Source organism: Priestia sp. FSL W8-0524 (assembly GCF_038005965.1).
Classification (GTDB): Bacteria; Bacillota; Bacilli; order Bacillales; family Bacillaceae_H; genus Priestia; species Priestia zanthoxyli.
Map to the genome: position 1 here is coordinate 1 of NZ_JBBOUG010000004.1, position 57,671 is coordinate 57,671.

Sequence of the window (57,671 nt, forward strand, 5' to 3'; positions counted from 1 at the left end):
AGCCATTTCCACCATCACGATTACGATTCTTCCAGTAAATGATCCACCAGTAGGTCCAGATGTTATTACGGTTACTACTTTTGAAGAAAGCCCTGTTACAGGCCAAATCGTAGCAACTGATCCTGAAGGAGATCCCCTGACGTACACCTTACAAGATTTACCGACTAATGGAACAGCAGTAATCAATCAAGAAGGGTTATTCACTTATGTACCAAACGAGAATTTTGCTGGAAATGATACGTTTACTGTACGTATAGCCGATCCAACTGGACAGTTTATTATTACGAATGTATTTGTTATTGTTATACCAGTTGAACAGCCACCCATTGTACCTAATTATTCGATTACTACTCTTGAAAATCAATCTGTAACTGGCCAGGTAGTAGGAAGTGATCCCAATGGAGATCTGCTCACTTATCGCTTAGGAACTTCTCCAGTGAATGGAAGCACCACAGTAAATATAGATGGCAGTTTTATATATTCACCTAATTCTAATTATGTAGGTCCAGATTTATTTACGGTTATCGTAGAAGATTCAACAGGTCTTACAGCAGTGTCTATTGTAAATGTTACAGTTATTGACGTGAACAATTCGCCAATTACGAGTGATGTTATCCTTCAGACTATAGAAAATGTAGCAATTAGTGGGCAAGTTTTTGCCACAGATCCAGACGATAATTTACTCACTTTTAGTTTATCGGGTACCCCTTTTAATGGAACAGCTGTGGTAAATCCAGATGGCACCTTTTTGTATACCCCAAACCCTAATTTTATTGGTTTGGATTCTTTCACAGTGGAGGTAAGGGATAGTCGTGGAGCTAGTGCACAATCTCTTGTAACTATCAGTGTAATTCGAGTGAACCAACCACCGATTGTCGTAGATTTATCACTATCAACTGTACAGGGTCAGTTTGTAACAGGGCAAGTTCCTGCCTTTGACCCTGAAGGAGATCCACTAGTATATGGTCTGAATTTAGCACCACTTAATGGTACTGCCATTATTAATTCAGATGGAACATTTACGTACACGCCGAACCCAAGTTTTGTAGGAACAGATTCATTCTCTGTTTTTGCCAGAGATCCTCTTGGAAACCAGGGGTTTGGAACTATTACTGTAGAAGTTCAGTCTCAAAATTTACCGATTAGCGCTGAAGGGCTAACTTTAACTACTTTAGCAAATCAACCTGTAAGTGGGTCTATTGCTACTGTGAATCCAGCAGGCTCTCCATTAAGTTATGCTGTAGCCATTCCGCCATCAAATGGAACTGTTGTATTAAATCAAGATGGAACTTTAGTTTATACGCCAAATCCTGGATTCACAGGAGAAGATATCTTTGATATCGTTGTTATAGATTCAGCTGGAAATCAAAGTATTGCTAATGCTGTTGTGACAGTAGTAGGAGGAGACAGAATTTCAGTGGTAAATAGTGAAATAACGACTTTATTCAATACGCCAGTTTCTGGGCAAGTAAGTGCTACAAATTTGAGTGGAAACCAATTGTTTTATACGCTTACGTCTAATCCAAATAGTGGATCTGTCATAGTTAACCCAGATGGGACATTTATCTATACGCCAAATCCTGGATTCTTTGGAACAGATCAATTTCAAGTACTTGTAAGCGATGTTCTTGGCAATACAGCTGTTGCAACTATTTCTGTTGTCACTCAGGGACCGATAGAACAGGCGCCAATTGTAGCTAATCAAGCACTATCAACAACCGAACAGCAGCCTGTAACAGGAAGTATTGCAGCTATTGACCCACAAGGAGAAGCATTAACTTATACCTTACTTGGCGGACCAGTGAATGGAATTTTAATACTAAACCCAGACGGCACTTTTACGTATACACCAAATCCAGGATTCATCGGAACGGATCCTTTTACAGTGTCTGTTCAAAACGAAACGGGTTTAAATGCAGCTACTACGGTTCAAATAACTGTTACACAATTGGCTAATCAAATTGTAGTCAGTAATACCATTGTTCGAACAGTAGAAGGGCAGAGTGTAAATGGTGAACTTTCAGTTCGAGATCAGCTAAATAGGCCACTAACCTACACCCTTAACAATCTCCCTGCTTATGGAACGGTTATTTTAAATCCAGATGGAACGTTTGTTTATACACCGACTATTGGTGTGAGTGGAACAGATCAATTTGACGTTCTGGTTCAAAATGACCAAGGAGATCAAGCAATTGCTTCAGTTTCAATTATAATTGATCCGGTTCAAAGTACTATTACACCACAAGACGTCACAGTACAGACTCAGCAAGGTGTAACTGTCTCAGGGACAATATCGGCTACTGATACTCTTGGGAGACCAATTAGATTTTCTTTAAATGCATCTCCATCCAATGGAACAGCTGTGGTAAATGCAGATGGAACGTTTAGCTATACACCAAGTCCAGCATTTTTTGGAGTAGATAGTTTTACTGTATTAATTCAAAATGACAGAGGCGACTCTGCAATTGGTATTGTGCGGATAGTTGTTCAAGAACAACAAGATAGCATTGTTGTTACCCCTCTTACGCTTCAAGGAGTAACGAATCAACCTGTTACCGGTCAAGTTACGGCAGTTGATGCACTAGGTAATCCATTAACCTATCAAATTCAGAGTTTACCTGCAAACGGAACAGTGAATTTTAATCCGGATGGTTCATTTATATACACGCCAAACCTCGGATTTACTGGTATAGATTCTTTCACAGTAATTGTTACAAATAATCTTGGTCAGTCAGCAACAACTAGTGTTACTGTTTTGATTCAGGGAGTTAATGATCCAATTACAGTTGAAGATCAGCTTTTAACTACACCAACTGGTCAAATTATTGAAAGCCAAATCATCGCAACAGATGCACTTGGAAGACCTCTTAGCTTTGCTGTGGCTACCCCACCAACAAATGGAGTACTTGTACTACGATCAGATGGAACGTTTAGTTATACACCAAATTTAGGATTTATTGGTCAGGATCAATTTGTGGTATCTGTAAGAAACAGTGACGGACAACAAGCGTTTTCAATTGTTACTGTTAATTCTACCGCAAGCAATAATATAATTACTCCAGGAAATAATACCTTTGCTACTTTGCAGGGTGTTCAAGTAGTTGGTAATATTCAGGTAACAAATTTGCTGGCACGTCCATTAAATTATACACTAGCAACAGCGCCTTTAAGTGGTAGCGTAACCGTTGATTCCAATGGAAGGTTTGTCTATCAGCCTGCGCCTAATTTTGTAGGAACGGATACCTTTACTGTATTAGTACGAGATGATCTAGGAACAGAATTACTGGTAGTGGTAACAGTTGTAGTAGGCAGAGACCCTCAGCCTCCTAATGTGGTAGGGCAAGTAATAAAGTTATTTGTTAATACTCTTACTACTGGTCAGCTCATTGCTATTGATCCAAATTCTTTACCACTAATTTATCAAGCCATAACAGGTGCTCAAAATGGCCAGTTTAGAATTAATCAGAATACAGGCCAGTTCATTTATGTTCCTAATGTTAATTTTGTGGGGACCGATAGGGTGATTATAAGGGTCACTAATTCGGATGGAGCTTCAAGTGAAGCAGCACTTACTTTCATCGTGGAAAGAAGAGTATCGCCAGCACCGACACCAGTTCCTGGTGAATCTAAAAATAAAAAGAAATCGTTGCGAGATCCGCGCAAAAATAAATCAAAAGGTAAATGTCCTATAAAGGTATCTGATCAATGCATAAAAGGAACCATTAACAAGAAAATATGTGGTGAAATTGATGCTTGTACAGTCAAAAACCTACCTCTTAAATATCAAATCTTCAAGGGGACGAAAAACGGTAAATTTAAACTTAACACGGAGACAGGTGAGTTCATTTACATTCCTAACGTAAACTTTGCAGGAGATGATTCAGCTGTTGTACAGATAGTAAGTATAGAAGGGGTATCGGTTCAAGTTACTATTAAATTTGTTATAAGAAAATAAGTAGCAACTAAAAAGCTATCCAACAATTTATTTGTTGGATAGCTTTTTCAATTAAGGTTCATGGTGTTTTGTACGTAGCGAGCATAATTATATGTATAAAAATGGTAATAAATAGCTTGATTTAATTTTATATATGAATTGAGGTGATATTTATGTGTAAAATTGTTATATTTGGTAATTGTTGTTCGGGTAAAACTACACTAGCTGCACAGTTAGGTGAAAAATTACATATACCTATCCATCATTTAGATTTGTGGTTTAGAGAACCTAAAATGAGAAAAATATCGCACATTAGGCAACGAAAGAGGTACTTTAAAAAAAAGTTAGAAAGGGTGTTAAATACAGCAAGTTGGATTGTTGAGGGATGGGGATATCTAGATACGTATGATTTACGTTTTAGTAAAGCCGATATTATTATTTTTTTAGATGTTGTCCCCCAAGAATCTAAAGAACGATTTTTAATACGAGAACAGAATAAAAAAATGCACATAAAAATAACTGAAAAATTGGTTAAACAAAGCTTTTACAAAATAGATAAATTTCATGAAGAAAACCGACCTATTATATTGGATCTTTTTCAGAAGTATGAAGGAGAACCAGGGAAAAGTTTATTTCCTATTGCGAGAAAATACAATTTAGAACAATTACTTGCTACATTAAGAAATGGGAAATACGGATAGAAAAAACGTTTACTTATAGGTAGTTTATAAGTTAATGAATTACTCCATTTCTTTCTTAAAGCGTTACTTATTTGTCCATAGATATGGAATGTGTGCTAACACGCTTCTTTTTTATGAGTATTACATATGTATTTGTGATGAATGAAAAACTCTTTTATAGTTATGGAAAATCGTTTACATAGAGGTTATAAAAAGTGTTTTGCTTTTTGTTGTAATATAGGCATTCTATAAATGTAGTGGCTTTAGATAACTTTCTCTGTAATAAAAAGTGTACAGGCTGTAGTAGCAAAGAATTTTCAATAGCTTGTACACTGTTAGTTAGTTTATGAGGGTATATTGAAGATACTACCTGTCATAACTCTGCTCCCGTAGTATTTTCAACAACTCTATTAATAGGTCATTAAAGGGTCAATGGTTTTCTAAGGAGTTAGTAACAAGGTCAACGCTTGTAAAAAATTTTGTATAAAAACAGCTATATCGTTATTGGATGTTGTTACATTGACACCTTTACTGTTTTTAACGATAACTCTTTGTCTATTTAATTGAAGTGACCTTGCGGTTTGGGAAACTTCTTGTAAAAACAGCCTTATTGAATTGGCATCGAGACCTATTGAAAGTAACAAAATGGTTAATATTTGTATGAAGCTTTGAAGAAATATGGCTGTTTGTGTATCTGTTGCAGTAATAGTAACATCACAGGAGTTTTTCACAAGAATGATTGAATCAGAAACTTGATCACTGAGGATCTGTTGTCTGGTATCAGTTTCAATAAGTGCATTGTTATATCTATTGGAACAAAAATAATTTTTCTCTGCACATTTTGTTTTTTTACAATTTTTTTCTTTTTTTCTTGAAGGTTTGGAATTTAGACAACTACAGTAGCACTTTCTTTTTTTAGAACAACTCAAAGTGTAACCTCCTTTATATGTTTCTATTATATTAATATGAAAATTAAGGAGGTTTGCTTGTATACTTGTCCCTTTTCTTTTATATATTATAGGAAAAAAGAGTAACGTTTAATTTAATAGTGTTATGCCGCTTAATAAATCATTCCAAACAGAAGTATTGGTGCAATTATCTCGCGAAACTTGAACCCAACAAATTTTGTCTTCAGGTGTTCCAAAATTCATGTCTTTTACTCCATGTAATTCTTCGTCAACAGTCTCAACTAACAGAAGATTAAAGTTACCGTTAGTCATGTCTGTTAAAATTGATTTTAAGTTAATTACGTCTTCGTAGCTTGTGGGCATCCATTCATATCTTATAAATAACGTACGTTGACTTTGCGCGATTTGATTAAGAAATGTTTGAATACGATGATCTAATCTTATTTTATAAGGTGGATATTGGGCAGACCAGTCTTGATTAGGAATCATGGGGAAATCGTGGACAGAGTCGATGTTATATTTAATATCTGTAACATAATGAGCTCTTATTGATTCAGAAGTTCCTGGTTTAAAAATAGGGTACCCGTTATCATCTATATAATTAGCGAGTATGTCTTTTTCAATTATGTTTTCTGCTTCCATAAAACCTTGAAATTTATTTCTTAATAATGTATTTATATCGGGGAGATAAGGAGATTGCATCCAATCGAGGGGAAACGAATGCCTTCTCAAACCGTGACGTTCGGAATAAAGCGCTGGGCCACACCAGCTTCCTAAGCCAGCCACCAAATTATAAGGGCCTTTTATATCTTGTAAGTTTATATCAATCACTCCTTTTTTTTCTTACACTATAGTATATAGAATAGGGTTTTAAGTTGATTGGACAATGAAAGGCATATTTAAAAAGAATCTTTTTTACGAGTCTATATAAAGAGCAATTATTTATATTGGATTACGTATTAATTACGGTAGTGACAGATAACGTACTAGTTGGAGTTGAGGTAGAAGTTGCAGAGTGAGTAACAAATTCTACAATTACAGGTGCTCCAACAGTTACAGTATCATCAATATTTAAGGCTGTAGTAGATAAAGTGTAGACATTAGTAGGTTGCATGACTCCATTGATATATATATTAGCGTAAGAATTAGCTGTTACATCAGGCAAAGCTGTGATTGTTGCTCCTACATCATCAATAAAGCTTCCAGCAGGTATCGATGTGACTCCTCCTGCAACCATTGGGGCCGTTACAAATGTTGTAAATCTTGCTGGGGTAGGAGCCACACTCGTTGCTGTTGCTACTGTAATATCTCCAGCAATTGTACTAGTGGCTGTAAAAACAGGTTTAATAATAGGCATATGTCTTATTCCCCTTTCGAAGCATGGGATGTAGAAAGAATGTTAATATCCCCTCTATCTATTAATAGTCAGATTTCTATTATTTGCCACGGTCAATAGTCTATATAGGCAGTCCAAATTTTTAAATGGTGAAGAATCTTTTTACCATTTAGGTCTTTTGCCGTTTCTAAATTAAAGTAGAAGAATAATAAATAGAGAATTAGCGTTGTTTTATATTTCCTTTAATGATTTCAAAGTGTATTCGTAAAGAAGCATTTTAAAATTTTTAAAAAAGAAGAGCGATAAATAATTCAATAATTAAGAAGGGAGGATTATAAATGCCAATCGTTAAGCCCTTTATGAATTCTTTAAGGTTTAGTAGCACTGCAGGAGCAGGAACAGGTACTGGCGCTACCTATAATATTCTTGCTACAGCTTTTACTACTGATGGAGGAACAGCTGCTACAGTTTTTCCAACTGCTCCTGCTTATTATAATCTTTATATTAACGGGCAAATTCAAACAGGTGATACTTCAACAGTTACTACTAGTTCTATTACCATTCCTGATGGAGACACCCTTGCATCTGCTACTCCTATTGTGGTTGAGTTTGTTGTAAACTAACTAATGTATTGTATTTTTTAGCTGATTTCCCAACTGGGGAAGTCAGTTCTTTTTTTATGACTATCTTAGAATTTATAAACTTTTTTATACTTCCTTATTAATTAACACAAATTGGATAATAATAGGAACCCCTTTTGAAGGCACTTCTTCTGTTAGTAAAGTTAAGCTTCCTTTTTGAATTTGATAATTAATATTAGGCTGTAGAATACCATTAATAAATAAATTGATATAAGAAGCTTCTTCAGGTGCCAATATTTCAGTGGTTCCATATTGAGCTATCCCATCATTATTGGTATAAAGGCGTTTTTGACCATCTGAAAAAGTAAAATATAATAAATTAGTGGAGGGAATTAAATCTGAGAGTGGAGGCCCCTGAGGCCCCTGAGGCCCCTGAGACCCCTGAGGTCCCTGCAGCCCCCGAGGACCTCTATACTTTTGATTGCAGAGGTTATGAATAGAACAAAATACCAATATAGATTGTGAATTGGAAACATATACAGAATGGGGTAATCTGTAACAATGAGCTTTTCGTTTCTTTTTTTTGTAAGAGATCTTTTTACAGAGAACGTATCTACGTATCAAGTGTCAATACCTCCTTTTATTGCAATTTCATCTACCTTAAATCAGTGAAGGGGAGAGTAGACATACAAGAAGGATAAAAGAAGAAAGGTAACCTTGAGGTTCTTTATACATTAGAGTAGTTAATTATAACTTGACTTTTTATAGCTTTTATAAAGAAAAGATGAAGAAATATTACTCTAGCGACTTTTGTCCAACATATACATTCACACGTGTCTTCTTTATCTGGAATGATTATATATAGGTTTGTTAACAAATATTGAAATAACTGTACGTTTTTCAGTTTTTTCTTCAAATAGAACTTCCAATACTTATGGTATTCATTTACTTGGTAAATGAGCGCCTAATGATAGTATAAGTGCTATAGAATTTATAACCTAAGGGTGAATCCTACTGATAACTAGCATCATCCGGGCTCATTGTTTAGGAGCATTATCGATACAATTTTTACCTCTTCATTCACCAAGTATATTAAATAAATAGATTTCACTCTAAAACGCCTTAACTACATAGCGTATACAGGATGTAGTTAAGGCGTTAGCAGGAACAATAAAGACTTGTATTGAATGTATATACAAATTGTATAAATGAGGTGATAAGGTTGGGGAAATTGGATAAGTACGCTCGGCAATCAAAAGCAAAAGAACCAAGTAAGGTTCTGCCCATTCGGTTACCTGAAAGTATATATGAGCAATTTCGACAACGTTGTGAAGAGTTAGGGTTATCTATGTCTGAAGCTGGATATTTGCTCATTAAAGAAGAATTAGAAGATGGTCTATACAACGCTAGTACAAATGAAGTTGCTGCAACTACACAGCGAATACAAAATCGTATACATCGTGAAAACACTTCGTATACAAAGGAAAATACAGATAAATCCCCTTTTTTTTCTACTAGGTGGACGTCAATTAATTATGAAGTTGAAAACGAATTACCTTGTCCTCTATGTCACCAATGGTATAGCAAAGCGAATTTTTCTCGGCATGCCAAAAACCATAGTGCCACTACTAAAGAGCTTTTAGAAAACAATGAAGATATAGTTTACAAAATGATTGATGAACGTAAACTAACTCTGTAAACAGTTTATTATATGTATTTGTATAGGTGTGGAGATTCACCTTTTGATTCCAGAAAGACACCTGAGAGGGAACAAAAGGTGAATGTTCTAATTGTTAAAGTAATGATGCATGAATGCATTTTCTATTCACCAAATGGTGAGGGGGTGAAATTCTGCAATTAAAGCATTGTATTGTACTTGAATTTTACATATTTGTTTACGCCTTAAACTTCACTACTACTGTTTCTATTAGCTTATCAAACAACCAACCTCTGCGAAATTTCTACTCTAATTACCTTATCTCTACGTACAAATAATTCCTTTAACGTGTTGTTAACCTGAAATTAGATAGTCAAATAATCACTTTTTTTATGAAAATGACTATTATTGGACAAGCACACAAACATTTTATAAACAAATGAATAAAATAGTATATAAATAAAAAAGGAGTGATTATTATAAAAAGCTATCGTCACCATAATAAAAACGATGAAGTATATTATGTAGAAGCTGCTTACCCATCTAAGGGTTCATATAATAAGAAAAAAGAGAATGAAAAATTCTTTGTTGAAAATCATACAATTGAGGGTTCTGGAACCAATTTAACAGGAAATATCCCATTAACTATTGCAGTTCCTGCTAATGCTATAGATGTAACTGTTTTTGAAGACTTTACTAGAAACCATAACAAAACGCTTCTTCAGTTATCAGCTGCAGCTACTGGCGTTGGTGTAGCTACTGGTCTTACGGTATCAATTTTTGTTAGAGGATCTAGACTACCGATCTCAGCGACTATACCTGCAGGTTCTACAAGAGCCTTTCAAGTTGAAAACTTTGAAAAATTAACTGTTTCGAATCCTTCTGCTACTACGGAAGGAACTTTAAATGTCTTTATACAGAAGACATTCTGTATTGGTTGTAATAGTCAAAATAAAAAATCCAATAAAGGCTGTTGCTTCTAAAATAGTAAAAAAACCACCATGTACAATTTACTTTGTGCATGGTGGTTTTTTATTACTAGAAAATTTTAAGTATCTTGATTACTCCAGCTATATCTTAGACATTCTGTAAAAAAAGAAAAGGGCTATTAACCCGAGAGCTAATAGTCCTTACTCATTATTTAGTTATAAGTAATTAGGGTTAGAATTAAATAACTTAATTGTAATAACTTTTACTGCACTTACATTTATTTTTAGCATAGTCTTTTTCGTAAAAGACAACTTTATCTTTGCCATGATCTTTTTCGTGCTTGTCTTTGCATTTATCTTTTTCATCTTTGTTCTTACGAAGGTCATACATCGCTTTTAAGCAGTGCTTACTTTCATCATTTTGATCATAATAAAATTTAGTCAAATGAATTCCCTACCTTTGTTTAAAATTGGTGTTTCTATATATTCTATTTTCAAACAGAAAAATTGCTTGTACATTGAGGTAAAAATGGCTTTTAGACTATTTTTAAGTTAATAGTCTAAAAGCAGCATAAAAAAAGCATTTATTGATATATTCCTAACTCTTTACCCCATGTTGAAATCTTTTCAAGATGGTAACTTAAAAGTTCACCTTCACGGTTATCAGCAATCCTTCTCAGTTGAGTGTGAAGGCCTCTTTCCAAGGTTCGCTGGAGATAGGCCATTTTATAAAGAATCATAGGGTTTGTTTTAAAGGTAATTCCGTGTTTTTTCATTTCAGCCACGTATAGACCCACACACTGAGTACGTATTTTCTCTGCATTTGGTTGCCAGTCTTTTCTGAAGCCTAACAATAGTTCCACTAATACAACCATGTCAAACCATACTGGAGCGTATTTGGCTGACTCCCAATCGATGAATTGAATAGGCCATGGTGTATGTCCAGTAACATTTTTGCTACATATATTTTGCATGTGTAGATCGCCATGCGTAATAGCTAATCCATTTTTAGTTAATTCAGGAAAGAAATCCGGTCCTTTATTGTATAGCTTAATTAATGATGAATAATAAGGTTTTATAATATGGCCAATACGATCATCTTTCATTGCTGCATGCAATAGGTCAACTGTTTGATTCATAGATTTGGCCCTATTCTTTTTTGTAGAAGTATAAACAGGTAGCCAATCTCTCCAAACGTTTTCATTCTTTTTAAACCTATTTTCAAAAGTTTGACCATGAAGTTTAGCTATACTGGGAATAATATATTGAAAGTGAGACGGAGAGAAGGTCAATTGTCCACGTATTTGATTAACAAATTCCATAAAGACCCAGGTTTCATTTTTGACTGTTTCTACAAGATAAATGCGAGGCAAAAACTCTTTTAAAATGGGGTAAGATTTTTTGTAAATATTAATCTCTACTTCATTTTTGTAGGCTGTCGAATTGTAGACCTTAAAGATAATTGGATAATAACCATTTTTTCTTTGAAGCAGTAATTTATATATACTACTTCGTTTTGTTGATTTTAAACACTTAATTTCTGAAGGGATAACTGTAATTTTCTCACCCATCGAATAAGAAAGTTTTTCTGCTATTTTTAAATCTTTAATCTGATAATAGAGCGCCTTAAGATCATACATAGTAATCATTCCTTTCGCTTACGTTTCCACGTATTAACTAAATGAGACCATGCGCTTCTGAAAAATGGCATTGGATCATTCCATGCAAATAGAGCAAACTCTTTTTGACCTTGCAGCCCCAGATAAAAATCTTTGAATGTCATTTCGGAAGTTTTTTTCTTTTGAAGGAAAGTAAGGTAATACCTTATAAGGTAAATCCATTTAATACCGTCTATTTGATTCAATCTAGGCTCTGGGTTTTAGTTAGTGAGGTATAAATAATAGGTGTAGGCAAAGTCAATACCTGAGGGGCCTGTGAGACTATGGGTAAGCCAAAAGCGAGGGTTTATTTCAATGAATTTATAAATTCCATCTCTTGGATCCTTTTTGAATTCAGCCATGCCTATGCCTTTGAGCTTTATTTCTTCAAAAAATGGGAGACATATATCGATAAGTTCAGGAACTCTTTTGCTGACGATATGAGCACCTGTTCCAAATTCGGCAGGAAACTGATGGTTTTTTTGTAAGGAGAATAATGCAAGTAGTTCCATATTTTCATTATAGAGAGTAGCTACTTTATAAAAGCATTGATTGTCTCCAGGAATCAGTTCTTGAATAACTAATTGTCCGCATTCTCTATAAAAACAATAATCATTCCTTAACTGCTCAGGAGTATCAAATACAATTGCTTTTTTGTTGATTTTCTTTCTGAACTCGTGGCCGAGAACAGGTTTTAAAATACATGGGAATTCAACATTTAAGATAGCCTCTTCAAGTTCCTCTTTACTATCTATTACATATGTTTTTGGACATGGAATATTATGCTTGACGGCGAGCTCGTAAGTTTTGTTTTTATCAAGTACTTGCTCAATTAAATTATCATCAGGTAATAAAAACAAGAAGTAATTTAGCAATTCGTCTCTGTTTTTGGAAATGAATTGTACGTAGTCATCTGCTCCTGTATACAAGACAGGTTTTGAACCAATTTTTTTAGAGAGGTTAATTAAGAAGTTTAATAGTTTCTTTTCCTCAGTTACAGGACTAGGGCATATACTGCAAGTAGCTAGGCGTGATTTTCCTCTTGGAGATAAAAAATCACCTGCAACATGCACAACCTTTGCTTTTTTTCCCATTTAACTCAACTCTTTTCATAAATACTGTTAAGAAAATTGTTGAAAACATAAGGTACTTACCTTATGTACAAATATATGATGTTAAATTTATTTTATTATCTTAAATTTTTAGAAGAATATGGCTATCACAGTTACCCCAGTATAGAAATGCTACTGTTTTATTTAAAAGAAAATATTAGTGAGTAAAAAATCGCTTCAACGACATGTGAAAACAGGGAGGAATTGTTTCCTTTTATGCCATTCTTGCATATGTTGTTATGAATAACGACCTTATGTAAAAGGAGCGATTAATATGAGTGATTCACCAAAAAAACCGGAGATTGTTCCAAATAAGTTGATGGACTTATTAGTAAACGACGTTTTTTCTAAACATGGCATAGATAAAGAGAAAATCAAAGGAAACCTATCTGAAGAGAAGAAACAAATGCTCAAAGAAATGGTTGAAGATTTGTCGAAACGAGTAGATGAGTTTGTACAACAAACAAATGCTTCCAACAAGAAAAAATGAATTATACCGTTCATAAACGCCATTAAATAGGCGTTTTTGTTGTTTTTTAAAATGGTTGCACTCAATGGTCAATTGGCCCAATCCTATTGATTGGTATGTTCATATATTAATACATACCATGAAAAAGGAGTGTTAGTTATGTCATCTAAAAAATATTATTCTTACGATGTAAAGAAAAAATCCAAATGCAGGCATAAAAAAGATGATTCTAAGAAGCATTGTAAAGATGGCTGTAAAGTAGATCACTATGAAAGTGAATCTACAGAATATGATTACTATAATAGTCGTGAGAGCTTTGAAAGCAGTGAAAGCTTTGATGCAGAAGTAGTTCAAGAATTGGATCAACTTTCGTTAATTGACCAAGAATCAGATGAATTAATTTGGATTAAAGATTCTTGTGACATCAATGTCACTACTACAGATACTCAAGCAGCTATCGGTATTCAAGTGGCTATCCAAGTAGCTATTGCTATCGTGATCCGTATTGCTATCGGCGATACTTCTCAAAATGATGGTGTGCTTCAAGACTTATTACAGCTATCTGAGATAGAGCAAACAAATAAACAAAAAATTTATATTGAAAACTCTAAAGACGTAGAGATTACAACGACTGATACAGACGTAGCTCTTAACGTTCAAGTGTTGTTACAAGTACTAGTAGCTATTATTGTGCTTGTTGATGTTCTTTAATTAAAAATTAAAAGAGGTGAGAAAAATGGGTGGAAGAAAATGGAGAGCACTAGACCATTGTGAAAATAAACGATTCAGTGGTAGAGACGTATGGCAAGAAGCTGACCAAATCGCTGCTACTGAACAAAAATCTTTTGAAAAAATTATTGTTAAAGATTCAGAAGGTGTTAGAGTACAAACAACAGATACTCAAATTGCAGCAACTATTCAAGTAGCTTTACAAATTGCTATTGCAGTAGTAGTACGTATTACAATCGGCGATAATACTCAAGGAGACAGCATTGTTGAAGAGTTAAAACAATTTGCTGGTATTAAACAAAAAAATACTCAAAAGACAATTATCGAAAACTCTACAAACGTAAATGTTACAGCTACTGATACAGATATTGCTGTAAATCTTCAAGTATTATTACAAGTACTAATTGCTATCTTAGTTACACTAGATATTCTTTAATACGTACCAGATCTTCTGAGCGTAAAAACAAAGAAGGACAATGGTTTTAATCCTATATAGGGAAACAGAATAAAGATAAGGTTTTATTCTGTGAATGCATTTAGCTAAATTTATTCGTTCGTATTTTAGTAAATAAAAGAAAGTAAAAAAGCCTTCGCTTTTGTAAGAGCGAAAGCTTTTTTATTATATAAAATTAAGCAATATGTTAATCCGAATAAGCAACGCCATTAAAACTTTCTGGTCCAACCCTCACAGTTCCTAGGATGTTACAAGTGATAAAAGCAGTGTAAACTAAAAGGTTAGAAGTGGGTTTTGGTACATTAAAATCTGAAGCAGTAAATGTAAACAGCTGTGGTCCTAAAAGGTTAATATTTAATGCCTCCGATGAGGAATAGACAACAGGATTGTTAAAGGCAGTACCTCTTACAATAGTGATTGTAACAGTAGTTGCGACGGGGAGGAGTGGTAATTGGCAAGCTACAGTACCACTCAATTGAGTACGTATAACACCTGTAGCACTTGTAACGTTGAGGCCAATTTGACCGAATAGACCCGGATTGGAGAGAAGCGTAATAGGAATAGAAATAGAGTTAGCGATACTAGCATTTTGAGATGTTCTAGAATCTAATAATATTGTCATGGTATTTTTAACCTCCTTTCTATGTACTTGTATTTAGTACTCTAAAACTGGCTCTTACGGTCTTTTGGGGAAGAGTATTTTTAAGATTATTGTAGTATAGTAGGAGGAAAAGGAGTAAATAATCTTGTGTCAAATAAATTGGATAGCTCCGGATGATTCTCTAGAACTTTTGAATATCTCTTTGCATAACGAGCACCTACAATTAATTATAAAAAGCACAGCTACTAATGCATGTTGTCCCAAATGTGAACAATTAAGTTCACGGGCACACAGTAGATATAGTCGTATCATACAAGACCTTCCGATTGCCAACCAGCCAGTATCTCTTGTATTCCTTACAAAGAAATGGTTTTGTACAAATTTCAATTGTCCAAGTAAGGTATTCACAGAACGCTACGGTTGGCTAGCACCAAACGCAAGGCGTACCCTTCGGGCTGAAGAAACGCTCAGGAAAGTAGCTTTCTCTGCAAGCTGTCTAGCCGGAGAAAAAGTAGCTCAAGCCATCTATCTTCCCGTCAGTCATGACGTTTTACTTACAATTATCCATCGGACAAGTGTAGACCACAAGGTGTCTGCTTTTGTGGGAATTGACGACTTTGCTTTTCGGAAAGGCCATACATATGGAACCTTAGTTTGTGATCTAACTACTCACAAGCCAGTTGCTGTACTACCCAATCGTAAACCAAACACTATTACTTCGTGGTTAAAAAAACATAAACATATTAAAGTAGTGAGTAGAGATGGATATAGTGGGTTCCGCCAAGGGATTTCAGCTGCAAATAAAATGATTCTTCAAGTATACGATCGGTGGCATTTTATAAAAAATTTAAAAGAACAATTGAATCGATACGTATTAAGGTCTGTTTCAACCTATATTCAATACGTAGATTCTACGCCAGTTCCTTTAAAGATAACCAAATTAGAACAAGAAAAGCACACTCGTCAAACGAATAAATGGAAACTTATTCAAATGATTCAAGAAGCCCACCGGGCTGGTCAATCTCTTCGTTCACTAGCCAAATCTTATAATTTGAACCGAGAAACAGTCAGTAACTATATACACATAAAATCACCATCATCTCTTAAAAAATGTTCTATTCGTCCCCATCTAATTGACCCTTATTTACATATAATGATTGATCTAGAAAGTAGGAAATATACAGTTAAACAAATCGAAGCATTTCTTCGAGATAAAGGATATACTGGGTCTCAATCAGCTGTAACTAGAAGAGTGGCAATGATAAGACGAAACCGAAAGAAAAATCAACCTTTACTATCTAAGGAACATCAGATTTCTCAAAAACAGATAGCGAGATGGATGTGGAAAAAAGCAATAACTCTTGAAAAAGAAGAGCAGAATAAACTTCAATTCTGCTTTACATGCGAACCTCATTTAAAAGATATCTACCGTATCATACAAGCCTATCGTGAGATTGTTGATCAAGCTAATTATCAAGCTTTTTTAAGGTGGCTAGAAGAACTACTTACTAACAAGAAACATCCTTTTTATCAATATGCATGCCGTTTAAAAAGCGATTTAGAATCAATTAAACATGCTTTCCTTTTACCTTATAGTAATGGTGTATTAGAAGGTCAAGTTAATCGTTTAAAAGCACTTAAGCGTATTATGTATGGACGAGCAAGTTTATCTTTGTTACAAAAACGAATTTTATATCAATTGTAACTTATTATTTTAAAAAAATTTTGATAAATGTATCTATATGCGATGTGAATCTTCCCCAAAAGACCGTAAGAGCCGATTTTGAGTTGACAAATACATGTACTATTACTATATGAAACATTGTCATCTAGTGATTGGACAAACTAATTAATTTACAAGGTTAATTAAACTGTTTTCAATTAAATCAAGATACAATTAAGAATGCTTTTTTATAAAAAGCGTTTAGGTTTAAACCATACATATAGATCAATACACATAAACTGAAGGTATGAAAAACAATAAATAAGGTATCGTGAAGCTGCAGCATAGTTAGCGTTCTTAAGGACGGAGGAATATAAATGATGGATATTCAGATATTTTTAGTTGGTTATGTAAACTCAAGTTCGATAAAAAAGGCCGTGGACTCGTTACATTTTATCAATAACCGCATAAATGAAATTATAATCTTGGACATACCAGAGACTTTACTGCAAGCAGGAATGATTTTTGAAGACACAAAGATACAATGTATAAACTTAATAAATAATGACCTAGGATTAACGTTAAATTATTACATTCAAGGATTGTCGTGTGAATATGTTATGTTTTTGTATAATTATGATTATTTGAATGATAATGTAATGAAGCACACATTAACTTTAAATGATAAAAAAGGTGCTATGACTTACGATTTTATAATTAATAATAAAGTTATAAAAAGACCTTTTCTCATAAAAACATCTTTTCTGAAACAAAACCCTTTCTTATCTAAGAGTTATCTTCCATTTAAAGAATCAGTTCTTCCATCTTGGCTTTCACAAATAAATGAACTATCTATCCTTCCTTCACCCAATAAATTAGTTAATCAGGTATCTATAGATAAGACCAGTAGTCACCTTCAAAAATTGAATTTTATCGAAAAGTATCAGCAAAAATTAGAAACACAGAACATACCTCCTTCAATTACGGTTATGATAGCTAATTACAATATGGGTAATTACGTAGGAATAGCTATTAACTCGTGCATTCTACAAAGTAGTCTTCCAGAGCAAATACTAGTCGTTGATGATGGATCAAACGATCATTCCTTAGAAATTATAAAGAGCTTTGAAAATGCACCAGGTTTTAGGTTTTTTAGTAAAGATAATGGTGGAAAAGCAAGAGCTCTTAATGAGGCCCTAACATACGTTGAAACAGAATTTGTCATGGAGTTAGATGCCGACGACTGGCTAGACCCGGATGCACTTTACACTATAAGAAGATATTTAGAAAATTTAAAGGAAGACGTAGCTGTTCTTTACGGGAATTTAAGAGCATGGAAGCAGAATGGAGAAGAACATATAAGGTATAAAGGACTGAGGAAAGGACGGATGATTCTTAATAGAAGTGACCTTCTTTCTTATGTATTTCCCTTAGGACCTCGCATCTATCGTACCGCGACTTTAAAAGAAAACAAGGGATTTCCTCTAATTGATTTTGAAGGGGGACGAATGTATGAGGATGTAAGTGTATTAAATGATCTAATAAAAACACATCGCTTTTTATATGAAGATATGACAGTTTATAACGTAAGGGAACACCCGTTAAGTATTACAAAAAGAAATCACTCCAGTTGGAGTGATTTCTTAAAAAACCTTGACTAGTTTACGCAACCGGTGAAATTTTAATTGAAGTAATTGATGGAAAAGCGATAGTTAAAGGAAGAGTAGTTCCGCCATATCCATATCCCACAGTTTGAAGGATTGTAATAAGGCCATTCGTTACAGCAGTGATAATTCCTTCAACAAAGCCATCTGCTAATGCAATTTCGACTGGTGTACCAATACGCTTTGTTAATTCAGCTACTAAAGTACTTTCAAACATAGTATGACTCCTTCCTCAAAGTGATGATACTGTTTCAACTTTAGAAAGTGGGATATAGTTTAACGATCCGTCACTTTCAGCAACTGCCACGTAGTCTGATAAAACAGCAAGTAAAACACCTGTAATGGTTTCATTCGGTGTAGATATTTGAACTGTTTGATTAACACGATTTTTTAAGTCGTTTCTAATCGGGGCTGAACCAGATGAAATTGGTAGTCCTGCTAATATGGAGAGAAGATTTCTTAAAAGATCACTAGCAGAAGTAGTAGTAGTACTTACAAGACCCGTAGTAGTGTTTAAGATATCAGTTGTGGTTGTATTAACTGTGTTTAAAAGGCCAGTTGTAGTTGTGTTAACCGTATTTAAAAGATCTGTTACGACAGTAGTAGGATTAATAGTATTTAAGGCGTTAGTTACAGTAGTAGCAGGATTGACAGCATTTAAAAGGTCTGTGGCAGAAGTAGTAGTTGTGTTGACTGTTTGAGGTAATGAAAGCAGGTTTCTTAACAACGCTGCTCTTGCTTCACTTGATAGTGCCAATAGAATTCATCCTTTCTTAAAGCAAAATTTTTGCATTATTATCTATGTTTTATAATATGCTTATCCGATTTCATGGTGCTCGGCGCTTTACCTAATTTAGCTGAAAATCCGCATTTCTTATAGAAGGACTGTTAACTAAATTGTTATTCAAAGCTTTCTTTATATCTTAGCGCTAGTTGTTCCATTACGTATTTATGACGATTAATCACAATTTTATTTTCTTCTTTAATAAAAGAAGCATATTTTTTACTTCCCATACTTTCATGTATCCTTGATAGCAACAGAGGATGGGAAATGTATTGTAAGTCGAATACTTGAATGATTCGTAACCATAAGTCATAGTCATGAGTATACAGAAGCGTCTCATCGAATAGACCCACATGATTAAATACATCTTTGTGAATCATAATTGAGCAGCCGTTGATAATATTTCCTTTACTTATTCGAGTGATAAGGTCTAATTTACTTAACGTTTGGATACCTAAAGGTGGACTAATAATTCGTCCTCTGTAATTAATGGCGTAGTAATTTGTGTGACTGAAAAAGGCATTATGAGTTTTCATCGATTCTAATTGTATGGCAATTTTTTGAGGATCATAAATATCATCGGAACTAAGCCAACATATATAATCACCTGTTGCTTGCTGAATTCCTGTATTTAAAGCACTAGCTGTGCCACCATTTTCTTTTGAAACATAGGTGATTTTATCTAAGTAGGGAAGGATTTTATCCGTATGCTTAGTAGATCCATCATTTACTACGATAGTTTCAATATTGGTGTATGTCTGTTTAGTTATACTATCTAGTGCATGATCGATATAAGAGCAATTAAAGAATGGTACAACAATAGAAACTTTTGACATATTCGCTTCTCCTTTCAAAAATTAACAATCTCTAATCTGTTTTCAGGGAAAATAATGGTTTCTAAATTTACATCACATTTATTAACATATGTAACACGGTTTACATATGAAATAGAAGTTTATTAATTCTATAAGTAAGGGTGGAGAGGCAAAATGAATATATTATTCGTGTTTTATGTTCCGAGTGGAGGAGTAGAAACGTTAAATCGTCAAAGGTGTAAAGCCCTTAAAAAGTACAACGTTAATGCTCATTGTCTTTATTATGAAAATAGAAAGAAAAATATGAACGACCATGGGACCCAAACGTTTGTAACGAATGACGACCATGAGATAAAAAAAATCCTTGATGAAGGAAATTATAGTCTTATTGTCATTGTCTCAGACTTTCAAGCTTTGCCTCGGTTTAGATCACTTGGATACCAAGGAAAAATGATTATTGAAATACAAGGATACGGACCGAAAAGTACAGCAAAATCCGCTCTTACAGATGCTATACCTCTTGTCAATAACTATGCTACGGGATTTCTTAATCCAAAGACTCCTCATATTGTTCAATTACTAGATGAACTCTATCCTTCACTTCCAAAGTTTAGCTTCAACAACTGTTTCGATACTAACCAGTTCTCTTATAAAGCTGTGCCCACTAGTCATCATCCTAACATTGCATGGATTGGGCGAATCGAAGATAACAAAAATTGGAGAGAGTTCTTAAAAATCGGTAGCGAATTAATCCATAATCACAATTCAAACATACGATTACATATGTTTGAAGACCCTACTCTAAGCGAAGCTAAGGAAAGAGCTCAATTTGAAAAATTAATTAAACAGTTAGATTTAGAAAAACATCTTTTTCTTCATGCAAACGTTCCGAATGATCAAATGGCCGTTTATTTTTCCATGATAGGGGAATCAGGCGGGTTTTTATGCTCTACTTCAAAGGTAGAAGGAGCTCCATACTCTCTTCTTGAAGCAATGAGTTGTAAGTGTCCGGTTTTAACCACTGACTCCGATGGCGTAAGAAGCTCCGTTATTCATAATAAAACAGGCAAATACTACACATTAGGTGACGTTACCGAAGCTGTTAAAGAGGCAAAAGAATTAATGGCAGACTCTCAGTTAAGAGAACAAATACGTAAAAATGCTTTTGAGCACGTAAAGGTAAATTTTAACCCAGATTTATACTGTGTGAATTTTATTTCAATGATTCAATCACTCGGATTAAATCTTAGTAAGTAAATAAAATACCAGATCTGTTCTCGGATCTGGTGTTTTATTTTTCTTGGTTTTCTGTGCGAAGCTTTTCCGCTTGTTCGTAAAGCGACAGAAAATTATTAACCATTTTGCTAAGGTCCCATTTATTTTGAGCCCACTCTTTTGTACAAGAAGCTAGCTGTTTTCGAAGGAAATCATTTGCAAGCAAGTACTTTAATTGCTCATAAAGTTCATAAATGTTTCCTACAGAAGAGACTAGCCCGCTTCTTCCGACTTCAATCATTTCAGGTAGTCCAGCTGTATTGCTAATAAGAACAGGAAGGCCTGTAAGCTGAGCTTCCATAACAGAATAAGGCTGAGTATCGTGAATACTAGGATGAACAAAGATATCGGCTTCTCTAAGGAAATGGAGAACATTATTGGATGCACCTAAAAATCTAACTTTATCTTTTAAATCTAAGTTTATGCATTGTTTTTCTAATTCCCCTTTAATTTCGCCTTCTCCCAGTATCCAGCATTCCCAATCCTCTCTATCTTCTTTTAAGAGGGAAAGGGCATCTAAGAGGTGATGAATGCCTTTTAAATAGACGAGCCTTCCCATATAAAGGATAATTTTTCTCCTCTGCTTAGGTCCGATAAATGGCCTTTCTATGGCATCCATATGGAATTTTTGGGTATTGATTCCATATGGGAAGGTAACAATTTTTTCTGAAGGAATAGAAAAATTATCTACGATATTACGAGACATCCATTCGGTTGGACTATGAATGAAATCACTTGCCTCATATCCTAACTTCTCAATTACCTGGTGATATTGATATTCAAATGTGGCCTCTATTTGTTTGTCTGTTTTATGAGGATGCATGGTTTTGAGTGTGAAAAAAATATCTTTTGACAGATTTCCAAGAGCACTAGTCACAAGTGGGGTATGAGAAGGTTTAACTCGATTTATAGCGTTTGCCGCTGTGACATCTAGCGCATGTATGAGGTCATATTGCTGAAGGTTATAATATGCTGCCGAAAGCTCTAAGCTATAACGAAATAACTCAGTGTTGTATATCCAACTCTTCACTGGGAGTGAAGGAAGCTCAGTAAGCAATTTTTCTTCAATATAGTAGGAAAAAACTTCAATATCTATTTCTGGCTTTTGTCCAATGATTCGATATTTATTTAAATCAGGCGTCTGACTAAGGACATGAACTGTATGACCTGACTCTTTCAGTGACTGTTGGAGTGAGGAGACAAATGTCCAAACGCCTCCAGTATAGGGTAGGGGGTAATAGGAAACTAATAAAATATTCATTTTATAATCATCCTTTAATTATTTTCTCTCTATTCAATAGGAAGAGGAGAAGAATAAGAATTTTCAGCGTCTAAAGCACTTCATTTAGTATGAACAAGAATTATATTTACAATCCCAGGATCAGGTATCTTATAATTGACAGGTAAATTAGGCTTTACTTCGTTTAAAAACTTAATTAAATTGTCATCAAATGACAAATGCTTACTATCCTTCATGTAAGTCCCTTCTTTTCTTAAGATTATTATAGATGATATATGCTTAATTTTTTATCATTTTGAAAGTTGCTATTTATTATAATATGTCCAAAGTTTGCAATTGGCACGGACGATTGAATGCTAATAGTAGATAAATATAATAACAAGTTTAGATAATTATTTTTTACAGAGTATTTTTATTAAAGTTCCCATACAGATTTGTATGTAACAAACTTTACACATTTCCATGTAAAGTTTTTAGGATGAAAGATAAACTTGCATCCTAATAATGCATTTCATTTATCAAATCAAAGTAACGAGTGGAATGCTTATAAAAGGAATAAATAGGGGGGGAAGAGTAATCATAGAAGAGTAAGCTCACCTAATTTTGCGAAGGGTGTGATTTTGACTTGCTGATATATTTTTGCAGCAGAGGGCGGTAATGAAACTCGATAGTTTTCATTTCTTCTCTCATCTCATTTTGGTATCTGCTGGTGCCCGAATGTTCATGAGAACGAAATTTTGTAAGTGCTTCATCATAATAATGGATTTCATAGCCATTAACAAGCATACGAAACCACATCTCATAATCCTGAGTATAGCGAAAATCCGGAGAAAAAATCCCAATTTCATCAAAGATTTTCTTTTTTATAAGAATGGTACAACCGTTGATAGCATTATACGTTAAGTAGGCGTTATACACTTCTTCTAAACTGGAGAAACGTTTACAGCACCAAGGTATTAAAACTTCATTATCTTTATTAATGTAGTCAAAGTTAGTAAAGCTGGCATCTATGTTCTTTTGCGTCATAAAGTTTAGCTGTTTAGAAATTTTTTCAGGAACAAAATAATCATCTGAGCTTAACCAAGCTATATACTCTCCTGTAGCAACGAATAAACCAGTATTTATTGCAGTAGCCGTTCCGCCGTTTTCTTTTCTTATATAAACAATTTTATCTTTAAATGACTCTATCTTCGCAGTGTGGGACGTTGAACCATCGTCTACCACAACTACTTCGATATTTTCATAAGTTTGGTTTAAGGCACTTTCGATCGCTTGATCGACAAAGGCACAGTTGTAAAAAGGAATAATTATTGATACTTTTGGACCCATTGTTTCCCCTCCGAAAAAAATTTTTAATAGCATAAGTGAAACGTAGTCTAAATTACGACTTTTGCAGGTGAATAAAAGGTGGAGATGATCATTTTAAGTTTATTAATGAAAGCACACTCTTGATTAGAATATGCATAAACCTTCTTAAGTGACATGCTTTCTCAGAAACTTCATTTACATAAAACATCCGATTTTATAAGAGAATGGTTACTTTTACGCACTTGAATTTTGATTCTCCATAAAGGTAAAGGGGAAGGGATTCTAACGATAGAAAGGTTCTTTAACGATAAAATTCAATAATGTCTTGGATAGTAGATTCTAATGTTATAGTTGGTTGCCAACCCAATTCAGTTAGTGCTGTAGGGTTTAAAGTAACAAAATTATTTAACGGACTTGTATCATCTACTTTCACTTGAAACTTGATAGAAGTTATCTTTTTGAAGATATTTATAACATCTTGTAAAGAATGATTTTTTCCAGAGGAGACATTGTACGAACGTCCATTCTCTCCTTTTCTAAGTAGAAAATCATAGGCTCTAACGGCATCTCGTACGTCTAAGAAGTCAAAATGATTATTTAAGTTACTGACCCTCAGATATTGTTCATCCCCTGCTTTCTCCATATCTATAATTTTTTTAGCGAAAATGGAACAAACTCCGTTAGAGAAACCAGGACCTATAAGATTTGATGGTTTAGCAACAACAACATTCATATTATATTGGTTTGACCAAAATTGAGAAATGAGGGCCTGAATGGTCTTACTCAGACCATATGGGTGGTTAAATGTAGTTGGAGCCGTTGGGTCAAACTGAAGAGCAGAACCTACAATGACAGCTTTGCAAGAAGGCATCTCTTTTCTAAGAGCATCAAGTAAGTATGCTGTAGCCATTGCGTTTACTTCTAGAGATTGAATGGGATTATCCCAGGATAATCCTACAGCGTTTTGACCTGCCAAATGAAGGAGGTAGTCCGGCTTGGTTATTGAAATTAACTCCTTTACTGACTCATTATTAGATAGATTGCATGTTCTGCATTTAATTTGCTTATTAGAAAATGAATTCATGTTTGTGATAGCTACGACGTCAAACTCTAATCTTGAAAAATAATCACATGCGTGAAGTCCAGTAAATCCACTAGCACCGGTAATTAGTAACGTAGGTTTCTTATCCACTAACGACACCCCACTCTGAATAATAATCTAATAAATAAAACTTATTATAGATGTATGCTTAAAAAGCTAAATATTTCATCTAATGCTCAACAAGACACGATCCTAAAACATAGGGTAAAAATACAGGCAGAGGTCTATAGCATTACCAAATTCCATGAATACCTATATAGAGAGACTTTTAGAACGTGAATGCTATGGGAAGAGGAGAGAACATAATGAAAATACTGCTTGCTACATTTTGGGAAGTTCCCCATGTAGGTGGAGTTTGGAATTATATGCAGCAATTAAAGCAAGAACTTGAAGGGTTAGGTCATGAAGTAGATTTACTTGGACATGGACTTGGAAATAAATCAGTTCATATTGTTAATAAAAATATAGAGGTAATTAAAGATGAACTATCATTAGTAGAAGAATTGGAACAACATGAGAAAAATACTCCTATTCTATATAAAGATCCAGTAGTGAAATTTTATGAAAAAGAACGTATTGGTTATACAAGAGGTGTTTCTCGGTTAAATATCAACCAATATGATTTAATTCACACACAAGACGTTGTAGCAACTGCGTGTATTCGTTCCTTAAAGAGTGTAAAAACGCCGGTGGTAGCAACTATACATGGTTGTGTTGCTCACGAGTTAAATCGCTACATCAAAGACATTCTGAAGGCTCCTACAGCTGATATAGCTACTAAATATTTTAATGAACTTGAACATACAGGTGCTATGGCTGCTGATTGTACTATAGTTGCAAATCGTTGGTTAAAGGAAATTTTAATTCAGGAATTTAGGGTTAATGAGCATCAACTTAAAGTGTTTCATTACGGATATGATATAGATTCTTTTTTAAAGCGAATGCAAACACCATCTAAGGTTCATCCACCAGTTGGTCAACAAGTAATTATTTATACAGGGAGATTAGCTGAAATTAAAGGTATTCATCATCTATTAGAGGCTCTCAGTGAACTCAAAAAAATTAAGAAAGGCTGGGTCTGCTGGATCGTTGGAGATGGAGATCAAAAAGCTGAGTTGAAGGCTCAGAGTAGAGCGCTCGGTTTAGGTAAGAGGGTTTTATTTTTAGGTAATAGAAACGATGTGCCTTCTTTACTCTCTCTTGCTAACATTTTTGTTTTGCCAAGTCTTATAGAGAATCAACCTTTATCAGTTATTGAAGCTCAGATTGCTAAAAAACCAGTAATAGTAAGTGACGCAGGGGGATTACCTGAAATGGTTCAGCATGGATCTACAGGCTTAATTTTCCCGGCAGGTGATGCCACATCGTTATGTGAAAATCTTTATAATTTGCTAACAGATTCAGCATATAGAAGCACTTTAGGAGCCAATGCACAAGAATGGGCTTTAAAACATTGGGATCAGAAAGATGCAGTTCAAAAAGTTCTAGATGTTTATAAAGAGGTGCTTTCACATAAGAGTGAGATGTAAATATATCGAAAAGGAAGCTAAATGTATTTTTTGGAAACTATTGGGTAGGTAGCTTATACAGGAGCCCTATAGGTGACATATACTATTAAAACTTTAAAGAGGAGAGAATAGTATATGAAGGCTGTAGTAACTGGTGGGGCGGGATTTATTGGTTCCCATCTTGTAGAAGAGCTCATTAGACAAGGCTTTAATGTCCACATAATTGATAACTTAATTTCTGGAAAGTATGATAATATACACCCTCTTGCTACTTTTCATATAGAAGATATATGTAGTGATAAAGCTAAACAAATCATTCTAGATGAAAAGCCTGACGTAGTCTTTCACTTAGCTGCTCAGGCAGATGTTTCACGATCTATCCAATCGCCTCAATATGACGCAGATGTGAACATAAAAGGAACTATAAATTTGCTGGAAGCCTGTAGAGATGCTTCGGTAGGTAAGTTTATATTTGCCTCTACTTCAGCTGTGTATGGAAATCTACAAAAGGAATTAATTACTGAACAAGATGCAACTGTGCCAGCTTCTTATTACGGTCTTTCGAAACTAGCTGCTGAATCGTATATACGTCTATTTCATTATTTGTATAATTTGCCGTATACAATTCTTCGATACGGAAATGTATATGGGCCACGGCAAACGCCAAAAGGAGAAGGCGGAGTAGTAGCAGTGTTTTTAGAAAGGTTGAGCAAAGGGCTTTCCTTTAATATTCATGGTGATGGGGAACAGACACGTGATTTTATATATGTAAAAGATATTGTTCAAGCTAATATTGCAGCAATTAAAAAGGGGAACCAAGAGGTTGTTCACGCCAGCACTACAAAGAAAACTTCAGTGAACGATTTATTAAAAAATCTTGAGTATATTCATGGTTCTAATATTGATGCTGTTTATACGGAAGGAAGACCTGGGGATATCAAACATAGTTGTCTTGACAGTGAGAAAGCACAGAAGCTATTAGAATGGTCTTCAAGAGTATCTGTTTTAGATGGGTTAAAGGAAACATATACTTTCTCTATAAAAAAAGCTTAGTATTTAAGCTTTTCTACACTTCTTAAATAGTTGTATAGTTGTCTATTTTATTAACTATATGCTCATTAGCCCTAACATTTTAGGATAGGCCTGCATTTAATATTGTATAGTCTTGTACAATAAGATCCTTTAAGGAGCAACCCATATGAAACTAGAAGATCTAAAAGGGGCATATAGCGCCATTTTTAGTTTAGGCGATTTATGTTTGACATCTCTTCAACTGAGAGACAATAACTTAAGAAACTTTGCGGGAATTTTGGATTGGGTATCTTCACCGGATCTGAAAAAGGTAAACATGCTTTTGAAAAATCAGTTTGCTGACTTTTTAAACCCGGATAATTTAAGGATAATCCAGTATGTATCTGAGTGGGATTTATTAGTGTGGGATGAAATTTATAATATAGGGTTTAACCACGATTTTAAGACTGATAAAAATACACTTTCTCACTTAGGAGGATACGGGGAGGTTAAAGAGAAGTACGATAGAAGAATTCAACGGTTTTTAGAGAATTTATCTACCGGTCAGCGTATTCTGTTTATTAGAACGGAAGCTAATCGTGAAGAAGCTGCAGAGCTTGAGAGCATTTTATCTACTATGATTGAAAGTGACTTTAGCATTCTGATTATTAATCATACAGATGTGAATGATTTAGTTGAAAAAGAGTGGTCGCTAAATAAAGTTTGTGCTATTGAATTACCCAATCAAGATAAATGGAACGCAAATAATCATTATTGGAAAAGGATACTTGATGGTGTTTCCCTTTTATAAGTACGTTAGGTCTCCCTTTAATGTATTTATGAAAGGTTATGTTTTTTAAATGATATCCTTAGGAGATTTGAATGGGAAGAAAACCTCCATCACACTTACTTGGTGTATGTACTCACTTGCCTCTTGAAGCTTGTTTAATATTTTCTATACATATCGCTTCTATACAATACTAATGGACAAGTTGTATTAATTGAAATGGATACAGTGCAAAAAACTTTTCCTTGCGAAGGTTAAGGTGCTTTTCGAGGTGCCTATATAAAAGTCAATGTTAAAAAAATTAATTTGTTAACCGGATAAGGGGGGAAAGGATATGGATAATAAACAAATAGAGTTGAAACAAGGATACGATATAACTGGAAAGCAACGTTATCGAATTATAACAGGAGCATTTATTGATAAGATTATAGCAGAACAAGTTGCAAAGGAAATAAAAGAACGCTACGGTCTTACTGTATACGTGATACCTGAGCACATTGAAAAAGCTGAGTCTAATCTCTAATGTAACTTTATTTTCATTTTACTATAAATTAGAATAAGAATAGACAGCTAAGCTATTTTTATAGAAATAGTCTAGCTGTCTATTCTTATTCTTGTAGAAGTATACAATGAATTTTATTATCTGTTTATCATAATACAATAAAGGAGAAATCATTTTTAGTGCTTCTCATTTTATCATGTTTTTCTTTTACTTATAGTTAGTGCTATTTATTTTGACATCCACTCTTTCAGCTCCATTAACATCTGTTGGTAACTAGGAGTTGGATAACAAAGATCTGTCCGAGTACTAATAATAGTACGATCCAATATTACATCTTGATTAGGAATAATTTTGACATCATCTTTTTTAAAGACATCTTTAATTAATTCTAGTAATGCAAACTTTGATATTTTTTTCGGTGAGTGCAAATGATAGAGTCCGGAAGTATTGTTTTCTAAGAAGAAGTCAATCGATTTAGCTAATTCTAATGTTGTTACTCCATTCCATAATGCTTTTTTATAACCTTTAATGGTACCCTTTTGTTTCATAAACCACAGAAATAAGCCAATGCCATTCTCCTTTAACTCAGGTCCTATTATAGAGGTGCGGATTGTTAAATGTTTTTCGTCAATAATTTCACCAAGCTGTTTAGATTGAGCATATACAGAGGTACCATCTGGAACATCATGTTCTGTATAATCTCCTCTTGCCCCTGAAAAAACACAATCTGTACTGATATGAATTAATTTTCCTTGATGACGTTCAACAAATTTAGCCAACTGATGTGGGAGTAGGCTGTTTACCTGAAAAGCACGCATCGGATTATGACTAGCGTGTTCATTTAAAATTCCGATACAATTAATGAGGACATGGGGCTTAATAGATTCTATAGTCTCTTCAACATGCTTAAAGTCAGTTACGTCCAAGTAAATAGCATCTTTATCTTTCGGGTCTCTTGATGTACAGAAAACATCATGATTTGTATGCTGTATAAAATATTTAGTAATTACATGCCCTGCCATTCCTTTTCCACCAAGAATTAGTACTTTCATTTAAATAAACCCGCCTTTCAGCAACATCTCTCTAATTTCCTCTTTACTAATCACTTGTTTACTTGAATCATATTTTTCTAAGTTTACTTGAGCATAGTTTGAATAATATTCTTTTAAGCCTTTAATATAAATTGGAGGTAGAATCACATAATACTCATCATCATAAGTAACAGTTGTTGCGCTTTCATATTCGGATAACAGAAGCTCGTGAATTTTTTCTCCAGGTCTTATACCTAATATTTCAATTTCAATCTTGTCTTTTCCAGAAGCTTCTATTAGTACATTTGCTAAGTCAATAATTCGACAAGTAGGCATTTTCATGACGAATATTTCCCCACCTAGACTTTCAAATGTGGCTTTAAAAACCAGCTTTATCGCATCCTCTAATGTTAAAAAGAAACGAGTCATACCAGGGTCAGTAATACCGATTTTCCCTTTTTCTTGAATTTGTTTCTTGAATACATGAATAACGCTTCCGTTAGTTCCTAGAACGTTTCCTCCACGTATACAAACAAATTTAGTTTTAGTATTTAATGTGTTAGCGTGAATGATTAATCTTTCCCCCATTGCTTTTGATAAACCGTAAAAATTAGCTGGATTTGACGCTTTATCAGTGGAAATATAAACTACTCTATCTACATCACAGCTTATTGCTGCGTCTATTACATTTTGAGTACCATGTACGTTGGTTTTTAAGGCTTCAATTGGTTGATCTTCACATACCGGAACATGTTTTAAAGCAGCTAAGTGAAAAATATAATTGACGCCTTGGCATGCTTCAATTAGCGCTTCTCTTTCTTTAATGTCTCCAATAATAAAATTCAATTTAGGATGGTTATCAAATTCTTGTTTCATGGTAAATTGATTTGATTCATTCCTCGAAAAAATACGTATTTCTTTAGGGTTATGTGTTAGTAGTTGCTTAACAAGTTCATATCCCCAAGAACCTGTGCCACCTGTTACTAAAATTGTCTTATTATTAAACACCTTTCATTCCTCCTAGTACAACTTTAATTACCTTGTCTGAAACATTTACATCACCATATCCTTCAGGGTAAGACCAATTTTTTAATTGGTTCACCATTACATGAACACAAGTCAAGATTTGGTTAGCATCTATTCCTGACAGCATGTTACTTCCACATTGAATGGTTTCTGGTCTTTCAGTTGTTTTACGAATAGTTACCGTAGGAACATAAAACAAACAGCATTCTTCTTGAACTGTTCCGCTGTCTGTTAAGACACAAAAAGCATTTTTTTCTAAATTTACGAAATCGAAAAAACCAAAAGGCTCATGAAATTCTACTAACGGATGGACTTCTAGCAGTGAAATATTTTCTATTCGAGATTTAGTACGAGGATGAATACTACATATTATTCTCTTTTGGTAAAACTCAGCTACCATATTGATGCCTTTCATGATTTCCAACAGTCGATCTTCATGATCTACATTTTCCGCACGATGGGCTGTAACCAGAAAGTAGTCATTTTCTTTTAAGGACAGTTTCTCAAGAATGCTGCTTTTTTTTATAGCAGGTTCATAATGTTTTAAAACTTCGTTAATTGGATTTCCAGAAGTAATAATACGATTTGAGGGGATACCTTCTTTAATTAAATTTTCTTTACTTTGAGGAGTATAGGGTAGATTGAAGCTTGAGATTGCATCGATAATCCGGCGGTTTTTTTCTTCTGGCACTTCTAAATCAAAACAACGGTTTCCAGCCTCCATATGAATGACTGATATACCCATTCTTTCTGCTAGAATTGCGCTTAAACCACTATTAGTATCGCCTAATATTAAAACTTTGTCCGGCTTTTCTTTTAAAAATAGCTGTTCGAGCTCTTTATACATCTTCGATAACTGTTCACCTAATGAGAGCTGCTGATTAGCCAATATATAGTCTGGTTTGCGTATGTTTAACTCTTGAAAAAATACCTCACTTAATGAAGGAGTGAAATTTTGTCCTGTATGCACTAAAACGTGCTGTGAAGCATACTCATCTAACTTTTTAATAATGAGGCTTAAACGTATAATTTCGGGCCTTGTACCCAAAATAGTCATAACTTTCATTTTTTACACACCCTATTCACCTTATTTATAAGCATAATTACCCTCTCCTAATGCGCATTCGGCCCCTTATTTATTAAAATATGCTTTTCCTTTTTTCTTGCTATAGGCTAATCTATTAATCTTCCCAATAAAAAGTGATAAGTCTAAAATAATAAGCTCTTCTCTGTAAATCAATAAGAATAAAGGCTGCTTGCTTGTGGTTTGATGTCTAAATCTTTATTTATAAGTTCTCTCCCAGGGGATAAAATTTTATATTTTAAGCTGTCAAATGTGAATAGTTAAAGAGTAAATACAGGGTTTTAAAAATAAGAAAAGACCTTGTTTCCTTTTTAAAAAGAAACAAGGTCTTTTCTTATTTTTATTACGTAATATTGTATGAAAATAGTTGGGGGAATTACGCCCAAAAATTAGTTAGACTTAATCCGTTTAGCACATAGTCCCAAACAGCTTCATCATTTGGGTTGTCTAGAGGTACTTGAACTGAACAAATTCCATCAATTGTCCAGTTCATATCTATTACGCCTTTTAATCCGTCTAAAGGTTGAAGTAGTAGTATATTAAATGGACCGTTTACTAATTCCGATAATGTGGTTTTTAATTCTATCGCTTCTTCTGGAGTAGCTGCTCCCCATCTAATAAATAAAACAGAAGGGCTATTCTCAATTTTTTCGAAAAATCTCGTTATACGTTGATTTAGCTTCTCTTTATAAGAGGGATACATTACGGTCCAGTCTACATTTGGAATAATAGGAAAATCATGAACAGAAATAATATTATAATGCATATCGTGAATAAAATGAGCATTAACTGGTTCTGTTCCACCTTCTTCAGGGAAAATTGCGACACCGTCATCAAGAAAATGAGCATATCCATCAGTTCGCTGCAGGTTTTCAAGGTCCATAAATCCACCAAATCTATTTTTTAACAACCTACTGACATCAGCAATTGAATTAGATATCATCCAGTCTAGAGGGAATGAAAACCTTCTCCAATTGTGTCTTCTTAAATTAAGGGAGGGGCCACACCAACTACCTAGCCCTAGCATTAAGTCATAAGATCCTTTAATATCCTGTAAATTCAATATAATCATCCCTTTTTATTTAGCAATTCTATTATAGTAAATGCTAAACCTTGTACATTTGATTGGACAAAGTAACTATATATTTATAAGAAAGTCTTAGTTAAAAAGACACTGGGACTGAAGGGGAGAGATTTCTATGTGGCGCCCCTCTAGTGACGTAGTGATATCCCATCTAGAAGATAGTCCCAAGTCGAAATATTGTTTGGGTCGTGTGGTACGTTAACTATACATACATTATCGATTTCCCATTCAACTTCGGTAGGGTTCTGTATACCGTCTATGGGATTAAGGATAAGTATTCTAAGCTGCGCTGCTGTGAGAGAGGATAAGGTTTTTTGCAATTCAATTGCTTCCTCAGATTTAGCTCCCCATCTTATAAATAAAATTGATTTACTGTTCATCATTTTTTTCATAAACCTGTTAATTCTGTAATTAAGATTTTTTTTGAATTTCGGATACATATCAGTCCAATCTTTATTAGGAACTATAGCAAAATCATGAGCTGAGAAGATATTGTAGTGAGTATCCTGTATAATGTAAGATTTAGTTGATTTATATAGATTTTGATTAGGAAATCTAAGCATTTTATCATTAAAATATACATAATCTCCGCTGTCATCTACTAAACTCATGTTCTCAATCTGCATAAATCCATTAAATCTATTTTGAAGTAGTCTATTTACGTCTGAAAGATATGGAGAATAGCTCCAGTCAAGTGGACTTGAGGTAAAACTTCGCAAATTTAATCGATTCAGTTGTAGTGCAGGGTTACAAGCACTACCTAAACTGATTATGACATCGTATTGTCCCTTAATATCTTGTAGGTTCAATTTAATCCTCCTAGTATTTAAATTTTGATATACATGTATTTGGTCAATAGATTTATTTAGAAGACACACACGTACATGGTGATCGGTTAATTTTCTCTTGTAATATAGAAGGCACTGATAATCGGGTTTTCAGTGCTTTTTATAACCTTTATAGATTTGTGTTGAATAAAATTGTTGACAGCCGTAATAGATCAATTCTTTAAAGGCGAACTGCTCGATTTGCATTAATTCTTCCATAAATCCAGTATGATCCTGTTCCTGGCACCACGTCGCAGGTGGATTGAATAGCAGTTCTAATTTGAAGATTGGTTTTTCCTTGAGCTGCTAGTAAGGCTGCAAGTCCGGCAACATGTGGAGCTGCCATAGAAGTACCGCTTAGATATGCGTAATAGCTGTTTATATAAGTAGACAAAATTGTTGAACCTGGGGCAGCTACATCTACCCAAGTTCCGAAGTTGGAAAAATCAGATTTTTGATCGTTGTTATCTGTGGAGGCCACAGCGATTACATTTTGATAAGCAGCTGGGTATGTTGGAGTACTAGAAGCTTCATTTCCTGCTGCAGCTATAACTACTAATCCTTGGTTCCAAGCGTAATTAACTGCATTCTCTAAAGTAATTGAACTTTGGGTTGAACCTAGGCTTAAGTTAATAACTTTTGCTCCTGCATTCGTTGAATAGGTAATTGCATTTGCGATATTGCTTAAAAGACCATTTCCACTGTTGTCAAGAGCCCGAACGGGTATTAGTGACGCCGATGGAGCCATTCCAGCAATTCCTAAACCATTTTCTGTAAGGGCTGCTGCTATGCCTGCTACGTGAGTTCCGTGTCCATTACCGTCGTTGGGTACTAGATTGCCATCTACAAAATTGTAGCCAGGCCAAAGCTTAATAGATAGTTCAGGGTGATTTAGTTGAATTCCTGTGTCCACAATAGCAATTTTTATATTTCCGTTACTAGTAGTAACATCCCAGGCATCAGGGGCTTGTACTTTTTGAGGACTGTATTGATAAGGGAAAAAGGGGTCGTTGGGGGTATAGGAGGTTTTATACGTATAGTCTGGTTCCACGTATTCCACTTCATTTAATTCACTGTAGAGTTTAATCAACTTATCAATTTTTTTATTGGAACGTAAGACCTGGAAGTCAAGATCTTTGTTGTGATGTACAAGTATACATTTATTTTTACGGTGAATATCCTTCTGCTTTTTAAAACAGATTCCGTCTTTAAATTTCACAATAATTTGGGTTGAATCTTGAAAGTTATTAGCTGCGTCTGCATTATTAATAGCTTCATTATTAATTCTAAATAGTTGCGATGAATTTTTTAGGCGCTGGATTTTTATCTTTTCTACCCGTTTTTGTTTTGAAATTTTGACGAGATATTCTACTGCATAGAATAGAAGTATAATAATAGAAACAGATAAAGGAATTGCTAATAAATTAAACATTTGTTCCCTCCTGAAAATAACACTTTTTATAGAATATTCACGACTTATTAAAAGGGTTTGGACAAAGTCTTTATTTAAACAAAGAATCAAGACATTCTTCAGCAAATCTTTGATTATTGAGTTGATTGGAAAGATTTTAAGGGAATTGATTATATACATAAAAATAGAACTTCCTTATAATTGGAAGCTCTATTTTTATTATGGGATTTGGAAAATAGTTGGTGAATATAAGGTGTATAGAAAATCTATATATTAGGGGGTTAATTTCGTGTTAGAACCTTTACGTCTACAACCTTCGTTTTATTCTAAACGAATAGTTATATCTCCTGAAGTTGTATCTAGTATATATTTAGACAATAGGGAAGCATAATCTCAAGCTTCCCTACTAAATGCTTGTCCTAATTTAGATAATTAAGCTGTTTGCAGACCTTGGATTTCTGCAGCGTCTAAAACAATTACTCCTGCTGAAGTAGCGAAATAAGCTAAAGATCTTGCCTCATCAAAGCTTGAAAAAATAACGTTATTAATTTGAGTACCACTTAAAAGTACGCTTGCAATCGGTGTACCAGGATCAAGAATTCTCAAAACCTCTGGAATCATATGCAGTGTCCCCCTTGCTATATCAAATTAAATACAGATTATATGAATCTATATTTAATTTATTATATGTAAGTTTTAAGCAAAGGCTTGTACTATTTAATCAATTTCGTTTAATCGTTTTTTATAATTGAAAATAAGGACTTTAAGAGAAAATTATTATACGAAATCTCTTTTAAGCCCTTACATAAAATAGAGTTTTTGTAAAAGCTAAAACTTCATACCACCATCTATTATAATTATCCTTGAAGAAATTATCTCAGTATTTTTTAATCCTCTTCCTACGTTATAAGCATGAGTAGCTATTTTGGAATTAGAGTTTTTACTGGCTGTTTCCGCTGGGGTATTAATACTTATACTTCTCTTCTTCTTTTTCTGTGGGAAGGACTTGTCTACATAATATAGACCATTTTTAGCATTATATTTCATATAATACGTTTGTATTGTAATCACCTTTTCTATACACTTCATATTTTAGATTTAGAGGGATTTTACTAGATATTATTAGAATTGTTTGTTCTTCATTTTATCTTCAAGATTGACCTTTTTTACTTTAGCACTTTTATTTTTTATTCCACATTCTTTAATAATTACACCGTCTTGGTTCGCATTTTGTCCACTGCGGTTCGCGATTTGACTGCCCTGGTTCGCATTCTGACTATGGTTACCACTAATCTGTCCTCCAGTTTCTGCATGGTTATAGATATAAATGCTGATATAGGTACAGTTTTTTTCTTTTTGTTTCTTTTTATTTTTTAAGCTGCAATTAGCTTTTTTGTTATGGTGAGAAGTATACCTCTTTATTTGGATCACCTCTTTTCTAATAAGTTAGGGAGAAGGCGAGAGTAAATGAACTTTTCCTCATTAATAATAGTGTATTCACAGGTAGGCAAGCTGCAATATGAAAAAGCCTATATGTAGTAAAAAGAGCTTTTTATACTAGGACTGGTGGCTATTGTGATACGATAGTGTTTACTTTTAAATATACAAAAGGTGTTTTTAGTTAAAAGATCTAATGGTTTAAATATTCAGGGATATAGGTTAAAGCTTGATTGAAGTTTGAGTAATTAGCAAGATGGTGGGATACTTTGAGGAAAATGAAATAGATTTTCAGGATCATATTTAGCCTTTATTTCTCGAAGTCTTGCGAAGTTTGAACCATAATATGCCTTCCCGAACTTTTCAATATTTTGGTCTGGAACATTAACATACGACCCTTTTACATATGGTTTCATCAGCTGACGTACTTTTTCAACTGATGCAATGTTGGCAGCTTCTTGGGATTTATTTTCCCAACTGGCTGTCCATTCTGTATAAAACAATGGACGGCGCCAAAAGAAGGCTGTTTCATCACTTGCTACTCTGCTTAGAGCACCACCCCAGTTTATGAAAAAGAAATTAGCTTCTGTGCCAGTGGCTTCTTCTAAAAACTTCTTCATGACTGAAATAGGCTCTTCAGACCACAGATCGAGTCCCCAAGCCGATGAAAATTTAACACTTTGATCAGATCTACCAGGGATTGGCTCATCAGGGTCTAAGAAGTCTATAGCGTCCGGATAGGACAATGTTTCTATAACTGTTTGTTTTGGGTTTCCAGCATTTAGTAAAGGCTTTAACAATTTAGTTAGTTCTTTTTTTGAACCTAGGAAAATCCCTTCGGCATGACACAAACCATTTACTTTGCTGTAAATTTCCAGTATGCATCCTAATCGTTCGTCTACAAACGGTGCCCATTGCTGCCAAGTTTTAAATACCGTTTCTAATTGATCCCATGGCCAAATAATATTGAAGACGGTGGCAGTTTTAGGAGCACGATGAACTTTAAACGTGTATTCGGTATTATATCCAAAGTTCCCGCCACCACCACCTCTAGAAGCCCAAAATAAGTCCTTATTACAAGTTTGATTTGCTTGAAGAATCTTGCCTTTGGCATCCACTGTTTCTAGGGAAAGAAGATTATCGCTTATAAGACCAATTGATCGTGAGAGTACTCCAAATCCTCCTCCCATTGTAATTCCTCCAATTCCAACAGTGGGGCTATCTCCAAACGGAGCCATAAATCCTTCTCTAGCTAGCATTTTTACAAGTGGGCCCACGTGAATTCCAGTTTGAACCGTTGCCATCTCGCTTTTTTTATCAAGGCAAACTCTATTCATACCACTTACATCAATAACAATTCCTCCACTTACTACTGAAAGGTTCTTATCTAAAGCATGGCGACCGCTTCTGACACGTAAAGGTACTTTATTTTTCTGAGCCCATTTAATAGCATTACTGATATCATAAGAATTTTGTGCAAAAACAAAGACAAGAGGACAGACATCAACATAAGGATTCCAGTTCTTAAGCGCTTGTTGATAGCCAGGGTCTCCCTTAAAGATTACTCGTCCTGTTAACGGTGTTGACATATATTTCACTCCTAATAAAAGCTGGATTTCTAATGTTAGTATATGTGGGAATAGGACAAACTCTTGGGTAAGTTATCTAGTCACTTGAAAATATATGCCAAGGGTGTTGAAGGCGCTAAAGGTAGCGTTTCTATGGTGCTTTAGAAAAGAAATTTTTATCATTGGAAAGGTTATATGATTTAGGAAATCACGCTAAGTTTATTTTTATCTCAGTTAACATATTAAACTAGAAAAATTTCTATGATATTGGACAAGCGTACAAGCTTGTCCTTAGATCTATACATATAATAAATCAATCAACATTGAAAAGAGGGACTAAAATGATGTCTAGATGTATACCAGATGTTCCACGTTATATGCCACAGATACCGCATTGTCTACCTAAAGTGCCAAACTGTATGCCACAGATACCAAGATGTATACCTGACGTTCCGCGTTGTGTACCTAATATACCTTGCCATTCTAAACGCTAATCGTTTTCACCTTAATTTAGAGAATAGTTAATTTAGAGCAAAAAGATTAATCTTTTTGCTTTTTTTGTTTTATCATGCTTACTAATGGGTATGGTACCTTAACTTCATTGTTTTAAATAAATAATCGAACACCAACGCATTGGAATTCTAATTTTAAGTTATATCCTAATTTGCATAATTTAATTTTTATATAATATTTTAATATAAAAATTAAAAAACTATTGATTTTTATATTAAAAGAAGGTTATTATTATAAAGCGTCGTTTAAAGAGATGCTGTTTAATTTTTTAAAAAAGTTGTTGACAACAAGTTGATAACTTGATATTATTTTAAAGTTACTTAAGAGCAACGGTTGAACTTTGAAAACTGAACAAAGCGACAAACGTCAACGTTAAATTTTATTTTTTAATTGAGCAAGTCAAACATTTCTTCGGAGAGTTTGATCCTGGCTCAGGATGAACGCTGGCGGCGTGCCTAATACATGCAAGTCGAGCGAACTGATTAGAAGCTTGCTTCTATGACGTTAGCGGCGGACGGGTGAGTAACACGTGGGCAACCTGCCTGTAAGACTGGGATAACTTCGGGAAACCGAAGCTAATACCGGATAGGATCTTCTCCTTCATGGGAGATGATTGAAAGATGGTTTCGGCTATCACTTACAGATGGGCCCGCGGTGCATTAGCTAGTTGGTGAGGTAACGGCTCACCAAGGCAACGATGCATAGCCGACCTGAGAGGGTGATCGGCCACACTGGGACTGAGACACGGCCCAGACTCCTACGGGAGGCAGCAGTAGGGAATCTTCCGCAATGGACGAAAGTCTGACGGAGCAACGCCGCGTGAGTGATGAAGGCTTTCGGGTCGTAAAACTCTGTTGTTAGGGAAGAACAAGTACGAGAGTAACTGCTCGTACCTTGACGGTACCTAACCAGAAAGCCACGGCTAACTACGTGCCAGCAGCCGCGGTAATACGTAGGTGGCAAGCGTTATCCGGAATTATTGGGCGTAAAGCGCGCGCAGGCGGTTTCTTAAGTCTGATGTGAAAGCCCACGGCTCAACCGTGGAGGGTCATTGGAAACTGGGGAACTTGAGTGCAGAAGAGAAAAGCGGAATTCCACGTGTAGCGGTGAAATGCGTAGAGATGTGGAGGAACACCAGTGGCGAAGGCGGCTTTTTGGTCTGTAACTGACGCTGAGGCGCGAAAGCGTGGGGAGCAAACAGGATTAGATACCCTGGTAGTCCACGCCGTAAACGATGAGTGCTAAGTGTTAGAGGGTTTCCGCCCTTTAGTGCTGCAGCTAACGCATTAAGCACTCCGCCTGGGGAGTACGGTCGCAAGACTGAAACTCAAAGGAATTGACGGGGGCCCGCACAAGCGGTGGAGCATGTGGTTTAATTCGAAGCAACGCGAAGAACCTTACCAGGTCTTGACATCCTCTGACAACTCTAGAGATAGAGCGTTCCCCTTCGGGGGACAGAGTGACAGGTGGTGCATGGTTGTCGTCAGCTCGTGTCGTGAGATGTTGGGTTAAGTCCCGCAACGAGCGCAACCCTTGATCTTAGTTGCCAGCATTTAGTTGGGCACTCTAAGGTGACTGCCGGTGACAAACCGGAGGAAGGTGGGGATGACGTCAAATCATCATGCCCCTTATGACCTGGGCTACACACGTGCTACAATGGATGGTACAAAGGGCTGCAAGACCGCGAGGTCAAGCCAATCCCATAAAACCATTCTCAGTTCGGATTGTAGGCTGCAACTCGCCTACATGAAGCTGGAATCGCTAGTAATCGCGGATCAGCATGCCGCGGTGAATACGTTCCCGGGCCTTGTACACACCGCCCGTCACACCACGAGAGTTTGTAACACCCGAAGTCGGTGGAGTAACCGTAAGGAGCTAGCCGCCTAAGGTGGGACAGATGATTGGGGTGAAGTCGTAACAAGGTAGCCGTATCGGAAGGTGCGGCTGGATCACCTCCTTTCTAAGGATTTTTACATGACGTACGTTTTGACACTTTGTTCAGTTTTGAGAGTTCAATCTCTCAATTATAGAAAGCATACTACTTTCTTCTTATTAGATAAGAAGAATTTTGGTTGCGATTGTTCTTTGAAAACTAGATAACAGTAATTGCTGAGGAAAAGTGAAACTTTTCTTTAATCAAACCAATAAATAACACAACTTTATGTTGTACCATTTATTCGCTAATGGTTAAGTTAGAAAGGGCGCACGGTGAATGCCTTGGCACTAGGAGCCGATGAAGGACGGGACTAACACCGATATGCTTCGGGGAGCTGTAAGTGAGCTTTGATCCGGAGATTTCCGAATGGGGAAACCCACTGTTCGTAATGGAACAGTATCTTTATCTGAATACATAGGATATTGAAGGCAGACCCGGGGAACTGAAACATCTAAGTACCCGGAGGAAGAGAAAGCAAATGCGATTTCCTGAGTAGCGGCGAGCGAAACGGAATTAGCCCAAACCAAGAGGCTTGCCTCTTGGGGTTGTAGGACACTCTATACGGAGTTACAAAGGAACGAAGTAAATGAAGCGACCTGGAAAGGTCCGTCGAAGAAGGTAACAACCCTGTAGTTGAAACTTCGTTCCCTCTTGAGTGGATCCTGAGTACGGCGGAACACGTGAAATTCCGTCGGAAGCTGGGAGGACCATCTCCCAAGGCTAAATACTACCTAGTGACCGATAGTGAACCAGTACCGTGAGGGAAAGGTGAAAAGCACCCCGGAAGGGGAGTGAAAGAGATCCTGAAACCGTGTGCCTACAAGTAGTCAGAGCCCGTTAATGGGTGATGGCGTGCCTTTTGTAGAATGAACCGGCGAGTTACGATCCCATGCAAGGTTAAGCTGATAAGGCGGAGCCGTAGCGAAAGCGAGTCTGAATAGGGCGTTTAGTATGTGGTTGTAGACCCGAAACCAGGTGATCTACCCATGTCCAGGGTGAAGTTCAGGTAACACTGAATGGAGGCCCGAACCCACGCACGTTGAAAAGTGCGGGGATGAGGTGTGGGTAGCGGAGAAATTCCAATCGAACCTGGAGATAGCTGGTTCTCTCCGAAATAGCTTTAGGGCTAGCCTCATGTTGTGAGAGTCTTGGAGGTAGAGCACTGATTGGACTAGGGGCCCCCAACGGGTTACCGAATTCAGTCAAACTCCGAATGCCAAAGACTTATCCATGGGAGTCAGACTGCGAGTGATAAGATCCGTAGTCAAAAGGGAAACAGCCCAGACCACCAGCTAAGGTCCCCAAGTATACGTTAAGTGGAAAAGGATGTGGAGTTGCTTAGACAACCAGGATGTTGGCTTAGAAGCAGCCACCATTTAAAGAGTGCGTAATAGCTCACTGGTCGAGTGACTCTGCGCCGAAAATGTACCGGGGCTAAACGTATCACCGAAGCTGTGGATTGACATCTTTGATGTCAGTGGTAGGAGAGCGTTCTAAGTGCAGCGAAGTCAGACCGTAAGGACTGGTGGAGCGCTTAGAAGTGAGAATGCCGGTATGAGTAGCGAAAGACAAGTGAGAATCTTGTCCACCGAATGCCTAAGGTTTCCTGAGGAAGGCTCGTCCGCTCAGGGTTAGTCGGGACCTAAGCCGAGGCTGAAAAGCGTAGGCGATGGCCAACAGGTTGATATTCCTGTACCACCTCCCCGCCGTTTGAGTAATGGGGGGACGCAGTAGGATAGGGTAAGCGCGCTGCTGGATATGCGCGTTCAAGCAGTTAGGCTGATGAGTAGGCAAATCCGCTCATCATAAAGGCTGAGCTGTGATGACGAGGGAATTATAGTACCGAAGTTCCTGATTCCACACTGCCAAGAAAAGCCTCTAGCGAGGCGGGAGGTGCCCGTACCGCAAACCGACACAGGTAGGCGAGGAGAGAATCCTAAGGTGATCGAGAGAACTCTCGTTAAGGAACTCGGCAAAATGACCCCGTAACTTCGGGAGAAGGGGTGCTCTGGTAGGGTGTATAGCCCGAGAGAGCCGCAGTGAATAGGCCCAGGCGACTGTTTAGCAAAAACACAGGTCTCTGCGAAGCCGCAAGGCGAAGTATAGGGGCTGACGCCTGCCCGGTGCTGGAAGGTTAAGAGGAGGGGTTATCCTTTGGGAGAAGCTCTGAATCGAAGCCCCAGTAAACGGCGGCCGTAACTATAACGGTCCTAAGGTAGCGAAATTCCTTGTCGGGTAAGTTCCGACCCGCACGAAAGGCGTAACGATCTGGGCACTGTCTCAACGAGAGACTCGGTGAAATTATAGTACCTGTGAAGATGCAGGTTACCCGCGACAGGACGGAAAGACCCCGTGGAGCTTTACTGTAGCCTGATATTGAATTTTGGTACAGCTTGTACAGGATAGGTAGGAGCCTGAGAAGCCGGAGCGCTAGCTTCGGTGGAGGCGTCGGTGGGATACTACCCTGGCTGTATTGAAATTCTAACCCGCGGCCCTGATCGGGCCGGGAGACAGTGTCAGGTGGGCAGTTTGACTGGGGCGGTCGCCTCCTAAAATGTAACGGAGGCGCCCAAAGGTTCCCTCAGAATGGTTGGAAATCATTCGTAGAGTGTAAAGGCACAAGGGAGCTTGACTGCGAGACCTACAAGTCGAGCAGGGACGAAAGTCGGGCTTAGTGATCCGGTGGTTCCGCATGGAAGGGCCATCGCTCAACGGATAAAAGCTACCCCGGGGATAACAGGCTTATCTCCCCCAAGAGTCCACATCGACGGGGAGGTTTGGCACCTCGATGTCGGCTCATCGCATCCTGGGGCTGTAGTCGGTCCCAAGGGTTGGGCTGTTCGCCCATTAAAGCGGTACGCGAGCTGGGTTCAGAACGTCGTGAGACAGTTCGGTCCCTATCCGTCGTGGGCGTAGGAAATTTGAGAGGAGCTGTCCTTAGTACGAGAGGACCGGGATGGACACACCGCTGGTGTACCAGTTGTCTTGCCAAAGGCATCGCTGGGTAGCTATGTGTGGACGGGATAAGTGCTGAAAGCATCTAAGCATGAAGCCCCCCTCAAGATGAGATTTCCCATAGCGCAAGCTAGTAAGATCCCTGAAAGATGATCAGGTTGATAGGTCAGAGGTGGAAGCGTGGCGACATGTGTAGCTGACTGATACTAATCGATCGAGGACTTAACCAAACTTTTAAAAGCGTAAGCTTTACTCAGCAAATTGTTATCTAGTTTTGAGAGAGCAATCTCTTGTCTGGTGGCGATAGCGAAGAGGTCACACCCGTTCCCATACCGAACACGGAAGTTAAGCTCTTTAGCGCCAATGGTAGTTGGGACTTTGTCCCTGTGAGAGTAGGACGTTGCCAGGCAATGAATAAAACCCCTTATGAGTCTCTTGTAAAGAGCATAGGGGTTTTTTATTTGAAATAGTTTATTATGAGTATTTAAAGTAACGCTTATTAACGCGCTTATATAGATTCTTTGGAGGATTAGCTCAGCTGGGAGACCCCCTGCCTTACAAGCAGGGGGTCGGCGGTTCGATCCCGTCATCCTCCACCATCTTTATTGGGCTATCGCCAAGCGGTAAGGCAACGGATTTTGATTCCGTCATGCGTTGGTTCGAATCCAGCTAGCCCAGCCATAGAGAGCCATTAGCTCAGTTGGTAGAGCATCTGACTTTTAATCAGAGGGTCGAAGGTTCGAGTCCTTCATGGCTCACCAGTTATATTTACACGCGGGTGTGGCGGAATTGGCAGACGCGCTAGACTTAGGATCTAGTGTCTTATGACGTGGGGGTTCAAGTCCCTTCACCCGCATCTTAATTTAGATAAATTCGCGGAAGTAGTTCAGTGGTAGAACACCACCTTGCCAAGGTGGGGGTCGCGAGTTCGAACCTCGTCTTCCGCTCCATATATATATTGGCGGCATAGCCAAGTGGTAAGGCCAAGGTCTGCAAAACCTTTATCACCGGTTCAAATCCGGTTGCCGCCTCCACGTATAAGTCCTGCCGGGGTGGTGGAATTGGCAGACACACAGGACTTAAAATCCTGCGGTAGGTGACTACCGTGCCGGTTCAAGTCCGGCCCTCGGCACCATTTTAATAAGCGCCCGTAGCTCAATTGGATAGAGCGTTTGACTACGGATCAAAAGGTTAGGGGTTCGACTCCTCTCGGGCGCGCCATAAACGGGAAGTAGCTCAGCTTGGTAGAGCACTTGGTTTGGGACCAAGGGGTCGCAGGTTCGAATCCTGTCTTCCCGACCATTTATGGGGCCTTAGCTCAGCTGGGAGAGCGCCTGCCTTGCACGCAGGAGGTCAGCGGTTCGATCCCGCTAGGCTCCACCAATGAAATTAAATAATTGTAACGAATAATATGGCGGTGTAGCTCAGCTGGCTAGAGCGTACGGTTCATACCCGTGAGGTCGTGGGTTCGACTCCCTCCGCCGCTACCATATAAGTTACATTTGTTATAAATATACGGAGGAATACCCAAGTCCGGCTGAAGGGATCGGTCTTGAAAACCGACAGGGGTGTTAAAGCCCGCGGGGGTTCGAATCCCTCTTCCTCCGCCATTATTTTCTATTTTGGTCCCGTGGTGTAGCGGTTAACATGCCTGCCTGTCACGCAGGAGATCGCGGGTTCGAATCCCGTCGGGACCGCCATCTTAAGAAAATATGCGGGTGTAGTTTAGTGGTAAAACCTCAGCCTTCCAAGCTGATGTCGTGAGTTCGATTCTCATCACCCGCTCCAAATCCAAGTAAAGGGCCTATAGCTCAGCTGGTTAGAGCGCACGCCTGATAAGCGTGAGGTCGGTGGTTCGAGTCCACTTAGGCCCATCATGTTTTATAGTAATTGAATTTAACTTATAAATTGATACTGGCCCGTTGGTCAAGCGGTTAAGACACCGCCCTTTCACGGCGGTAACACGGGTTCGAATCCCGTACGGGTCATCAAAAAAGCAGTTTGCATTTGCAAACTGCTTTTTTATTCCTATTAAATAAAATTAGGAGGAGATTGAATAAGAAAAGCGAAATAAGCTGTGGTAGCTTCTGCCGTAGGTTTAGTTATTTTTAGTTAGCGCCTCCATTAGCTCTACCGAATTTAGGAGGTTCTTCTGGATCAGCAGAAGCTGCTGATGTTGAAGGAGACGTAACGGAAAAAGCGTTCTTTGAATCTGCTCAATAGTACAATGTGATGGTACTGGGTCTTTAGAGGATGATTCGAACAAACAGGTGATGACCAAAAAACGGTCAACTTTCATAGACCTTAACCGAATGGACTCTTCTGTAACGAGAAACAATGTTTAAAGATCTCCACCACTTTATGTATTAATAACTTAAAACCTTAAATAAAATATTCTCCTTAATATAAATGCCTTTATAAAAGTTGTGCTAATCTCTTTTCTTAATTGCTGAAAAGTTGTATCTAATCCCCCATTGTGTGTAAAACAAAAGTTAAATTCCTTACAGAGCGTTTCTCTGCACGTTAAAGACATATAATTTAATGTTTTTTATTAATAAATGCTGTAATTAAATAATCTCTGCATAAATTTAGACCTTTCTTCTTATAACATTAATTTAATAGGGAATATAATATCAATTTCCTATGTATTGTTCATGACATAGTTATTTGGCTAATGTTTAAAACACTAAGGAAATACTTCTATACATTTAATAAATATATAAAAGGAAAGTTCGTAAAAGTATACTTTTACGAACTTTCCTTTTATATAAGAAATCTACTGTTTTTATCGTTCGTTTAAGTAAGAAAAGTAATTACGAACGTCCTCTTTATCTAATACACTTTTACGAACGTTTTTGGTAGAATAAAAAGAAGATAGACACAAAAGGGAGTATAAAAATGGAAAATAGAAAATTTGGATATATCCGTGTAAGCAGCCGAGATCAAAATGAAGGACGACAACTTCAGTCCATGGAAGAAGTGGGCATTTCTCCTCGAGATATTTTCATGGATAAACAAAGTGGAAAAAATTTCAATCGAGAACAGTACCAATTACTAAAACGAATGATTCGTAAAGGAGATATTCTTTACATTCATTCACTAGATCGTTTTGGTCGTAACAAAGAAGAAATTTTACAAGAGTGGAATGCTATTACGAAAGAAATTGAGGCAGACATTGTTGTCTTGGATATGCCTTTGCTGGATACGACTCAGTATAAGGATAGTTTGGGAACCTTTATTGCAGATTTGGTTCTTCAAATTTTGTCCTGGATGGCGCAAGAAGAACGAGATCGTATTCGTAAACGCCAGCGAGAAGGAATTAATGCTGCGCTGAAGAGTGGTATATCTTTTGGCCGTCCTAAAGCCCAAGTTAGCCAAGATTTTATTGAGGCTTATAACCGTTGGAAACGAAATGAAATTACAGCCGTACAGGCAATGAAGGAAGCGAATGTAAAAAAGACAACGTTTTATAAATTAGTAAAACAACATGAGGATGCAATGAATATGTAAACTGTTTAAGCTAGTTTATGTTTTACCTTTAGAGCTTTGAAATAAATATTATTCTTTGTGTTGTAGACGTCAAGTCGAATTGGCTCTTTCTCACTTTTGGTGAAGGCACTTTAAAGATGGTATAGTGAAATAAAAAGGAGCGAATCGCCACATGCCTTTTTCCTCTTTTACTAATATAGAATGTTTACTCGTTATACAAGAAGATCAATCTTATATATATCTAGTAAAATCTAAACATTCTTCTTGTAGATGCCCGTCTTGTCATACTCCGTCTAACCGCATACACAGCCAATATGTTCGATCCCTTCAGGATGTACCTGCATATGGTAAATCAACGTATATACGACTACAAACACGTAAATTTTTTTGCGATGACCGTAGTTGTCTACAAGCTATTTTTACAGAAAGATTTACGTGGTTAGGAACCTATCAACGCAAAACCAAGCGTTTACACGAGATGCTGAAGTCAATTGCACTATCTACGAGCTGCAAAGTAGCATCTCGGCTGTCTAAATATCTAGGTATTGTAACCAGTCACCACACACTTTTACGCTTGCTTCATAAATTGAAATTGCCTTCTTATGAACCTCCGGTTCATATTGGGATTGATGACTTTGCATTCAAGAAACGTTGTCGTTACGGTACGATTATTATCAATCAAGAAACCAGAAGACCCATTGCTATTTTAAATGGTAGAGATAAAGGAACAGTCGTAAAATGGCTCGAACAGCACCCTACTATTCAAACAGTTACTCGGGACGGTTCCTCAACATACGCTAAAGCTATTTCTCAAGCACTTCCTCATGCTTATCAGATCACGGATCGTTGGCATATACTGAAAGGTTTATTTACAGCAATTAAAGAGACCTTACAACACTCTTTTCCATCTATATGGAGAAAAACAGAATATAAAAACCCTACACCAGACCCACTACTTATTCGCAAAACAGATATTCAACGTAACCTGCATGCAGAAAAGGTTTGGCAGCGTAGCTTAAAAGTAAAGGAGTGGAAAGCTAAAGGGAAATCCATTGCTTGGATTTCTCGTCATCTAAATATTTCTCGCCCTACGGTCTATCAAGATTTAAGACGTAAGAAGAAAGAGCCTATTAATCGTGTTAAGCTCTTAGATCCATACCTGCCTCAATTACGTCAGTGGAATTTGTATGGATGGACCACAAGCCGTATGGAGGTAGAACTTAGAAAGGTAGGCTATACAGGATGTCGATCTACCTTAAATGCAGCCGTGTCAAGAATTCGCCAGGAACAAAGAGCTAGTGCCACAACGTATACCATATCTAGAGATTGCTTACTATGGAAAATATGGAGTGAAAAGAATAGTGACTGGCTGAATACATTACCTTCGGCATGTTTAAAAGAGTTTCCACTTATACCGCAATTAGTTGAAGTGACATGCAGCTTTAAAAATATTATCAGGAAACGCAACAATCAAGGCTTATCTGGATGGATTGAAAGATGTAAACTTTATTCATTTCCGGCTCTCAACACGTTTACAACCTATATTGAAAAGGACTTACAAGGAGTAATGGCTGCCTGTGTTGATCCTCTAAGTAATGGGTTATCTGAAGGGCATATAAACCGTGTGAAGACGTTAAAACGTATGATGTATGGTCGGGCAAGTGATGAATTGTTGAAAAAAAGAGTGCTCATACCATTATTGTAGGTAGAGTTGTTTTTCTAAAAAAACAATACATATCTTTGACATATGGCGACGTTTGCCTTCACCAAAAGTGAGAAAGAGCCATTATATTCTAGCGTTTACATGTGTCAAGTTATCTTTTATTCCACATTCTTCTATATACTAATTTATCTATTAATCTCGTATTAAAACAATGAAAAAAGGAAACACTATTTTTAAAAGAGAAATGATAAAGGGGTTAATCGTTTATGGAAAATAATATATCCAACGAAATGAGTCAAATTGAAAAAAATATATCTGATGAAATATTAGCTGAATTGTTTTTAAGTCAAGTAACGAAACAATTCAAAAGAGGTAAAATTCTTGAAGAGATTGATCAGTCCTTAAAGAATAAAGACAAAGAAGCTTTTTTGCGTTTAACGGATGAACTAAAATTTGTATCTTAGTAAATAATTAGAAATAGGAAGTCATTATATAAACAAACCAGACTGAGTATCTTTCATAAGAGGTTAAGAACACAATTATTATGGTTTAGCTTCAATATAAATGGGATAATGAGCAGGAGAATATATTTCTATTAAGATTAGTAAATAAGCAAGCATGCAGCAGATCATAATTGCTCCTGTTACTAAAGCGCAACGAAGAAATTTCTTCATTATTTTATGTCTTTGAAACTTATTAAAGTTAAGAATGTTACTCATAAAATCCTCCCTTTCCGGATTGATGGAGACATATTGTAAAAAGAAGATAAAACTATCTTCCTTAAAGATCAAAGGAATAGTTTTATCTTTTAATGTAACACGACCATACGTACTAAGAAATAGTAAGTTGTGAGATGAAGGAGATAATATGTTATAAAAAGTAAACTTATACAAATGAAATAATAAATGCAGCTTTTCGCTAGTTATATAAGCTGGCGATTTTTGCATTTTGAGAATGGAAAGTTGCCTAAGGTTACCCTACCTACTCTTAATGTAGTCTTCTTTATTCCTCAAGCTATTGAACGCGAGTTTTTATGGTTTGCAAAGTAGCTATATTATTTTGGACTGTTAAATTTAATTCATAGTATCCTCTCTCGCTGGATATACATGCATAGTCCCCTGAACATCCAGTTACAAAAAACGAGGTATTAGGAAAGTTAGGATTGATTGTAACTGAGTTAGCAAAAAATTTATGTGCATGATGAGTGAAAATCGCTAAAATTTTGTTCCTTACGTTAGAGGGTATAGCATTAAAAAACATGTTTGTCTGCATTTGAGTCATAACATGATCACCATGTATTTCCGTAGTTATACCTGGAACTCTCAAAGGCCAATGAAAATCAATAATGTAATAATAGTTAGGATCTAAGTTACTTAGCAAGTTTAAGCTATCCTGGCTAAATACCCCGCCTCGACCATTATCTAACCAAACATGACGCACCAACCCTTGTGTTCCAGGAATAACTCTATAGCCAGTTAAATAACGATTGATGTACTGTCGAAATAAAGCTCTACTGTTATTTCTGTTAGTAGCCTCCCAGTTTCCTATAGAAGATCTGAAGGGAATTGATCCTAAAACATTATTTAAAATATTAGTGAACTGTTGGTAATATGTTTCAGCTACTTGTATTGAAGAAGCACCTAAAGCGTGTACATCATCTCCACCAAATATAATATATCGTTTATTACCATTGTTCACTACTCTTTGCAAAAGGGTATTAAACATACTTTGACTGTTTAAAAAACCTACATGACTATCACCTACAACTGCTAAATTAACTGTAGTAGCTAGTGGGAGTCCTGGTTGATTTTGAACGCAGTCATTTTCTCTTTTACCTTTATCGTTCTTAATGATTTTTACCACCCTTTCTGTCTATTGTTCTTGATATATTATTCATTAGATCAAGGAATGCTTGTACGATGATAAAAATGCTTCTTTATTTAAGAGAAGTAAAATAATAAATATTTTCCTTTTAAGCATGTCCAAACTCTTTTTGATTGGTAGCATATTCTGTTAATATAAATACCTTTTTACAAAGGGGAACATAACATTGCTAACGAATAGTAAACAAAATTTAGAGAAATCTATTCAAAAAAATCAAGATAAAGAGTTCTTACAATACCTTCCACTACAAATTTATAGAGAAATAGCTTTTGCAGTCCCTATCCCCCAAGGCATCTCTGACTTACCACCAACTATTTTCTTTGATATTTCCAAGCAGTTTACTCCAGACCAGGTACAAAAAATTCAAGACACTATTAAAGGTGTATTATTTAACTGGTCGTTGCATCTAACACAAAAATGGAACAATGGATTTAATAATGGTGTATCACAATTGGCTGATTGCACGAACACATATGCGGTGAAAAACTTACAGCCTTTACGTTATTTTGGTGTTAATGTTACAGACGGAAAACAGGCCACAGATTTAGCTATGGAACAATTGACAGAAGTCATTAAAGACAATGGGCTTCGCCGATCCCAAAGAGCTAGGATAGATTGGATATATACCCCTTCTCCTATAACAATACAATTACCACCGACAGTCACTAAGACTCAAACTCCGTTATCTATGATTGTTAATGTATATCAACTCCAACAACCGAATGTAACTGCCGGCCTGCTTATAGGCTCTATGTTTCATGCTTGGCTCCATAGGGGCGGTTACGACGACCCTAAAGTTACAAATTATTTTATTTCTGAATGTCCAATGTGCGTTATGAGAAGTTATCAACCCAAAAAGCCCAATGTACCCGATAGTTTGTTCTATAAATATTTTAATTAAATCAACTAGTTTAAAAGTAGTGTTTTTTGCAAGCAGAAAATACAGAGAATTGCAGCGAAATATACAGAGACCTGCAAGCTCTCTTTTAATTTAATTTTCGTTGTGCAACTTGATAGAAGAAAGCGCATTTTTTAGTCTATAACTCTCCCCCGTAAACGCAATCACGTGAGCGTGATGAACCAATCTGTCCACCAATGCCGATGTTAAGCGATTATCCCCAAATATACGATTCCATTGACCAAATTCAAGATTTGAAGTGACAATTACGCTTTTCCGTTCGTAACAGTCTGCTATAATATGAAAAAGTAACTCTGAGCCTTCTTTTTGAAAGGGGACATACCCCAATTCATCTAAAATAAGTAAGTCACATTTTTCAATTTGACGTTTTAACCTCTGTAGTTTTCCCTGTTTTAAGGATTCTTCTAAATCTCCAACTAGGTCGGCAACCCGATAAAAACGCACATCTAATCCTTGCTCACAGGCCTTCAGGCCTAATGCAGTTGCTAGATGAGTTTTCCCTGTACCAGGCGCTCCGAGAAGCATCAAGTTGTGCTTCTCTTTAATAAAGTTTAAATCACAAATTTCATTCTTTGTTGTCGTAGGTGGCAAGTGGATTTGATCAGACCATTCATAGGTATTTAACCACTTTAGCTCTCTAAACTTTCCTTTTTTTATTAATCTAGATATTTTGGTTTTCTGTCGCGTCTTCACTTCATGTTCGAGCACATCATATAAAAACTGTTGCTTATTCTCAAAAGGAATATCTTCATAATGGTCTGCAATATAAGCCAGGTGAAGGGTTTTACATACGTCTTTTATGTCATTTGTGTTCATTTGATCGAAACGCTCCTTTCAGCTTGTGGGAATAGTTTCTGATCATATAAACGTAAATCAGTTTCATAGTTCACCAACACCTGCGGTGTATATATTTCTGGCATTTTCACGGGGTAAGCTGCCTTTTCTGAGAGTATGTTTCCAAGCTCATGTGGGCTTAGATCCATACGATTAGTAAAAGATAATACTTCTCCAATTTCTATCATAGTGTGAGTTGCCAACAGTTTTTTTAGGCCAATTATTCGTTCTTGTAACGTTTCTTTTTGTCTTGTCAGATACCATTGAACATTGGTTGGTAAATGCTTAAAGTGTCGTGAATAGGTAACAGAGCGAGGTTTCCTGATCCAATCATCTAAAATATCTTCCCAAGGAATAACTCTGCTTTTGTTCATATAAGGACGGGACTCTTGATATAAAATTTCTCCGTCATTTGTGAAACATGTGAAGGTATCCCACTCTTTTTTTATGAGTAAACTTTGTTTCATCCTAGCTTTATGAACAACATAGGCTTCTTCATCTACTATAATTTCACCATATTTGTTCACTTTATAGGTGCTTACTGAAAATATAGGTAAGTCTTGCGAAGGGAGTACTTTTAAACACTTTTTATCTTCTTTCCAAAGCTCTTCTATTAAAATTTTTTTATCATAATGCAGACGTTTTTGATCCTTCTGCATCTGTTTATATAACCATTCGGCTAATTGCTCAAAGTCCTCCATAGATGGAGCCGTCACAAAGAAATTATTCCTTGTATATCCGACTTTCTTTTCTACATTTCCTTTTTCGTGTCCACTGGCTGGATTACAAGCCTGTATCTCGAAACGATAATGAGATTGAAATCCTAAAAAAGCATCTGTATAAATCCTTTTGCCACTTTTTCCAATGGACACAACGGCTGCAGTTAAGTTATCAATTCTAAGGTGTGTTGGGACACCACCAGCTTGATGAAACAATCTGGTTAGGCCTTCAAGAAAACACTCAGAATTTTCAGCCGGTAATGGGTATGCAAATGCTGCGTTACTGTACGGAAAACTTAAAATAAGAGCCTTAATATCTTTATATGCTCCATTTTGTACGATTGTCATGTTTCCAAAATCCACTTGGGCTTCACCCGGAGGGTGTTCTAATCGCTCATAACGTTTAGTCTTTAACTCTTTAACCTGCGGTCTTTGATGCTGAATATATTCACATACTGTTCGATAAGACCCTGGAAACCCATGTTCTTTCTGTAGTTGTTCAAATAAAACTTTGTTGGTTCTTCTTTCTTTTTTCTTTACCTTTAGATCTTCTTCTAACCAATCATCGATAATCTCACCATAACCGTCCTCAACCATCATTCCACTTTTTCGATATCCAATTTTACCTGTGGGAACGTCTCCATCTGCATACTTTTTTACTGTTCTCCAATCTTTACCTGTCTTTCTTGCAATCTCAGACAGAGATAAGTCTTCGTTCTCCCTTAAATGTTTGATATAATTTATTTCAGGCATTGCTAGCATCCTTTCATTTCCCCCAACCTGTTAAGATCTCGTCAATCAAAACAGTAGAGGTTAGTGAGAGAGCTTGCAAGCCTTTTTTTATCTCCTAGACTTCTACATAAATTCCCCGCAGAACTCTGTACTTTTATTTTGCATTAAACAAGTAGTGCATGATATATACAAAACGAAAGATTATAAACCAAACTATTAGCACTTAAAGAATGTTTAAAAAGGATTTTTTTCCTATAATTTCACTTTTGTATTTAATATTTTTTACAACTAGTACAATTCAATTCACTATTTAATATAGTAGGTCATAAAAAAGGAGAATTCTGTTGAACCTAAAAGAAATTAAGGGATCATACGATGTAATTGTTAGCTTAGGCAGTGCTTGTAATCCTGCAATGGAATTAAAACGCTTAAATTTAAGGACATTCTCTGGACCACTAGACTGGAGTGTATCTCTATCACTTTCTGATGTTAATAGGTTACTGAAAAATAAATTCAGCAATTTTATGGAACTTGAAAACATGCAACTAACTGATGGAGCGTTTGCATTTGTCGATGATGGGGTCTTAATTGAAGGGGTGCAATCTTATTTAATAGAGGATACTCATTATAATATTATTTCAGTCCACGATTTCCCAATCATTCCACATCAACATTGGAGTGCCACATACACCTCCTATAAAGAAAAACTTACAAATCGAATTAATCGTTTTATAGAAAAAATCACAACCTCTGAATCTGTTTTATTTATTAGATGGGCTGCTACCTATGAGCAATCTTTAGAATTACAAGCAATTTTAGAACAGATTGTTAAAGGTAATTTTAATATTCTTATTCTATGCCCTGAAGAAGGATTCAAGGGTGTAAGTGAAATTAATTGGGGAATTGATAAAGTATGTGCAGTCAAAGTACCGAGACTCCCTAATGACCTGGAAACATGGAATTATGTTTTAGAAGGTATAACATTAAGTTCTAGAAAACAATAAAATGAAAGCATAAGAAGAGTTTCAAAATAAGAGAAGCAACCTCATACTGGTATGCTCCCCTTATAGTAGACAAATAAAAGAAAGCAACCTATTCTGTCTACTATGGAGGGGATTTTTTATGGGGAAAAAGAGGAGAACATTCAACATTGAGTTTAAGAAAAAAGCAGTCGATTTATATCTTTGGGATGGAATGGGCTGTAAGGCCGTTGGAAAAGAATTAGGGATTGACCATACAACCGTTCTGCGCTGGGTTCGACACTTTGAAGCTGAAGGCCTGAAAGGCCTTGAAGAAAAAAGAGGAAAAACACAAGGCTCTACAATAGGGCATCCATCTACTTATCCAGAAGATACAGAAACAAAAATAAAACGATTAGAAGCTGAGAATGAAATGTTAAAAAAGCTCTTACAGGTGTAAAAGGAGGAATGAAAGCAGTACCTATCCAAAAGAAATATAAAGTTATTAAAGAAATGTCAAAGAAACGCTTCTCTATCTGCCTCTTATGTAAAATTGCAGAGGTTTCTAGAAGTGGCTATTATAAATGGCGGAACCGTGAGGATTCCCCTTCTCATAAGCAATGTGAAGATAGAAGAATGAAACAAAAAATAAGAGAGTGCTATCAAAAGTTCAGAGGTATCTATGGATATAGGAGAGTACAGACCTGGTTAAAGGTCGTATATGGATTACATGTAAATCACAAACGTATTCAACGGTTAATGAAAGAGCTGAAGCTAAAAGCTATTATTAGAAAAAAACGGCCATATTATCGAAAAAAAGAAGCTTTCGTTCTGTCATCTAATCATCTGAACAGAGAGTTTAAGGCTTCGCAGCCTAACCAGAAATGGGTAACCGATATCACCTATTTAATTTTTAATGGACAATCTTTGTATTTATCAGCGATTAAAGATTTGTACAACAATGAAATTGTTGCCTATAAGATAAGTTCGAGGAATGATTTGAAATTAGTAATGGATACACTCGAAATTGCCAAGAAACGAAGAAATGTAGAAGGAGTCCTCATACATAGTGATCAGGGAATTCAATATACATCTCGTGCTTATCATCGCTTCTTAAAAGCGAATGGGATGAAAGTTAGTATGTCTAGAAAAGGCAACTGTTGGGATAACGCTTGTATAGAGAGTTTCTTTAGTCATTTTAAATCGGAATGCTTCTATCTATATAAATTCCAAACAGCCAATGAGGTCAAAAATGCCGTTCACCAATACATAAATTTTTATAATCATGAACGATTTCAACGAAAATTAAATAACCTGAGTCCTTATCAGTATAGAACTCAGGTTGCATAGGTAGTTTTCTTAAGACTGTCTATTTGACAGGGGTCACTCCATACCTAATGGCATTGGAGAGAGGTTGCTTTTTTATGATTCACACTCGTCGAAGAATGAATAACACAGCAAGTAAATAATAATGTTATTTTTACATAATGTAACATAAAAAAATAATATTACAATAAATACTGTGTTTTTAAGTATGAGCATATGTATAAAAAGTGCGCTTTTTATACATTCGGCTTTTATTCACCTCAAGATAAAACGCTGATGTATCAAGGATGTATAAAAAGCTGCATAAAGTAAGTCGTCATATTATCTTAAACCCCTTGTGCCATAAGGGGTTCTTTTTGTGATGTCTTCCGGAAAGAGGTATTATGTAAACTTCTGTTGTATATAGTATTCATAGGGAAAAGTCGATACATACATTTAAAATGTGACAAATCAAGCCAGGATTAAAAGGTTGTGAAAAGTAAATGTTATAGAATGTTATTAGTTTATTTTTAGCGAGGATTAGCCCTCTATTGGAATTAATCAATACGATTGCTTTAGTATGGATTGTTTTTTTGTTAAGTAAGAAAAAAAGGTGAGAAGGTATTTTTTAGAATTCAAAATACCTTCTCACCTTTTTTTAGTGTCTAGAATCATAATTATTCTACTCGTCGTCTTCAGGATAAGCTATGATTCCCATTATATTGTCCACAATGTCTGTGAAAAATTGAGATTCTGTATCAACTTTACCGATTACAATTGCATCTCTAGCATTTAAATCGATTGATCTAACATTGTTTAAAAGGACTACGCCTTCTAGTACAGAAAAGTGGAGATGTTCAGGTAGTAAGTTTGTATTAGGTGTTTCAATTCCCTCAGGGACTTTTAGTTCAAAAGTATGTCCCATAATCTTTGTAGTGACTGGTACGGTCACAGCCATAGAGTTCAGAGAAGAATCAATAAATCCATCTGATATTACGATTGAGGCGCGATATCCGTGTTGTTCATGACCTTTTGTGGGTCGAAGGTTACACCAGACAATACTACCTCGTTCTACATTCCCTATAATTGTCATTGTTAAATCTCATCCCCCATAGAATCATCGATCATTTCACCTTGCGACATTTCTGGCTTGTTTTTGCCGCGCTTGGACAGATACAGATCACGTAGTTCTTTATTAGATTTACGCTTACGTTTTTCAGCTGGTTTCAACAAAATACCTTGTTCAGGAATCAGTTCCATTTGTACTTTAGCTCCTAATTTTAAATCGGTGGTTTCTAAGAACTCTTGTGGGATACGGATACCCGCGCTATTGCCCCATTTTCCAACGGTTGTTGTCGCCACATATATCAGTCCTTTCTCATGTTTTCGATTCAATTATATCACCACCTTCCAATTGTGTATATCCAAAGTATATCCAAATTACAAAAAAAGGTGCAAAAAACTAATAAATTCATTCAAAAATGTGGACTTGCCTATGCCTAAGTTTTGTAAAAAAAGACTATTTTATGTTTTTATGAAACCTAAACAAATAAAATTTTCAAAAAATGTTGAATAATTTGTTTATTTT

General features: G+C 36.2%; 49 protein-coding genes, 16 tRNA genes, 3 rRNA genes and 1 pseudogene. 41 read left to right on the forward strand and 28 right to left on the reverse strand.

All coding sequences use genetic code 11. The features are described 5' to 3' along the window. Positions 1-3,955: Ig-like domain-containing protein (locus tag NST66_RS28330; RefSeq protein ID WP_340843865.1), on the forward strand; the 3,955-nt coding region annotated here is incomplete at its 5' end. A gap of 152 nt (positions 3,956-4,107) precedes the next feature. Beyond that, positions 4,108-4,635, forward strand: coding sequence for an adenylate kinase DNA topology modulator (locus NST66_RS28335; protein WP_310876656.1), 528 nt, complete (start codon positions 4,108-4,110; stop codon positions 4,633-4,635). Positions 4,636-5,054: 419 nt separating this feature from the next. Here NST66_RS28335 and NST66_RS28340 read toward each other — a convergent pair whose 3' ends face one another. The 3 genes from NST66_RS28340 to NST66_RS28350 form a co-directional block, all read right to left on the reverse strand. Further along, complete coding sequence (locus NST66_RS28340) at positions 5,055-5,543, reverse strand: spore coat protein (protein WP_310876655.1); 489 nt, start codon at positions 5,541-5,543, stop codon at positions 5,055-5,057. Between the two features lie 108 nt (positions 5,544-5,651). Next, entirely contained in the window at positions 5,652-6,353 is a 702-nt protein-coding gene (locus NST66_RS28345; protein WP_310876654.1) for a DUF1796 family putative cysteine peptidase, read from the reverse strand. Between the two features lie 121 nt (positions 6,354-6,474). Continuing rightward, the gene (locus NST66_RS28350) at positions 6,475-6,879 is read right to left on the reverse strand and encodes a DUF4183 domain-containing protein (protein WP_028412740.1); all 405 of its coding nucleotides are present in this window, start codon (positions 6,877-6,879) and stop codon (positions 6,475-6,477) included. Positions 6,880-7,196: 317 nt separating this feature from the next. Between NST66_RS28350 and NST66_RS28355 the strand changes: the two genes are divergently transcribed. Continuing rightward, complete coding sequence (locus tag NST66_RS28355; RefSeq protein ID WP_154974766.1) at positions 7,197-7,481, forward strand: DUF4183 domain-containing protein; 285 nt, start codon at positions 7,197-7,199, stop codon at positions 7,479-7,481. Positions 7,482-7,565: 84 nt separating this feature from the next. Here the strand turns inward: NST66_RS28355 and NST66_RS28360 are convergent, their stop codons facing one another. Next, entirely contained in the window at positions 7,566-8,063 is a 498-nt protein-coding gene (locus NST66_RS28360) for a DUF4183 domain-containing protein (protein ID WP_310876653.1), read from the reverse strand. A 589-nt stretch (positions 8,064-8,652) separates the two neighbouring features. Between NST66_RS28360 and NST66_RS28365 the strand changes: the two genes are divergently transcribed. Both NST66_RS28365 and NST66_RS28370 read left to right on the forward strand, forming a co-directional pair. Beyond that, positions 8,653-9,138: a hypothetical protein gene (locus tag NST66_RS28365; RefSeq protein ID WP_261764045.1), complete on the forward strand. Its 486-nt coding sequence runs from the start codon at positions 8,653-8,655 to the stop codon at positions 9,136-9,138. Between the two features lie 428 nt (positions 9,139-9,566). Further along, positions 9,567-10,079 (forward strand): hypothetical protein, encoded by a 513-nt coding sequence (locus NST66_RS28370; protein WP_052191924.1) that lies wholly within the window; start codon positions 9,567-9,569, stop codon positions 10,077-10,079. Between the two features lie 193 nt (positions 10,080-10,272). Here the strand turns inward: NST66_RS28370 and NST66_RS28375 are convergent, their stop codons facing one another. The 3 genes and pseudogenes from NST66_RS28375 to NST66_RS28385 all read right to left on the reverse strand — a co-directional run bounded on the left by NST66_RS28375 (position 10,273) and on the right by NST66_RS28385 (position 12,777). Next, positions 10,273-10,470, reverse strand: a complete 198-nt coding sequence (locus NST66_RS28375; protein WP_310876652.1) for a hypothetical protein — start codon at positions 10,468-10,470, stop codon at positions 10,273-10,275. 139 nt (positions 10,471-10,609) lie between these two features. Further along, positions 10,610-11,665: a phosphotransferase gene (locus tag NST66_RS28380; RefSeq protein ID WP_099000285.1), complete on the reverse strand. Its 1,056-nt coding sequence runs from the start codon at positions 11,663-11,665 to the stop codon at positions 10,610-10,612. 5 nt (positions 11,666-11,670) lie between these two features. Then, positions 11,671-12,777: pseudogene (locus tag NST66_RS28385) on the reverse strand (carboxylate--amine ligase). 292 nt (positions 12,778-13,069) lie between these two features. Here NST66_RS28385 and NST66_RS28390 point away from each other — a divergent pair. The 3 genes from NST66_RS28390 (at position 13,070) to NST66_RS28400 (ending at position 14,429) form a co-directional block, all read left to right on the forward strand. Further along, entirely contained in the window at positions 13,070-13,285 is a 216-nt protein-coding gene (locus tag NST66_RS28390; RefSeq protein ID WP_098627445.1) for a spore coat protein, read from the forward strand. A 138-nt stretch (positions 13,286-13,423) separates the two neighbouring features. Next, positions 13,424-13,975 (forward strand): spore coat protein, encoded by a 552-nt coding sequence (locus tag NST66_RS28395; protein WP_098627444.1) that lies wholly within the window; start codon positions 13,424-13,426, stop codon positions 13,973-13,975. A gap of 25 nt (positions 13,976-14,000) precedes the next feature. Beyond that, positions 14,001-14,429, forward strand: coding sequence for a spore coat protein (locus tag NST66_RS28400; RefSeq protein WP_098627443.1), 429 nt, complete (start codon positions 14,001-14,003; stop codon positions 14,427-14,429). 205 nt (positions 14,430-14,634) lie between these two features. On the opposite strand, the gene NST66_RS28405 is transcribed toward NST66_RS28400, so the two are convergent. Continuing rightward, positions 14,635-15,069 (reverse strand): hypothetical protein, encoded by a 435-nt coding sequence (locus tag NST66_RS28405; RefSeq protein WP_340843866.1) that lies wholly within the window; start codon positions 15,067-15,069, stop codon positions 14,635-14,637. 124 nt (positions 15,070-15,193) lie between these two features. Here NST66_RS28405 and NST66_RS28410 point away from each other — a divergent pair, with 124 nt between their 5' ends. Beyond that, on the forward strand, positions 15,194-16,753 hold the full coding sequence (locus NST66_RS28410; RefSeq protein ID WP_182031761.1) for an ISL3 family transposase: 1,560 nt from the start codon (positions 15,194-15,196) through the stop codon (positions 16,751-16,753). 335 nt (positions 16,754-17,088) lie between these two features. Then, on the forward strand, positions 17,089-18,372 hold the full coding sequence (locus NST66_RS28415) for a glycosyltransferase family 2 protein (RefSeq protein WP_310876650.1): 1,284 nt from the start codon (positions 17,089-17,091) through the stop codon (positions 18,370-18,372). Position 18,373: 1 nt separating this feature from the next. Here the strand turns inward: NST66_RS28415 and NST66_RS28420 are convergent, their stop codons facing one another. The 3 genes from NST66_RS28420 to NST66_RS28430 form a co-directional block, all read right to left on the reverse strand. Further along, positions 18,374-18,592, reverse strand: a complete 219-nt coding sequence (locus tag NST66_RS28420; RefSeq protein WP_098627440.1) for a hypothetical protein — start codon at positions 18,590-18,592, stop codon at positions 18,374-18,376. Positions 18,593-18,607: 15 nt separating this feature from the next. Further along, the gene (locus NST66_RS28425; protein ID WP_098627439.1) at positions 18,608-19,132 is read right to left on the reverse strand and encodes a DUF2642 domain-containing protein; all 525 of its coding nucleotides are present in this window, start codon (positions 19,130-19,132) and stop codon (positions 18,608-18,610) included. Positions 19,133-19,275: 143 nt separating this feature from the next. Continuing rightward, on the reverse strand, positions 19,276-19,995 hold the full coding sequence (locus tag NST66_RS28430; RefSeq protein ID WP_310876649.1) for a glycosyltransferase family 2 protein: 720 nt from the start codon (positions 19,993-19,995) through the stop codon (positions 19,276-19,278). Between the two features lie 153 nt (positions 19,996-20,148). On the opposite strand from NST66_RS28430, the gene NST66_RS28435 reads away from it, so the two are divergent. Next, positions 20,149-21,231, forward strand: coding sequence for a glycosyltransferase family 4 protein (locus NST66_RS28435; RefSeq protein WP_310876648.1), 1,083 nt, complete (start codon positions 20,149-20,151; stop codon positions 21,229-21,231). Positions 21,232-21,265: 34 nt separating this feature from the next. Here NST66_RS28435 and NST66_RS28440 read toward each other — a convergent pair whose 3' ends face one another. The 3 genes from NST66_RS28440 to NST66_RS28450 form a co-directional block, all read right to left on the reverse strand. Next, the gene (locus NST66_RS28440) at positions 21,266-22,510 is read right to left on the reverse strand and encodes a glycosyltransferase family 4 protein (RefSeq protein ID WP_310876647.1); all 1,245 of its coding nucleotides are present in this window, start codon (positions 22,508-22,510) and stop codon (positions 21,266-21,268) included. A gap of 576 nt (positions 22,511-23,086) precedes the next feature. Then, complete coding sequence (locus tag NST66_RS28445; RefSeq protein WP_310876646.1) at positions 23,087-23,818, reverse strand: glycosyltransferase; 732 nt, start codon at positions 23,816-23,818, stop codon at positions 23,087-23,089. Positions 23,819-24,098: 280 nt separating this feature from the next. Continuing rightward, positions 24,099-24,989: an NAD-dependent epimerase/dehydratase family protein gene (locus tag NST66_RS28450; RefSeq protein WP_310876645.1), complete on the reverse strand. Its 891-nt coding sequence runs from the start codon at positions 24,987-24,989 to the stop codon at positions 24,099-24,101. A 215-nt stretch (positions 24,990-25,204) separates the two neighbouring features. On the opposite strand from NST66_RS28450, the gene NST66_RS28455 reads away from it, so the two are divergent. The 4 genes from NST66_RS28455 to NST66_RS28470 all read left to right on the forward strand — a co-directional run bounded on the left by NST66_RS28455 (position 25,205) and on the right by NST66_RS28470 (position 28,728). Continuing rightward, the gene (locus NST66_RS28455; RefSeq protein WP_098627434.1) at positions 25,205-26,428 is read left to right on the forward strand and encodes a glycosyltransferase family 4 protein; all 1,224 of its coding nucleotides are present in this window, start codon (positions 25,205-25,207) and stop codon (positions 26,426-26,428) included. Between the two features lie 114 nt (positions 26,429-26,542). Further along, complete coding sequence (locus NST66_RS28460; protein WP_310876644.1) at positions 26,543-27,460, forward strand: NAD-dependent epimerase/dehydratase family protein; 918 nt, start codon at positions 26,543-26,545, stop codon at positions 27,458-27,460. Between the two features lie 145 nt (positions 27,461-27,605). Beyond that, the gene (locus NST66_RS28465; protein WP_310876643.1) at positions 27,606-28,229 is read left to right on the forward strand and encodes a DUF1796 family putative cysteine peptidase; all 624 of its coding nucleotides are present in this window, start codon (positions 27,606-27,608) and stop codon (positions 28,227-28,229) included. 310 nt (positions 28,230-28,539) lie between these two features. Next, positions 28,540-28,728 carry an SPOR domain-containing protein gene (locus NST66_RS28470; RefSeq protein WP_098627431.1) on the forward strand — a complete coding sequence of 63 codons (189 nt, stop codon included), beginning with the start codon at positions 28,540-28,542 and terminating at the stop codon, positions 28,726-28,728. Positions 28,729-28,934: 206 nt separating this feature from the next. On the opposite strand, the gene NST66_RS28475 is transcribed toward NST66_RS28470, so the two are convergent. The 8 genes from NST66_RS28475 to NST66_RS28510 all read right to left on the reverse strand — a co-directional run bounded on the left by NST66_RS28475 (position 28,935) and on the right by NST66_RS28510 (position 38,196). After that, positions 28,935-29,759 (reverse strand): dTDP-4-dehydrorhamnose reductase family protein, encoded by an 825-nt coding sequence (locus NST66_RS28475; RefSeq protein ID WP_310876642.1) that lies wholly within the window; start codon positions 29,757-29,759, stop codon positions 28,935-28,937. Further along, the gene (locus tag NST66_RS28480; RefSeq protein ID WP_098627429.1) at positions 29,760-30,746 is read right to left on the reverse strand and encodes a polysaccharide biosynthesis protein; all 987 of its coding nucleotides are present in this window, start codon (positions 30,744-30,746) and stop codon (positions 29,760-29,762) included. It lies immediately after the preceding gene. After that, entirely contained in the window at positions 30,739-31,830 is a 1,092-nt protein-coding gene (gene wecB, locus NST66_RS28485; RefSeq protein ID WP_098627428.1) for a non-hydrolyzing UDP-N-acetylglucosamine 2-epimerase, read from the reverse strand. The genes NST66_RS28480 and wecB overlap by 8 nt, the downstream gene beginning before the upstream one ends. A gap of 394 nt (positions 31,831-32,224) precedes the next feature. After that, positions 32,225-32,920, reverse strand: coding sequence for a DUF1796 family putative cysteine peptidase (locus NST66_RS28490; protein WP_340843868.1), 696 nt, complete (start codon positions 32,918-32,920; stop codon positions 32,225-32,227). Between the two features lie 140 nt (positions 32,921-33,060). After that, positions 33,061-33,741 carry a DUF1796 family putative cysteine peptidase gene (locus NST66_RS28495; RefSeq protein ID WP_310876641.1) on the reverse strand — a complete coding sequence of 227 codons (681 nt, stop codon included), beginning with the start codon at positions 33,739-33,741 and terminating at the stop codon, positions 33,061-33,063. A 199-nt stretch (positions 33,742-33,940) separates the two neighbouring features. Then, positions 33,941-35,191 (reverse strand): S8 family peptidase, encoded by a 1,251-nt coding sequence (locus NST66_RS28500; protein ID WP_098627425.1) that lies wholly within the window; start codon positions 35,189-35,191, stop codon positions 33,941-33,943. A gap of 411 nt (positions 35,192-35,602) precedes the next feature. Continuing rightward, a complete protein-coding gene (locus NST66_RS28505) occupies positions 35,603-35,791 on the reverse strand; it encodes a hypothetical protein (RefSeq protein WP_098627424.1) in 189 nt (62 codons plus the stop codon). A gap of 1,064 nt (positions 35,792-36,855) precedes the next feature. Beyond that, positions 36,856-38,196 (reverse strand): FAD-binding oxidoreductase, encoded by a 1,341-nt coding sequence (locus NST66_RS28510; RefSeq protein WP_098627421.1) that lies wholly within the window; start codon positions 38,194-38,196, stop codon positions 36,856-36,858. A 900-nt stretch (positions 38,197-39,096) separates the two neighbouring features. On the opposite strand from NST66_RS28510, the gene NST66_RS28515 reads away from it, so the two are divergent. The 22 genes from NST66_RS28515 (at position 39,097) to NST66_RS28620 (ending at position 49,195) form a co-directional block, all read left to right on the forward strand. Then, positions 39,097-40,648: ribosomal RNA gene (locus NST66_RS28515) — 16S ribosomal RNA — on the forward strand. A 225-nt stretch (positions 40,649-40,873) separates the two neighbouring features. Next, positions 40,874-43,809: ribosomal RNA gene (locus NST66_RS28520) — 23S ribosomal RNA — on the forward strand. A 63-nt stretch (positions 43,810-43,872) separates the two neighbouring features. Beyond that, positions 43,873-43,988: ribosomal RNA gene (gene rrf, locus NST66_RS28525) — 5S ribosomal RNA — on the forward strand. Together the 16S, 23S and 5S rRNA genes with 16 tRNA genes alongside form the textbook arrangement of a ribosomal RNA operon. A gap of 114 nt (positions 43,989-44,102) precedes the next feature. Continuing rightward, a tRNA-Val gene (locus tag NST66_RS28530) sits at positions 44,103-44,178 on the forward strand. 7 nt (positions 44,179-44,185) lie between these two features. Continuing rightward, positions 44,186-44,260, forward strand: a tRNA-Gln gene (locus tag NST66_RS28535). A gap of 4 nt (positions 44,261-44,264) precedes the next feature. Continuing rightward, positions 44,265-44,340, forward strand: a tRNA-Lys gene (locus tag NST66_RS28540). A gap of 13 nt (positions 44,341-44,353) precedes the next feature. After that, a tRNA-Leu gene (locus NST66_RS28545) sits at positions 44,354-44,435 on the forward strand. Positions 44,436-44,454: 19 nt separating this feature from the next. After that, positions 44,455-44,529: transfer RNA gene (locus tag NST66_RS28550), tRNA-Gly, on the forward strand. Positions 44,530-44,539: 10 nt separating this feature from the next. Continuing rightward, a tRNA-Cys gene (locus NST66_RS28555) sits at positions 44,540-44,613 on the forward strand. A 12-nt stretch (positions 44,614-44,625) separates the two neighbouring features. Next, a tRNA-Leu gene (locus tag NST66_RS28560) sits at positions 44,626-44,714 on the forward strand. 9 nt (positions 44,715-44,723) lie between these two features. Continuing rightward, positions 44,724-44,800 (forward strand) — tRNA-Arg (locus NST66_RS28565). A gap of 4 nt (positions 44,801-44,804) precedes the next feature. Beyond that, positions 44,805-44,881: transfer RNA gene (locus tag NST66_RS28570), tRNA-Pro, on the forward strand. Between the two features lie 5 nt (positions 44,882-44,886). Next, positions 44,887-44,962 (forward strand) — tRNA-Ala (locus tag NST66_RS28575). A 30-nt stretch (positions 44,963-44,992) separates the two neighbouring features. Then, positions 44,993-45,069: transfer RNA gene (locus NST66_RS28580), tRNA-Met, on the forward strand. Positions 45,070-45,096: 27 nt separating this feature from the next. Next, a tRNA-Ser gene (locus NST66_RS28585) sits at positions 45,097-45,189 on the forward strand. Between the two features lie 14 nt (positions 45,190-45,203). Further along, positions 45,204-45,279 (forward strand) — tRNA-Asp (locus NST66_RS28590). A 14-nt stretch (positions 45,280-45,293) separates the two neighbouring features. Next, positions 45,294-45,367: transfer RNA gene (locus NST66_RS28595), tRNA-Gly, on the forward strand. Positions 45,368-45,379: 12 nt separating this feature from the next. Then, positions 45,380-45,453, forward strand: a tRNA-Ile gene (locus NST66_RS28600). 42 nt (positions 45,454-45,495) lie between these two features. Further along, positions 45,496-45,567 (forward strand) — tRNA-Glu (locus NST66_RS28605). A 910-nt stretch (positions 45,568-46,477) separates the two neighbouring features. Then, the gene (locus tag NST66_RS28610; RefSeq protein WP_014462076.1) at positions 46,478-47,089 is read left to right on the forward strand and encodes a recombinase family protein; all 612 of its coding nucleotides are present in this window, start codon (positions 46,478-46,480) and stop codon (positions 47,087-47,089) included. A 151-nt stretch (positions 47,090-47,240) separates the two neighbouring features. Further along, the gene (locus tag NST66_RS28615; RefSeq protein WP_205664144.1) at positions 47,241-48,773 is read left to right on the forward strand and encodes an ISL3 family transposase; all 1,533 of its coding nucleotides are present in this window, start codon (positions 47,241-47,243) and stop codon (positions 48,771-48,773) included. A 224-nt stretch (positions 48,774-48,997) separates the two neighbouring features. Further along, a complete protein-coding gene (locus NST66_RS28620; RefSeq protein WP_014462077.1) occupies positions 48,998-49,195 on the forward strand; it encodes an IDEAL domain-containing protein in 198 nt (65 codons plus the stop codon). Positions 49,196-49,273: 78 nt separating this feature from the next. Here the strand turns inward: NST66_RS28620 and NST66_RS28625 are convergent, their stop codons facing one another. Then, a complete protein-coding gene (locus NST66_RS28625) occupies positions 49,274-49,450 on the reverse strand; it encodes a hypothetical protein (protein ID WP_158307790.1) in 177 nt (58 codons plus the stop codon). Between the two features lie 295 nt (positions 49,451-49,745). Then, positions 49,746-50,594, reverse strand: a complete 849-nt coding sequence (locus tag NST66_RS28630; protein ID WP_014462079.1) for a hypothetical protein — start codon at positions 50,592-50,594, stop codon at positions 49,746-49,748. A gap of 187 nt (positions 50,595-50,781) precedes the next feature. On the opposite strand from NST66_RS28630, the gene NST66_RS28635 reads away from it, so the two are divergent. Beyond that, on the forward strand, positions 50,782-51,516 hold the full coding sequence (locus NST66_RS28635) for a hypothetical protein (protein WP_014462080.1): 735 nt from the start codon (positions 50,782-50,784) through the stop codon (positions 51,514-51,516). A gap of 90 nt (positions 51,517-51,606) precedes the next feature. Here NST66_RS28635 and istB read toward each other — a convergent pair whose 3' ends face one another. Beyond that, complete coding sequence (gene istB, locus NST66_RS28640) at positions 51,607-52,350, reverse strand: IS21-like element helper ATPase IstB (RefSeq protein ID WP_016766698.1); 744 nt, start codon at positions 52,348-52,350, stop codon at positions 51,607-51,609. Continuing rightward, positions 52,347-53,849: an IS21 family transposase gene (istA, locus tag NST66_RS28645; RefSeq protein ID WP_205664155.1), complete on the reverse strand. Its 1,503-nt coding sequence runs from the start codon at positions 53,847-53,849 to the stop codon at positions 52,347-52,349. The genes istB and istA overlap by 4 nt, the downstream gene beginning before the upstream one ends. A gap of 314 nt (positions 53,850-54,163) precedes the next feature. Here istA and NST66_RS28650 point away from each other — a divergent pair, with 314 nt between their 5' ends. The 3 genes from NST66_RS28650 to NST66_RS28660 all read left to right on the forward strand — a co-directional run bounded on the left by NST66_RS28650 (position 54,164) and on the right by NST66_RS28660 (position 56,128). Further along, complete coding sequence (locus tag NST66_RS28650; protein ID WP_042992644.1) at positions 54,164-54,823, forward strand: DUF1796 family putative cysteine peptidase; 660 nt, start codon at positions 54,164-54,166, stop codon at positions 54,821-54,823. Positions 54,824-54,941: 118 nt separating this feature from the next. Beyond that, a complete protein-coding gene (locus tag NST66_RS28655) occupies positions 54,942-55,238 on the forward strand; it encodes a helix-turn-helix domain-containing protein (protein ID WP_034655895.1) in 297 nt (98 codons plus the stop codon). Positions 55,239-55,246: 8 nt separating this feature from the next. Beyond that, entirely contained in the window at positions 55,247-56,128 is an 882-nt protein-coding gene (locus NST66_RS28660; RefSeq protein ID WP_310876640.1) for an IS3 family transposase, read from the forward strand. 637 nt (positions 56,129-56,765) lie between these two features. Here NST66_RS28660 and NST66_RS28665 read toward each other — a convergent pair. Both NST66_RS28665 and NST66_RS28670 read right to left on the reverse strand, forming a co-directional pair. Then, on the reverse strand, positions 56,766-57,176 hold the full coding sequence (locus NST66_RS28665) for a type II toxin-antitoxin system PemK/MazF family toxin (RefSeq protein ID WP_310876639.1): 411 nt from the start codon (positions 57,174-57,176) through the stop codon (positions 56,766-56,768). A gap of 2 nt (positions 57,177-57,178) precedes the next feature. Then, entirely contained in the window at positions 57,179-57,478 is a 300-nt protein-coding gene (locus tag NST66_RS28670; RefSeq protein ID WP_310876638.1) for an AbrB/MazE/SpoVT family DNA-binding domain-containing protein, read from the reverse strand. Positions 57,479-57,671 lie beyond the last annotated feature (193 nt).

What these genes read in the sequence shown, in the direction of transcription:
- NST66_RS28335 (WP_310876656.1), top strand. Translation starts at nt 4,108, where the DNA reads ATGTGTAAAATTGTTATATTTGGTAATTGTTGTTCGGGTAAAACTACA.
- NST66_RS28350 (WP_028412740.1), bottom strand. Translation starts at nt 6,879, where the DNA reads ATGCCTATTATTAAACCTGTTTTTACAGCCACTAGTACAATTGCTGGA.
- NST66_RS28355 (WP_154974766.1), top strand. Translation starts at nt 7,197, where the DNA reads ATGCCAATCGTTAAGCCCTTTATGAATTCTTTAAGGTTTAGTAGCACT.
- NST66_RS28380 (WP_099000285.1), bottom strand. Translation starts at nt 11,665, where the DNA reads ATGTATGATCTTAAGGCGCTCTATTATCAGATTAAAGATTTAAAAATA.
- NST66_RS28390 (WP_098627445.1), top strand. Translation starts at nt 13,070, where the DNA reads ATGAGTGATTCACCAAAAAAACCGGAGATTGTTCCAAATAAGTTGATG.
- NST66_RS28395 (WP_098627444.1), top strand. Translation starts at nt 13,424, where the DNA reads ATGTCATCTAAAAAATATTATTCTTACGATGTAAAGAAAAAATCCAAA.
- NST66_RS28400 (WP_098627443.1), top strand. Translation starts at nt 14,001, where the DNA reads ATGGGTGGAAGAAAATGGAGAGCACTAGACCATTGTGAAAATAAACGA.
- NST66_RS28405 (WP_340843866.1), bottom strand. Translation starts at nt 15,069, where the DNA reads ATGACAATATTATTAGATTCTAGAACATCTCAAAATGCTAGTATCGCT.
- NST66_RS28415 (WP_310876650.1), top strand. Translation starts at nt 17,089, where the DNA reads ATGATGGATATTCAGATATTTTTAGTTGGTTATGTAAACTCAAGTTCG.
- NST66_RS28420 (WP_098627440.1), bottom strand. Translation starts at nt 18,592, where the DNA reads ATGTTTGAAAGTACTTTAGTAGCTGAATTAACAAAGCGTATTGGTACA.
- NST66_RS28430 (WP_310876649.1), bottom strand. Translation starts at nt 19,995, where the DNA reads ATGTCAAAAGTTTCTATTGTTGTACCATTCTTTAATTGCTCTTATATC.
- NST66_RS28435 (WP_310876648.1), top strand. Translation starts at nt 20,149, where the DNA reads ATGAATATATTATTCGTGTTTTATGTTCCGAGTGGAGGAGTAGAAACG.
- NST66_RS28440 (WP_310876647.1), bottom strand. Translation starts at nt 22,510, where the DNA reads ATGAATATTTTATTAGTTTCCTATTACCCCCTACCCTATACTGGAGGC.
- NST66_RS28445 (WP_310876646.1), bottom strand. Translation starts at nt 23,818, where the DNA reads ATGGGTCCAAAAGTATCAATAATTATTCCTTTTTACAACTGTGCCTTT.
- NST66_RS28455 (WP_098627434.1), top strand. Translation starts at nt 25,205, where the DNA reads ATGAAAATACTGCTTGCTACATTTTGGGAAGTTCCCCATGTAGGTGGA.
- NST66_RS28460 (WP_310876644.1), top strand. Translation starts at nt 26,543, where the DNA reads ATGAAGGCTGTAGTAACTGGTGGGGCGGGATTTATTGGTTCCCATCTT.
- NST66_RS28465 (WP_310876643.1), top strand. Translation starts at nt 27,606, where the DNA reads ATGAAACTAGAAGATCTAAAAGGGGCATATAGCGCCATTTTTAGTTTA.
- NST66_RS28470 (WP_098627431.1), top strand. Translation starts at nt 28,540, where the DNA reads ATGGATAATAAACAAATAGAGTTGAAACAAGGATACGATATAACTGGA.
- NST66_RS28475 (WP_310876642.1), bottom strand. Translation starts at nt 29,759, where the DNA reads ATGAAAGTACTAATTCTTGGTGGAAAAGGAATGGCAGGGCATGTAATT.
- wecB (WP_098627428.1), bottom strand. Translation starts at nt 31,830, where the DNA reads ATGAAAGTTATGACTATTTTGGGTACAAGGCCCGAAATTATACGTTTA.
- NST66_RS28490 (WP_340843868.1), bottom strand. Translation starts at nt 32,920, where the DNA reads ATGATTATATTGAATTTACAGGATATTAAAGGATCTTATGACTTAATG.
- NST66_RS28500 (WP_098627425.1), bottom strand. Translation starts at nt 35,191, where the DNA reads ATGTTTAATTTATTAGCAATTCCTTTATCTGTTTCTATTATTATACTT.
- NST66_RS28505 (WP_098627424.1), bottom strand. Translation starts at nt 35,791, where the DNA reads ATGATTCCAGAGGTTTTGAGAATTCTTGATCCTGGTACACCGATTGCA.
- NST66_RS28510 (WP_098627421.1), bottom strand. Translation starts at nt 38,196, where the DNA reads ATGTCAACACCGTTAACAGGACGAGTAATCTTTAAGGGAGACCCTGGC.
- NST66_RS28610 (WP_014462076.1), top strand. Translation starts at nt 46,478, where the DNA reads ATGGAAAATAGAAAATTTGGATATATCCGTGTAAGCAGCCGAGATCAA.
- NST66_RS28615 (WP_205664144.1), top strand. Translation starts at nt 47,241, where the DNA reads ATGCCTTTTTCCTCTTTTACTAATATAGAATGTTTACTCGTTATACAA.
- NST66_RS28620 (WP_014462077.1), top strand. Translation starts at nt 48,998, where the DNA reads ATGGAAAATAATATATCCAACGAAATGAGTCAAATTGAAAAAAATATA.
- NST66_RS28625 (WP_158307790.1), bottom strand. Translation starts at nt 49,450, where the DNA reads ATGAGTAACATTCTTAACTTTAATAAGTTTCAAAGACATAAAATAATG.
- istB (WP_016766698.1), bottom strand. Translation starts at nt 52,350, where the DNA reads ATGAACACAAATGACATAAAAGACGTATGTAAAACCCTTCACCTGGCT.
- istA (WP_205664155.1), bottom strand. Translation starts at nt 53,849, where the DNA reads ATGCTAGCAATGCCTGAAATAAATTATATCAAACATTTAAGGGAGAAC.
- NST66_RS28655 (WP_034655895.1), top strand. Translation starts at nt 54,942, where the DNA reads ATGGGGAAAAAGAGGAGAACATTCAACATTGAGTTTAAGAAAAAAGCA.
- NST66_RS28660 (WP_310876640.1), top strand. Translation starts at nt 55,247, where the DNA reads ATGAAAGCAGTACCTATCCAAAAGAAATATAAAGTTATTAAAGAAATG.
- NST66_RS28665 (WP_310876639.1), bottom strand. Translation starts at nt 57,176, where the DNA reads ATGACAATTATAGGGAATGTAGAACGAGGTAGTATTGTCTGGTGTAAC.